At 35.1% G+C, this 57,671-nt stretch carries 48 protein-coding genes, 1 tRNA gene and 1 pseudogene; 21 read left to right on the top strand and 29 right to left on the bottom strand.

Going from position 1 to position 57,671, the window contains the following annotated elements; all coding sequences use genetic code 11:
- The first annotated feature begins 115 nt into the window (after positions 1–115).
- The 5 genes from OXQ85_RS19105 (at position 116) to arsB (ending at position 3,159) form a co-directional block, all read left to right on the top strand.
- Entirely contained in the window at positions 116–445 is a 330-nt protein-coding gene (locus OXQ85_RS19105; RefSeq protein WP_267406542.1) for a metalloregulator ArsR/SmtB family transcription factor, read from the top strand.
- Between the two features lie 71 nt (positions 446–516).
- The gene (locus tag OXQ85_RS19100; protein WP_267406541.1) at positions 517–981 is read left to right on the top strand and encodes a DUF6428 family protein; all 465 of its coding nucleotides are present in this window, start codon (positions 517–519) and stop codon (positions 979–981) included.
- Positions 982–996: 15 nt separating this feature from the next.
- Positions 997–1,488 carry a GNAT family N-acetyltransferase gene (locus OXQ85_RS19095; protein ID WP_267406539.1) on the top strand — a complete coding sequence of 164 codons (492 nt, stop codon included), beginning with the start codon at positions 997–999 and terminating at the stop codon, positions 1,486–1,488.
- A gap of 26 nt (positions 1,489–1,514) precedes the next feature.
- Positions 1,515–2,126, top strand: coding sequence for a protein-tyrosine-phosphatase (locus OXQ85_RS19090; protein WP_267406538.1), 612 nt, complete (start codon positions 1,515–1,517; stop codon positions 2,124–2,126).
- A 4-nt stretch (positions 2,127–2,130) separates the two neighbouring features.
- Entirely contained in the window at positions 2,131–3,159 is a 1,029-nt protein-coding gene (arsB, locus tag OXQ85_RS19085; protein WP_267406536.1) for an ACR3 family arsenite efflux transporter, read from the top strand.
- Between the two features lie 295 nt (positions 3,160–3,454).
- Here arsB and OXQ85_RS20730 read toward each other — a convergent pair whose 3' ends face one another.
- The 4 genes from OXQ85_RS20730 to OXQ85_RS19070 form a co-directional block, all read right to left on the bottom strand.
- Positions 3,455–3,847: a site-specific integrase gene (locus OXQ85_RS20730; protein WP_346659719.1), complete on the bottom strand. Its 393-nt coding sequence runs from the start codon at positions 3,845–3,847 to the stop codon at positions 3,455–3,457.
- A gap of 21 nt (positions 3,848–3,868) precedes the next feature.
- Entirely contained in the window at positions 3,869–4,678 is an 810-nt protein-coding gene (locus tag OXQ85_RS19080) for a site-specific integrase (protein ID WP_346659718.1), read from the bottom strand.
- Between the two features lie 249 nt (positions 4,679–4,927).
- A tRNA-Ser gene (locus OXQ85_RS19075) sits at positions 4,928–5,015 on the bottom strand.
- A gap of 147 nt (positions 5,016–5,162) precedes the next feature.
- Positions 5,163–7,022 carry a DUF4041 domain-containing protein gene (locus OXQ85_RS19070; protein ID WP_267406535.1) on the bottom strand — a complete coding sequence of 620 codons (1,860 nt, stop codon included), beginning with the start codon at positions 7,020–7,022 and terminating at the stop codon, positions 5,163–5,165.
- Between the two features lie 139 nt (positions 7,023–7,161).
- Here OXQ85_RS19070 and OXQ85_RS19065 point away from each other — a divergent pair, with 139 nt between their 5' ends.
- Positions 7,162–8,289 carry a DUF4236 domain-containing protein gene (locus OXQ85_RS19065; protein WP_267406533.1) on the top strand — a complete coding sequence of 376 codons (1,128 nt, stop codon included), beginning with the start codon at positions 7,162–7,164 and terminating at the stop codon, positions 8,287–8,289.
- An 88-nt stretch (positions 8,290–8,377) separates the two neighbouring features.
- On the opposite strand, the gene OXQ85_RS19060 is transcribed toward OXQ85_RS19065, so the two are convergent.
- Complete coding sequence (locus OXQ85_RS19060; RefSeq protein WP_267406532.1) at positions 8,378–10,174, bottom strand: hypothetical protein; 1,797 nt, start codon at positions 10,172–10,174, stop codon at positions 8,378–8,380.
- A 255-nt stretch (positions 10,175–10,429) separates the two neighbouring features.
- Here OXQ85_RS19060 and OXQ85_RS19055 point away from each other — a divergent pair, with 255 nt between their 5' ends.
- The 4 genes from OXQ85_RS19055 to OXQ85_RS19040 all read left to right on the top strand — a co-directional run bounded on the left by OXQ85_RS19055 (position 10,430) and on the right by OXQ85_RS19040 (position 16,605).
- Positions 10,430–13,240, top strand: a complete 2,811-nt coding sequence (locus tag OXQ85_RS19055) for a TonB-dependent receptor (RefSeq protein WP_267406531.1) — start codon at positions 10,430–10,432, stop codon at positions 13,238–13,240.
- A 44-nt stretch (positions 13,241–13,284) separates the two neighbouring features.
- Positions 13,285–14,310 (top strand): phytase, encoded by a 1,026-nt coding sequence (locus OXQ85_RS19050; RefSeq protein ID WP_267406530.1) that lies wholly within the window; start codon positions 13,285–13,287, stop codon positions 14,308–14,310.
- 270 nt (positions 14,311–14,580) lie between these two features.
- On the top strand, positions 14,581–15,639 hold the full coding sequence (locus OXQ85_RS19045) for a ketoacyl-ACP synthase III (RefSeq protein WP_267406529.1): 1,059 nt from the start codon (positions 14,581–14,583) through the stop codon (positions 15,637–15,639).
- A gap of 147 nt (positions 15,640–15,786) precedes the next feature.
- A complete protein-coding gene (locus tag OXQ85_RS19040; RefSeq protein WP_267406528.1) occupies positions 15,787–16,605 on the top strand; it encodes a 5'-nucleotidase, lipoprotein e(P4) family in 819 nt (272 codons plus the stop codon).
- 148 nt (positions 16,606–16,753) lie between these two features.
- On the opposite strand, the gene OXQ85_RS19035 is transcribed toward OXQ85_RS19040, so the two are convergent.
- Together OXQ85_RS19035 and OXQ85_RS19030 are read right to left on the bottom strand one after the other, a co-directional pair.
- A complete protein-coding gene (locus tag OXQ85_RS19035) occupies positions 16,754–17,746 on the bottom strand; it encodes an SDR family NAD(P)-dependent oxidoreductase (protein WP_267406527.1) in 993 nt (330 codons plus the stop codon).
- Positions 17,747–17,870: 124 nt separating this feature from the next.
- On the bottom strand, positions 17,871–19,052 hold the full coding sequence (locus tag OXQ85_RS19030; RefSeq protein WP_267406525.1) for a glycoside hydrolase family 88 protein: 1,182 nt from the start codon (positions 19,050–19,052) through the stop codon (positions 17,871–17,873).
- A gap of 114 nt (positions 19,053–19,166) precedes the next feature.
- Between OXQ85_RS19030 and OXQ85_RS19025 the strand changes: the two genes are divergently transcribed.
- Positions 19,167–19,625 (top strand): VOC family protein, encoded by a 459-nt coding sequence (locus OXQ85_RS19025; RefSeq protein WP_267406524.1) that lies wholly within the window; start codon positions 19,167–19,169, stop codon positions 19,623–19,625.
- Positions 19,626–19,629: 4 nt separating this feature from the next.
- Here the strand turns inward: OXQ85_RS19025 and OXQ85_RS19020 are convergent, their stop codons facing one another.
- Positions 19,630–19,953, bottom strand: coding sequence for a helix-turn-helix domain-containing protein (locus tag OXQ85_RS19020; protein ID WP_267406523.1), 324 nt, complete (start codon positions 19,951–19,953; stop codon positions 19,630–19,632).
- 364 nt (positions 19,954–20,317) lie between these two features.
- Between OXQ85_RS19020 and OXQ85_RS19015 the strand changes: the two genes are divergently transcribed.
- Positions 20,318–20,851 carry a hypothetical protein gene (locus OXQ85_RS19015; RefSeq protein WP_267406522.1) on the top strand — a complete coding sequence of 178 codons (534 nt, stop codon included), beginning with the start codon at positions 20,318–20,320 and terminating at the stop codon, positions 20,849–20,851.
- 9 nt (positions 20,852–20,860) lie between these two features.
- Here OXQ85_RS19015 and OXQ85_RS19010 read toward each other — a convergent pair whose 3' ends face one another.
- From OXQ85_RS19010 to OXQ85_RS18990, 5 genes are all read right to left on the bottom strand, one after another.
- A complete protein-coding gene (locus OXQ85_RS19010) occupies positions 20,861–21,646 on the bottom strand; it encodes a DUF2490 domain-containing protein (protein WP_267406521.1) in 786 nt (261 codons plus the stop codon).
- An 82-nt stretch (positions 21,647–21,728) separates the two neighbouring features.
- Complete coding sequence (locus OXQ85_RS19005) at positions 21,729–22,895, bottom strand: cytochrome-c peroxidase (protein ID WP_267406520.1); 1,167 nt, start codon at positions 22,893–22,895, stop codon at positions 21,729–21,731.
- Between the two features lie 138 nt (positions 22,896–23,033).
- A complete protein-coding gene (locus tag OXQ85_RS19000) occupies positions 23,034–24,461 on the bottom strand; it encodes a RagB/SusD family nutrient uptake outer membrane protein (protein ID WP_267406519.1) in 1,428 nt (475 codons plus the stop codon).
- Between the two features lie 12 nt (positions 24,462–24,473).
- Positions 24,474–27,263: a SusC/RagA family TonB-linked outer membrane protein gene (locus OXQ85_RS18995; protein ID WP_267406518.1), complete on the bottom strand. Its 2,790-nt coding sequence runs from the start codon at positions 27,261–27,263 to the stop codon at positions 24,474–24,476.
- A gap of 281 nt (positions 27,264–27,544) precedes the next feature.
- A complete protein-coding gene (locus tag OXQ85_RS18990; RefSeq protein WP_267406510.1) occupies positions 27,545–28,333 on the bottom strand; it encodes an SDR family oxidoreductase in 789 nt (262 codons plus the stop codon).
- Between the two features lie 104 nt (positions 28,334–28,437).
- Between OXQ85_RS18990 and ygiD the strand changes: the two are divergent.
- The 5 genes and pseudogenes from ygiD to OXQ85_RS18965 all read left to right on the top strand — a co-directional run bounded on the left by ygiD (position 28,438) and on the right by OXQ85_RS18965 (position 33,680).
- Positions 28,438–29,217 (top strand): annotated as a pseudogene (gene ygiD, locus OXQ85_RS18985) (4,5-DOPA dioxygenase extradiol).
- Positions 29,214–29,945: an alpha/beta fold hydrolase gene (locus OXQ85_RS18980; RefSeq protein WP_267406509.1), complete on the top strand. Its 732-nt coding sequence runs from the start codon at positions 29,214–29,216 to the stop codon at positions 29,943–29,945. Before ygiD ends, OXQ85_RS18980 begins: the two are co-directional and overlap by 4 nt.
- Positions 29,946–30,151: 206 nt before the next feature.
- Positions 30,152–31,348 carry a T9SS type A sorting domain-containing protein gene (locus OXQ85_RS18975; RefSeq protein WP_267406508.1) on the top strand — a complete coding sequence of 399 codons (1,197 nt, stop codon included), beginning with the start codon at positions 30,152–30,154 and terminating at the stop codon, positions 31,346–31,348.
- 75 nt (positions 31,349–31,423) lie between these two features.
- Positions 31,424–32,521, top strand: coding sequence for a hypothetical protein (locus OXQ85_RS18970; protein WP_267406507.1), 1,098 nt, complete (start codon positions 31,424–31,426; stop codon positions 32,519–32,521).
- A complete protein-coding gene (locus OXQ85_RS18965) occupies positions 32,475–33,680 on the top strand; it encodes a T9SS type B sorting domain-containing protein (RefSeq protein ID WP_267406505.1) in 1,206 nt (401 codons plus the stop codon). Before OXQ85_RS18970 ends, OXQ85_RS18965 begins: the two co-directional genes overlap by 47 nt.
- A gap of 48 nt (positions 33,681–33,728) precedes the next feature.
- Here OXQ85_RS18965 and OXQ85_RS18960 read toward each other — a convergent pair whose 3' ends face one another.
- Positions 33,729–35,663, bottom strand: coding sequence for a hypothetical protein (locus OXQ85_RS18960; protein WP_267406504.1), 1,935 nt, complete (start codon positions 35,661–35,663; stop codon positions 33,729–33,731).
- A 282-nt stretch (positions 35,664–35,945) separates the two neighbouring features.
- Between OXQ85_RS18960 and OXQ85_RS18955 the strand changes: the two genes are divergently transcribed.
- Both OXQ85_RS18955 and OXQ85_RS18950 read left to right on the top strand, forming a co-directional pair.
- Positions 35,946–38,300 carry a TonB-dependent receptor gene (locus OXQ85_RS18955; protein WP_267406502.1) on the top strand — a complete coding sequence of 785 codons (2,355 nt, stop codon included), beginning with the start codon at positions 35,946–35,948 and terminating at the stop codon, positions 38,298–38,300.
- Between the two features lie 3 nt (positions 38,301–38,303).
- Positions 38,304–39,110 (top strand): DUF4249 domain-containing protein, encoded by an 807-nt coding sequence (locus tag OXQ85_RS18950; protein ID WP_267406501.1) that lies wholly within the window; start codon positions 38,304–38,306, stop codon positions 39,108–39,110.
- A gap of 285 nt (positions 39,111–39,395) precedes the next feature.
- Here the strand turns inward: OXQ85_RS18950 and OXQ85_RS18945 are convergent, their stop codons facing one another.
- Positions 39,396–40,196: an HAD family hydrolase gene (locus OXQ85_RS18945; protein ID WP_267406499.1), complete on the bottom strand. Its 801-nt coding sequence runs from the start codon at positions 40,194–40,196 to the stop codon at positions 39,396–39,398.
- A 296-nt stretch (positions 40,197–40,492) separates the two neighbouring features.
- Positions 40,493–41,365 (bottom strand): AraC family transcriptional regulator, encoded by an 873-nt coding sequence (locus OXQ85_RS18940; protein ID WP_267406498.1) that lies wholly within the window; start codon positions 41,363–41,365, stop codon positions 40,493–40,495.
- Between the two features lie 157 nt (positions 41,366–41,522).
- Here OXQ85_RS18940 and OXQ85_RS18935 point away from each other — a divergent pair, with 157 nt between their 5' ends.
- Positions 41,523–42,119, top strand: a complete 597-nt coding sequence (locus tag OXQ85_RS18935; protein ID WP_267406496.1) for a hypothetical protein — start codon at positions 41,523–41,525, stop codon at positions 42,117–42,119.
- A gap of 318 nt (positions 42,120–42,437) precedes the next feature.
- Here the strand turns inward: OXQ85_RS18935 and OXQ85_RS18930 are convergent, their stop codons facing one another.
- Positions 42,438–43,040: a hypothetical protein gene (locus OXQ85_RS18930; protein WP_267406495.1), complete on the bottom strand. Its 603-nt coding sequence runs from the start codon at positions 43,038–43,040 to the stop codon at positions 42,438–42,440.
- A gap of 461 nt (positions 43,041–43,501) precedes the next feature.
- Here OXQ85_RS18930 and OXQ85_RS18925 point away from each other — a divergent pair, with 461 nt between their 5' ends.
- Positions 43,502–45,073 (top strand): sigma-54 dependent transcriptional regulator, encoded by a 1,572-nt coding sequence (locus OXQ85_RS18925; protein ID WP_267406494.1) that lies wholly within the window; start codon positions 43,502–43,504, stop codon positions 45,071–45,073.
- A 138-nt stretch (positions 45,074–45,211) separates the two neighbouring features.
- Here OXQ85_RS18925 and OXQ85_RS18920 read toward each other — a convergent pair whose 3' ends face one another.
- The 12 genes from OXQ85_RS18920 to OXQ85_RS18865 form a co-directional block, all read right to left on the bottom strand.
- Complete coding sequence (locus OXQ85_RS18920; RefSeq protein WP_267406493.1) at positions 45,212–45,832, bottom strand: TMEM175 family protein; 621 nt, start codon at positions 45,830–45,832, stop codon at positions 45,212–45,214.
- 211 nt (positions 45,833–46,043) lie between these two features.
- Complete coding sequence (locus OXQ85_RS18915) at positions 46,044–47,396, bottom strand: sigma-54 dependent transcriptional regulator (protein ID WP_267406492.1); 1,353 nt, start codon at positions 47,394–47,396, stop codon at positions 46,044–46,046.
- 16 nt (positions 47,397–47,412) lie between these two features.
- Positions 47,413–49,620 carry a histidine kinase dimerization/phosphoacceptor domain -containing protein gene (locus OXQ85_RS18910; RefSeq protein ID WP_267406491.1) on the bottom strand — a complete coding sequence of 736 codons (2,208 nt, stop codon included), beginning with the start codon at positions 49,618–49,620 and terminating at the stop codon, positions 47,413–47,415.
- 111 nt (positions 49,621–49,731) lie between these two features.
- Complete coding sequence (locus OXQ85_RS18905) at positions 49,732–50,397, bottom strand: YoaK family protein (RefSeq protein ID WP_267406490.1); 666 nt, start codon at positions 50,395–50,397, stop codon at positions 49,732–49,734.
- 4 nt (positions 50,398–50,401) lie between these two features.
- Positions 50,402–50,875: a DNA starvation/stationary phase protection protein gene (locus tag OXQ85_RS18900; protein WP_267406489.1), complete on the bottom strand. Its 474-nt coding sequence runs from the start codon at positions 50,873–50,875 to the stop codon at positions 50,402–50,404.
- Between the two features lies 1 nt (position 50,876).
- Positions 50,877–51,302 (bottom strand): DoxX family protein, encoded by a 426-nt coding sequence (locus tag OXQ85_RS18895; RefSeq protein ID WP_267406488.1) that lies wholly within the window; start codon positions 51,300–51,302, stop codon positions 50,877–50,879.
- Between the two features lie 11 nt (positions 51,303–51,313).
- Complete coding sequence (locus OXQ85_RS18890) at positions 51,314–53,203, bottom strand: amidohydrolase (RefSeq protein ID WP_267406487.1); 1,890 nt, start codon at positions 53,201–53,203, stop codon at positions 51,314–51,316.
- Positions 53,204–53,209: 6 nt separating this feature from the next.
- Complete coding sequence (locus OXQ85_RS18885) at positions 53,210–53,953, bottom strand: M17 family peptidase N-terminal domain-containing protein (protein WP_267406486.1); 744 nt, start codon at positions 53,951–53,953, stop codon at positions 53,210–53,212.
- Positions 53,954–54,456: 503 nt separating this feature from the next.
- On the bottom strand, positions 54,457–55,842 hold the full coding sequence (locus OXQ85_RS18880) for an alginate export family protein (RefSeq protein WP_267406485.1): 1,386 nt from the start codon (positions 55,840–55,842) through the stop codon (positions 54,457–54,459).
- Between the two features lie 19 nt (positions 55,843–55,861).
- Positions 55,862–56,494: a hydrolase gene (locus OXQ85_RS18875; protein ID WP_267406484.1), complete on the bottom strand. Its 633-nt coding sequence runs from the start codon at positions 56,492–56,494 to the stop codon at positions 55,862–55,864.
- A 303-nt stretch (positions 56,495–56,797) separates the two neighbouring features.
- Complete coding sequence (locus OXQ85_RS18870; protein ID WP_267406483.1) at positions 56,798–57,106, bottom strand: phosphoribosylpyrophosphate synthetase; 309 nt, start codon at positions 57,104–57,106, stop codon at positions 56,798–56,800.
- Positions 57,107–57,124: 18 nt separating this feature from the next.
- A partial coding sequence (locus OXQ85_RS18865; RefSeq protein ID WP_267406482.1) for an alpha/beta hydrolase occupies positions 57,125–57,671 on the bottom strand: 547 nt, incomplete at its 5' end.

Raw genomic sequence — 57,671 nt, 5'->3', positions numbered from 1 at the left:
CTAGATTAATCTTTTTTAATGTTTTAGTAAATTTAGTTTTTCAAATATTAAAGTAAACATTAAATATGGTTATTTAAAATTTATATCGTAATATTGCAATATAAAAATATCATATATGGGACTTACTAAAACAGAAATATTTACAGATGAGCAAAATAACCTGGCCTCTCTCTTTAAAGTTTTGGCACATCCTGCAAGAATTGCAATCCTCCAATACATCATTAATCAGAAAGCTTGTATCTGTAATGACTTAGTGGATGAACTTGGACTGGCACAGGCAACGATCTCTCAACATTTGAAAGAATTGAAAAGTATCGGGATTATTCAAGGGACTATCGAGGGAAAATCTGTTTGCTATTGTATCGAAGATAAAAAATGGAAAGAGGTTCAAGGATTGTTCAATCAATTCTTTGAACAAGATGTAAAAGTTGGGCAATGTTGCTAACAACTTTTTTTATGCTTTTTATTATCGTCATATTGCAATATACAAATAATACAATATCAATATTAATTATTATGAAACTATCACTAATCAAAACAATCTTACCTACACTGAACAATGTCGAATTTCAGTTAGAGAATGGAAAATTTGTCCCTGAGCATTTCCACGTTACAGAAATAGGGGTTATCACAAAGAATTTTATAGACTGCGGTGGCAATACAAGAAATGAAAAGGTTGTCAATTTCCAATTGTGGGATGCGAACGACTTTGAACATAGATTGAAACCTACCAAACTCTTAGACATCATCTCTCTGTGCGAAGACAAACTGGGAATCGAAGATTCAGATATAGAAGTTGAATATCAAAGCGAAACCATTGGCAAATATGATTTGGATTTTAACGGAAATAATTTTGTACTGAAAAATAAACAAACTGCTTGTCTGGCAAATGAAGCTTGCGGAATTCCAGCAGAAAATCAAACTGTAGAACCATCTGATTTGAATACTTCGTGCTGTACTCCCAAGTCAGGTTGTTGCTAAAAAAAAGACTGCATTATGGAAATCAAACCTATAACCAATGACAACTTTTCGGAAGTAATAGAAATCTACAATCAAGGCTTGTCGACCAACATAGCCACTTTTCAGAACGATTCCGCACAATGGGAGGAATGGGATAAAGGACATCTCGATTTTTGTAGAATCGGCATTTATGAAAATGGCAAGATAATTGGCTGGGCATCTTTGACACCGGTTTCAAGCAGATGCGTTTATGCTGGTGTTGCAGAGGTAAGCATTTATATTGCGCAAGACGAGCGAGGTAAAGGAGTTGGGAAAACTCTTTTGGCTGAATTAATTCAACAGAGCGAAGAAAACGGCATTTGGACATTGCAGTCTGGTATATTCGCCGAAAATGAAAACAGTATCAAGTTGCACAAGAAATGCGGATTCCGATTAGTTGGTTATCGAGAGAAGATAGGTAAGAAAAATGGGGTTTGGAAGAATAACGTCCTTATGGAACGTAGAAGCAAAAATATCGGAATAGATTAATAATCAATAAAACTTAAACAACAATTATGTATTCAGAATTAACAAATACTATTGAACAATTGCATTATCAAAACATCAGCGAGGAAAGAAAAATCACATTGCAACCATTAATTGATTTTGTACAGCAAAAAATGGATGAAGGAAAAGATATTAATATCAATTTCATTTGTACACATAACTCGCGTAGAAGCCATCTATCACAAATCTGGGCGCAAGCTGGAGCTGCCTATTTTAATATTCCAAACGTACATTGTTATTCGGGAGGTACAGAAGAAACAGCATTATTTCCAAAAGTGGCTGAGACGCTGATTAATCAAGGCTTTAATATCTTCAAAATTGCACATGGAAATAACCCTGTATATTCTATTAAGTACAACGATGATTCGTTACCTGTAATTGGATTTTCAAAAAAGTATGATAGCGTGTTCAATCCAACAGCTGGGTTTGTTGCAATTATGACCTGTTCTCAAGCAGACGGAGGCTGCCCTTTAATCGCTGGAGCAGAGAAAAGAATCCCTATCACATTTGAAGACCCTAAAATCTCTGATAATACATCACAGCAGTCACAAGTATATGCAGACAGAAGTTTGCAGATAGCTTCTGAAATGTTCTACGTTTTCTCTAAGATTAAAAAGTAGTTTTATGCAACCAAAACTAAAATTTATTGACCGCTATCTTACCTTATGGATATTCCTTGCAATGGCAACAGGTATAGGCTTAGGATATTTCTTTCCTGCAATTTCACAAATCACAAATGCAATGTCAGTAGGAACGACAAATATTCCATTGGCAATAGGTTTGATTTTGATGATGTACCCTCCTTTGGCAAAAGTTGATTACTCATTATTACCTCAAGCTTTCAAAGATAAAAAAGTAATAGGTCTTTGGTTATTTCTCAATTGGTTTGTTGGTACGATGCTGATGTTTGGATTAGCTGTTTTGTTCTTACGAAATGAACCCGATTATATGACAGGATTGATACTGATAGGCTTGGCGAGATGTATTGCAATGGTCATTGTTTGGAGTGATTTAGCAAAAGCAAACAGAGAATATACCGCTATGTTGGTTGCATTGAACAGTATTTTCCAAGTTGTTTCTTACAGTTTTTTAGTTTGGCTTTTCATCAATATATTGCCAAGCAAATTAAGTTTAGCCAACTTCAATGTAACTGTATCAATGAAAGATGTTACAGAAAGTGTGTTGATTTATTTAGGTATTCCATTTCTGGCAGGTTTCCTAAGTCGTTACTTTCTTATTAAATCGAAAGGTATAGAATGGTATAACAGAAAGTTTATTCCAAGAATATCACCAGTTACATTGTATCCTTTACTATTTACTATAGTAACTATGTTTAGTTTGAAAGGAGATAAAATATTAGAACTGCCAATGGATGTGATAAAAGTTGCCATACCGTTGGTTATTTATTTTGTACTAATGTTTTTTGTCAGCTTCTTTATCAACAAATCTTTAAACATACCCTATGATAAAAATGCCTCAATCGCATTTACTGCTACTGGCAATAATTTCGAATTGGCGATAGCAGTAGCAATAGCAGTTTTTGGCATTCACTCTCCACAAGCTTTCGTAGGTGTTATCGGACCGTTGGTGGAAGTTCCTGTGCTTATCTTATTGGTAAAAGCCAGTTTGTGGCTAAAGAAAAAATACTACTAATATTAAGACAATCGAAGTAGACAAAAGCCAAGCTATACCAACTTCATTTGTTTAGAATGTTAAAAATTATATTGCAAAAAAAAATAACTATCAGAAATTGAATGGTAAATTGACGGTAGACAATTCTTGTTTAATTTGGCTCAAACGAATTAAATCATCTACAAAAGTGTTTGTATAGACATACGTCAACGTCCCTTGGCAGGACTATAAAAATCCAATTTGATAAAATATTAAAAGATAATCCCATCTTGATTATGAGATGGGATTGTAATTATCATAATTATGAAATCTTACATTAGTTGTCACATTTCTCTCCAAGTTTGCTTTTTAGAATCGACATATCATCACTCACCTTCTTATCTAAAATCTTAGCATAATATTGAGTAGTTTTTATGTTCGTATGACCTAACATTTTGCTTACACTCTCTATCGGAACGCCATTAGACAATGTAACTGTCGTCCCAAAAGTGTGCCTTGCAATGTGAAATGTCAATTCTTTGTTAATTCCACAAATATTGGCAATTTCTTTGAGATAGGAGTTCATTTTCTGATTACTAAGAACAGGAAACAAGACATTTAAATTTACACATTCAGGATGTTCTTCATATTTTAAAATCAGTTCTTGTGCTAGCGGTAATAATGGAACTCTTGTTGAGTATTTGTTTTCTGGCGATTTGTAAATATCCATTTGTCGCCATCTATTCCAAAATTAATGAGATTTAGATAATTTCTTCACATCAACATAAGCAAAGCCAGTATAACAACTAAAAAGGAAAATATCACGTACTTGACTCAATCTCTCTGATGCAAATTCTTTGTCATAAATCGCTTGAATTTCCTCTTTTGTGAGATAAGGACGTTCCACGACTTTAAGTTTTGCTTTGTAGCCCAGAAAAGGATCTTTTGATAGCCAACCGTTTGCCATACATAGCCGCATAATCTTTTTGAAATTCTTGATATATTTTATTGCAGTATTATTAGCGCATTTTCGCTCACTACGAAGCCAGAAATCGTAATCCATAATAAAAGCGTGATCGATCTTTGTAATATCAATGTCTGAAATTTTATATTTCCAATTTAGAAATTCCTGCGTGTGTTTCAAGGAAGTTTTGTATCGTTCCAATGTACCTGGAGCAAAATCCTGACCTATTAATGCTTCAACTTTATCATTGTGATCCTGAAAAATAGGAATGAGCATTCTTGTGGTAACATCAGTTCCAAGTAGTTTAGATTTTAAACTCTCTGCTGTTACGAAGTCTTCTTCTTTGAGCATCAAGTAATGGAAATCGTAAACTTGCTGTTCCAAAGTTTTAAGGTAAGAGTTCAGTGTTTTGGCTTCTTGACTATTACCTACGGCTTTCTGTGATTTATTATCCCATTTCTTTGGATCGATATACCTTTTAGCTGCAATCTCTGCAGCCTTGCCGTCTATCGTAATTCTTAAGTAGATAGGAGCAGTTCCGTTTGTTCTGATTTTATTCTTTTTTATAAAGAATAACAGGTTGAATGTTTTGTTCATTGTGTGATAACTTTAATTGTTTAATAATTTACTTTTTGTTACCACTTTTTGCAAGATGTTCAATCGTTAGACTCCCTATTGGTAGGGCTTTCCCTGATTTTTCGTGACCCATTTTTGTGTTTTTTTGAATGGGACACGAAATAGGACATATAAATAGTGACCTATTTTATTTTTTTTATACTGTGCTCAAACAAAAAACGCTGTAAACATTGATGTTTACAGCGTTTTAGCTTATTTTGGTTTCTAACCTGGCGGAGAGTGAGGGATTCGAACCCCCGGACCTGTTACAGTCAACAGTTTTCAAGACTGCCGCAATCGACCACTCTGCCAACTCTCCTTTGAAACTCCGATTATATCGTTGTTTTCAGTGGTGCAAATATAGAAACATTTTTAATACCGACCAAATATTTTTTTGATAAACATTAAGGAAAATCGGTATAATTCTAAAATTCAATAGAATAAAATTGATCTATTTTTTTTAAAATCATATTTCCATTTCCTCAACTTCCGCTTCTTCATACGTTACAGGATCAATTTCTTCCTGATAATGCTCCCAGTCGGCTTCTAGCTGGCGGTTATTTTTCATCTCATCTTCCAATTTTTTTGTTTCACGGAATTGTTTTGCTTCCGCAGCTAACGTCCATTTACACGCTACTCCGATGGATTCAACATAATTTTTAATATCACTGATGCTTAATCTGAAGAATTCTTTTCTTGGATTAATTTTATTCAACTGACTTTTAAGAAACTTTCGGTGCAGCTGTTTTTCCAGTGCCGGAGCATCTTCGGAATAGATCATCGCATGAACATCAAACTCAAAAGGCACACTCGCATCACCCAATTCACGAACACGATCCATCGGTTCCAGCCTTCTCGTCATCCCAATTTTATACACATCTTCGCCAAAAGAGCCAATATTCGAAATAATATACACATTTCCCGTTCGGGTTTGCTGTGCCATAGAAATCGCCCTTTGATTTTTCTCTTCTGCCACTTCTAATTTCTGCTGCAATTCATCAAGTTTTTGCTGGAAAAGCAATTTCTGTTCTTCATTTGCCTTGGCGACTTGTGATTCTGCTTTTTCAATCAGTTTTTTCAACGTTAGCTCCTCTTTTTCGGCTTCTTTCATTGCCTTTTCGTAATCTCTACGGGCTCTCTCTTCTTCGCGAATCTGCTCACGGATCTGTCGTTGTTCTTCCTGTTCCTGAGATTTTAATTCCTGAATAATACATGCCCACTTTAGTTCTTCCAATCTTGCGTGATGATAAACCTCGGAAATTCTTGCTTTTCTAAATGCTAATCCGTTAAAATTCACCAATTCAAAAGCATCATTTATTTTCTGTTTTAAAATTCCGAAATTATCCTTTTTCACCGATGCCATAATTGAATCTACTTTTCCGTTGTAAGCATCAATCACAAAATCGATGGCGGTATTTCTTCTTTCCTCATCCATATATTCACAGATTCCGGCCTGTCGGGAAATGATCATCTTTTTATTATTTTCGCGAAGTTTTTTCAATGTTTCACCCGCTTCTTTATGACTGTAATCACGGGCTAAATCATCCAATAAAGTATATGTTGGAACCAAATATTCATTTCCATATCCTTTGATTACATTTTTCATGGCCTGAATTCTATTTTCAATCTGATCGGCTTCTCTCAAACTTCGATAGGCATCGCCACCAATAGATTCAGCTTTTAACTCTGCGGTTTCAACAATACGTTTTGCTTCGTTTACTGCATTTTCAAACAACAAAGCGATTTCACGGTTCTTCTTTTCATTGTATTCTTTGGTTGCTCTTCGGGATTCTTTCGCTTCATTTTGAGCATCAATAAGATCCTGCTGTGTTCTTTCAATTAATTTTCGACTGTCTTTTTCTGCTTTCTGCAAAAGATATTCACACTCCACTTTTACATCAATGATATCCTGATATTTCTTTAAAGCGTCATTATTAGTCTGAACTTTTAAAATCTTAATATCCAAATCTCTTCTTTCAATTTTAAGATTTGTCACTTCTGTTTTTAGACTTTGATTTTTTTCATGAAGTAATTTTTTATCAGATTCTAAAGTATCATTAGTCGTTTGAATCTGTCTAATTTTAGCATCTAAATTTCTTCTTTCAACCTGAAGATTCACTACTTCCGTTTTCAAACTTTTATTTTTATCATTCAACGATCTCGTATCTGATTCAAATCTAAAAATTTCGGTTCTGAGTTGTCCGATCTCAACATTCAAACTGGTGATTTGAGCATCTTTTTGCAGCAATTCTTTCTTTAATTTATTTGATTTGGCAACAAAAAAGAAAACAACGCCAATTAAAATAATAATGAGTAATATTTCCATGGTATAATCTAAATAGTTTTAAACTTTAAATTGATGAGCAATATTAGTTAAAAATCATTTCTATTCTTTACGTGAAACCGTAATGAGTTGTACCCCAACTCCAATAATTTTGTCATTATAAAAACAAAAAATAATCATCATGGGCTGGAGCTATAGAAAAAGAATCAAAATAATTCCCGGAGTTCATTTGAATATCAGCAAAAGAGGAATTTCCACAACTATTGGTGTTCGTGGTGCAAGTGTAAATTTCAGTTCTTCTGGAGCAAGAGTTAATACAAGTATTATGGGATTTTCAAACTCTTACAATATTTCGAATTCGCGAAGAAGATCAAATGGAAATACTTCACGACCACAGAATAATTTCAACCCAGAACCTTATTTTAGTGATAATATTTTCAGCGCAGAAGTACATGAAATAACGAGCCAAAATATGCAAGGTATTAAAGAATCTATAATTATGGCTCAAAATCAAAAACATGAACTTAGAAAGGATTTATCGAAAATTGAAAGAACCTTAACATTCACAAAAACAAAGAAAACAATAAGTTATATTTTTTTATATGGTTTTATTAACAAGAAAATTCCCAACAACCTAAATATCGACATTAAAGCACAACGAGAGGCAATTATTAAAACAAAAAATCAAATTGAGAATAGTATTGTTAATCTTGAAATTGATTTTGATCTTGATATTAAAAGAAAATTTGATCAATTATATCAGGCTTTCGCCAGACTCTCAACAAGTCGAAAAATTTGGGATATTACCAGCGCTCATTATCAAGATCGAGTGGTAACACGCTCATCGGCAAATACTTTAGTAAAAAGAATTGATGTTAATTTTTCGGTAAAATCTCTTCCCTTTATCAAATCAGAATATCAAGCTTTGTACTTTAAAAATGCGAATGGTGCAGATTTATATTTTTATCCGACATTTGTTGTAATGTATACAAGTGATTCTAATTTTGCTATTATTGGTATTGATGAACTTCATCTTTTTCAATCAAATGTACGTTTTACAGAAACATCAGCCGTTCCCTCCGATTCAAAAATCATTGATCGAACTTGGGCAAAAGTAAATAGAAACGGAACACGAGATAAAAGATTCAAAAATAATTTTCAGATACCCGTAGTTCGTTATGGAACAATTCAATTGAAAACCAGAACCGGACTTAATGAAGAATATCAATTCAGTAATTTAGAATTCACAGAAGCATTTGGAAAAGCTTTCAGAGATTATCAGGCAGAATTTAAGAGTAAAATATATTAATGAAATTCACTACTCATATTAAAAACACTGCATAATAGACCAAATAAAACAAAAACCTTCAAAATCACTTGAAGGTTTTTTATTATATCTAAATTTCAGGAATCTCAACTTCCAAAATCTTCAATCTATATTCCGAAAGCTGATTCATTAAATAAATATCCGTCCTGAAAAATCCGGATTCTTTAAACAAATTTTCATAATATTCTACGCCAAGCAAAAGATTTTGTTTAAAAGAACTCCATTTTTTTATTTGGGCATTGGTAATATTTCCGATGAAGTCATAGAGTTCTTTCTTCAAATGTTCAACATACATTTTAAGCTCATTGATAAACATATTCGGACGATTTTTATCCCCTAAAATATCATCATTTCCGTAAATATGCTGAACCATTTTGGAAAGCGAAACTTCCTGATCAAAAAAAGCAAGATTAGGTCCCGGACAAATCACGACGCCCTGTTTTTCACCTTTTATTTCAAGATTATTTTCAATATAGGCAGAATTGACCAAACCTACACACAGACAGGCTTTTTCAGCTATATTTTCTTTTCTGTTTTGATATTCAATCTCATTCAGCTGCTGTTTTTCCGTTTCCAATTCAGTAAATTTAATATCCTGAAACTTTTTAGAAGCGGTGCAAATTCCTTCCGAAGAATATTCTTTACTCAGTGCCAGTAATTTTTTCGGGCAAGAACTTCCGTAACGGTTTTTCTTTTCTTTTTTCTTTCTTATGATTTCATTGGATGTACCTTTAACGGTATTAAAAGGAACACCCAGCGGTGAAAGATTACTCAGATAAAAATCTTTTTCTTTAGATTGTAAAAGCAAATTTCGCGTTTCAGAATCCACCGAAGTCGCTTCCGGAACCAGTAAAAATGGGGAACCCCAACCGATACTGTCAACGTTATAATTTTGCAAAAGAAAATCATGTTCTTCCGATGTCCCTACGCCGCCCTGAACGGTAATTTTCATTTCCAACGGCTCAGAAATAGTAAATTTTCCTTTTTGTTCTAAAGCTTTTATCATCAATTGGTGTGCTGAATCGATAAGTTCATTTTTCTTTTGCTTAAACTCTTCCATAATCGGTCCTAAAAGCAGACCTTCTGTCGCAAAAGCATGCCCGCCACAATTTAACCCCGATTCAATTCTGTATTCTGAAACCCAGAGTCCTTTTTTGGCTAAAAAATTTCCCTGAATCATCGCAGAACGAAAATCACTGACTTTAAGAATAATTTTCTTTTTCAGCTGACCATTTTCATTCGGAAAAAAATCATCAAATTCTTCGATATAACTGTATAATCGAGGATTCATTCCTGCAGAAAGTACCATGGAAGAAGATAATTTACTGTTCGCAAAACCGCGTAAAGAAGCATGGGCATCATTATAGATTACAGGCAATTGCTGTTTATCTTTAAAATTGTCCTTGTCCACTTTCGTCATGATATTAACATCAATACTTCCCGGAGAAAGATGGGTTTCGATGAAATTTTTAATGGTAGAAGCCAGTTCGTTCCGGTTCAGAAAATTCTGCAAACCGTCTTTCAGCTCTGAAGTATTGGGAAGCATTTCCATGAAGCTTTTCAGAGCCGTTCTGTTTTTGGAAATCTCTTCTTTAAATGTCTCAAATTTTTCATTCACGATATCATCTACCATATCAAGATAATCTGTGATTCTCTTGGCGCGGTAGTCGTCTATCTTTGTTGAAATACTTAAGTAATTCAGATTAAACTTCTTACTGTAAAAATTTTTCATTTTTTCTATAATCTCATCATCAATTATAGAAACTACGGAAGATATTCCGTATTGTGCCACACGAATAGGACTATCTATCGTATACGCTAATCCCATTACGGGAATATGGAAATTGTGCAAAGGTTTTTTGATCATTTTTATATTAATTAAATCAATTATTTACCTCTAAATTCCCATCAACTAATTCACTACTGCAAAAGTATTGGATTTAAATCAATTATGTATTAAATAATAAAAATATTTATACAAATCAGGTAAAAAATCATCCGCAAAATCTTTCAAAACCATTAATTCTATTAACAATTCGTTAAAACAACCTTAATCTTATATTCAAAGGATTTTCTAAACTACCGTTTAATTTTGCCAGAATTTAAATCTAAAGAAAGAAAAGTGAAGAAAATTTTAACTTCTGTTTTATTGTGTGCTTCTATTTATTTTTATGCACAGAGTGGTACAGTTTCAGGGAATATTAATGATGATTCTAAAATCGCATTGCCCGGAGCCAAAATTGCCCTGACACCGGGGAATATTTACACCACATCAGACGAACACGGAAATTTTATTTTCCTGAATGTGCCGGCCGGAACTTATACCATGAAAGTAGATTATTTAGGCTACGGAGCGCATGAATACAACGTAACTGTAGAATCTGATAAAAATACAAAACAGAATATTGTTTTTGCTAAAAAAGAGACAACCATTCAGGAAGTTGTGGTAAGCGGCGGAACGCTGAAAAACCAGGCAAGAGCTTTAAACAAACAGAAAAACAACGCCAATATCACGAATGTGATTTCTTCTGACCAAGTCGGCCGTTTTCCGGATGCCAATATCGGTGATGCTTTGAAGCGTGTTCCGGGAATTACCATCCAGAACGATCAAGGCGAAGCGAGAAATTTAATTATCAGAGGTTTGGCGCCTAATTTAAATTCTGTAACGCTGAACGGCGACAGAATTCCGTCTGCTGAAGGGGACAACAGAAATGTTCAGATGGATTTGATCCCTTCTGATATGATTTCTACCATTGAAGTGAATAAAACCTTAACTCCCGATATGGATGCCGATGCGATCGGAGGTTCTGTAAACCTTATTACAAGAGCTTCTCCGAACGGTCGAAGAATTTCTGCAACTTTAGCTGGAGGTTACAACCCCATTCGTGAAAAAGGAAATTATACTGCTGGATTGGTGTATGGTGACCGTTTTTTAAACAAAAAATTGGGTGCAGTTTTCAGTTTTTCTTATAACAACAACAATTTTGGATCTGATAATATTGAACCTACCTGGAGCCTTGCCAATGATGCTGCACAAACGGCTTATGTGAGCAAAATGGGGATCCGTTATTATGATGTTCAGCGTATCCGACATAGTTTTGATCTTAATCTTGATTATGAATTCAATTCTAAAAACAAGATCTATGCTTCGGCGATGTATAATTTCAGAACCGACAGAGAAAACCGTTATGCTTTAGGTTATAAAATTAAGCCTACTTACAACGACGACGAAACGGAGATCACAGGTTGGAAAGGAAGCATGACAAGACAGAATAAAGGCGGAGATTTCAATAATGACAATTCTCGTCTCGAAAGACAGAAAGTTCAGAATTACGCATTGCGCGGAGAGCACGTTTTAGGTTCAAAAATAGATTTGGACTGGTCGATGAACTACGCCATGGCAAGCGAGAAAAAACCGCATCAGCGTTATATTGAATTTGAAAGTGATGGATTGAAATTCAACACCGATTTCAGTGATTCTTACAGACCGATGATCTCAACAATTGGTGCCGAAAATCTTGGAAATTATTCATTAAGTGATCTTTCTGATGCAAACGATTTCACTCAGGAAAAAGAATTTGGAGCTAAAGTGAATTTACGTTTTCCGTTTTCTGTAATTCAGGATCAGAAAGGTAGAATTCGTGTGGGAGGACGACTTCGTTTAAAGGAAAAAGAAAGAGTAAATGATTATTATGCTTTTGAGGCTATTAATGATATGGGAAGCTTACTTTCTGTTCCAACTGTTAATTTAAACGGAAACAATTTTCAGGCAGGAAACTATGTTCCGGGAACTTTTGTAAACCCTTCTTATATGGGAGGTTTGGATTTATTTAATCCTAATTTATTCAACGGAGAATTGAGACCTGAAGAATTTCTTTCCAGCAATTACAGCGCAAAAGAGAATATTTACGCAGGGTATATCCGATGGGATCAGGATTTTAACGATAAATTATCCATGATTATTGGAGCCCGTGTTGAAACCACAAAAATTGATTATACAGGAAATTATGTGATGGATGAAGAAGATTTAGTTGGAAAAATTTCCAATATGAATACGTATACCAACGTGCTTCCTAACTTGTCTTTCAAATATGTTCCGATGCAGGACTTAGTGCTTCGTGCCGCTTTCACAACGGCTCTGGCACGACCTAACTATTATTCGCTGGTTCCTTATTTAAATGTAATTTCAGGTGATGAAACCATCGCAGCCGGAAACCCGAATCTGAAAGCTACTTACGCTTACAATTTGGATTTTATGGCGGAGAAATATTTCAAATCAGTCGGAATTCTTTCGGGAGGTCTTTTCTATAAAAACCTAAACAATTTTATTTATACTTATACTAAAAGAAACTATTCTGCAAACGATTTTGCGAATGATTTTGCAGGGCAATCCAATCCTATTCCGGCTGGACAAAACAACTGGAGATTTACCCAACAGAGAAATGGAGATAATGTAGATATCTATGGTTTTGAAGTGGCATTGCAAAGACAGCTAGACTTTATTCCTGGAGCGTTTTGGAAAGGTTTGGGAGTGTATATAAACTATACTTATACAAAATCTAAAGCCAAAGGAATTACTAATGAAGACGGTGATGAAAGAACAGATGTTGGACTGCCGGGCGCTGCGCCACATATGTTCAACGGGTCGCTTTCGTGGGAAAACAAGCGTTTTTCAGCAAGAGTTTCCATGAATTATGCGTCTCATTATATCGATGAATTGGGTGGAAATGCTTTTGAAGACCGTTATTATGACAAACAGATTTTCCTTGATGCCAATGCTTCATACAAAATTACAAGTCAGTTGAGAGTTTTTGCTGAAGCGAATAATTTAACCAATCAGCCGTTAAGATATTATCAGGGAATCCAAAGCAGAACTGCACAGGCTGAATATTACAGACCAAGATTTACTATGGGTGTGAAATTTGATTTTTAATTAAAAAATACCATCCTTTGTCATCTGCAATTAGAAAAATTTAAATGAAAAGAGTCAATTATATTATCGCGCTATCCGTTTTACCGTTTGTACTCAGCTGTATCGGACAAAGCCAGTTAGGAAAAAAATTAAAACCAAGTGCGATCACAGAAACAGTGGTTCACGATACGGATGATCCCGCAATTTGGATCAATCCTCAGGATGCATCAAAAAGTATCATCATTGGTACAGACAAAGATACCGACGGTGGCTTGTACGCTTTTGATCTGGACGGGAAGATCATTAATAAAGTTGTAGGATTAAAACGTCCCAACAATGTAGATCTTGAATACGGATTTACTTTAAACGGAAAAAAAATCGATTTTGCTGCCGTTACCGAAAGAGAGACCAATAAAGTGAAATTATATGCTCTTCCTGATTTAAAACAAGTGGGAGAATTCTCTGTTTTTGACGGCGAAACTGAACGTGGACCGATGGGAATTTCAATCTATAAAAATCCTCAGACTGAAGAAATTTTTGTGATTGCCGGAAGAAAATCAGGACCAAGTGACGGCTATCTTTGGCAATATAAATTAGTTGAAAAAGACGGAAAAATAACCGGTGAAGTTGTAAGAAAGTTCGGAAAATACAGCGGCTTGAAAGAGATTGAAAGTATCGCGGTTGATGATGAAATGGGTTATATTTATTATTCTGATGAAAAGTTTGGTGTTCACCAATATTACGCGGACCCGGCAAAAGGAAATGAAGAATTAGCCGTTTTCGGAAAAGGAGATTTTAAATCTGATGTGGAAGGAATTTCCATTTATCCTACTTCGTCGAATACGGGTTATATTTTAGTTTCCAATCAGCAGAAAGATACTTTTAATGTTTATTTAAGAGAAAATCCGTCGAAAGGAATGATCGCCGAAATTCCTGTTTCTACAAAGGAAAGTGATGGTTCAGAAGTTACGAATGTGAATTTAGGCTCCAAATATCCGAAAGGTATTTTTGTAGCGATGAGCAACGGTCGCGTTTTTCATATCTATGACTGGAGAAATGTGGAAGAAAAAATTAAAGCATATATGAAGTAGTTTAAAATAAAATTCATACTAACAAATTGTGAAAACCATTGTAATCTTATTGATTTGCAATGGTTTTTATTTTGAAACAATCTAAATTGACAGATCAGCATTAAACTTTAATTTTCCTTCCATCAAAATCAAATCAAGATCAGTTATTATGCTAAACTCTATTAAATTATATTAACTTTTAATAATAAATTTAATTTTCACTATTTAATCATTATATTTACGCACTTATTCAGGCCTCTAACATTTAAAATACTGAATATCAAAGTGTAAATGACAAGCAAGATTATCGGCGTAGGAAACTACATCCCTTCAGAAACGATTACCAATTTATTTTTTGATAACCATCTATTTCTGAGTCAGGATGGGAATGCTTTAAAAGAAAATAATGCAACCATTACTTCAAAACTCAAAAAAATCACCGGAATTGAAGAAAGAAGGTATGCGAGTGTCGATCAGGTAACTTCTGATTTGGGATTAATAGCCGCTCAAAAGGCCATTGAAGATTCAGGAATTGATCCCGAAACGCTAGATTATATCATATTTGCTCATAATTTTGGTGATGTAAAATTCGGAACTGTGCAATCGGATGCCGTGCCTTGTCTTGCGGCGCGAGTGAAACATTTACTTCAGATAAAAAATAATTTTTGTGTTGCCTATGATGTTCTGTTCGGTTGTCCGGGCTGGATTGAAGGCGTAATTCAGGCAAATGCTTTCATCAGATCAGGAATTGCTAAGAAATGTTTAGTAATCGGTGCTGAAACACTTTCCCGAGTGGTTGATATTCACGACAGAGACAGTATGATCTATGCTGATGGCGCAGGAGCTGTTGTTTTAGAAACGACTGATGATGATTCGGGCATAAAATCTCACCTTTCGGCTTCTTATACTTTCAAAGAAAAAGATTATTTATATTTCGGCAAATCCTATAATAATGAAGGATGCCAGGATACTCGATATATTAAAATGGATGGTAGAAAGATTTATGAATTTGCTTTGGTAAACGTTCCGGATGCGATGAAACAGTGTCTTGATAAAAGTGGATATTCTATTGATCAGTTGAATAAAATCATTATTCATCAGGCTAATGAAAAGATGGATGAAGCGATTGTTGAAAGATTTTTCCAACTGTATGACAGGTCTGTTCCCGAAAATGTAATGCCGATGGTTATTGAAAAATTAGGAAACAGCAGTGTGGCAACTATTCCTTCTTTGTTATCGATGATTCTGAAGGATGAATTAGACCTTCATCAGATCGAAAAAGGAGATATTGTACTTTTTGCTTCTGTTGGCGCAGGAATGAATATTAATGCAATTGTTTATAAATTTTAATTGAATAAGTCAAATTTTGGCTAGGTTAAATTCATGCTATAATTCATAGTAAATCAGTTGATAAAGATTTGAAATCATCCGAAATTAGGAAAAAAGTTGTGGCAAAAATCAAATTGTCATAGCTTTGTTTTTCTCTAATTTATTTCAATGAAAAATTTCAGTCTTATCATCGGAAGCTGTGCGCTGGCTTTAATGACTTCGTGCAAAACAGCAGCATCAGGGACTTCAACTCAACATACGGCTTACGAAAATCTTACTCGTGACGGGAAAATATATGCCGCTTTCTATCAGCAAAGAGCCGCGGAATATGAAGCGCTTTGTCTTCAGGCTTATAATATTGCAAAATTGCGTCTGGATGAAGCTTTAGCACAAAAATCAAATAAACCTTTAGCCATTGTTTCAGATATTGACGAGACTTTTCTTGATAATTCCTATTACGCTGTTGAAAGAGCAAAAATGGGGAAAGGTTACGATCAGAAAACCTGGGAAGAATGGACTGCAAAAGGTGCCGCCACTCCGTTGACCGGTTCTCAGGAGTTTTACCAATATGCGGCAAGCAAAGGGGTTCAGGTATATTATGTAACCAACCGTACAGAAAATGAACGTGCCGGAACTTTGAAAAATCTGAAAAAATATAATTTCCCACTTCAGAATGAAAATAACCTGATCGTACGTTCTAAAGAAAGCAGTAAAGAAACGAGGCGAAATGATATTGCTAAAAATTATAATATTGTTTTATTTTTAGGCGATAATCTTGCAGATTTCTCTAATATTTTTGATAAAAAAACGGAAGTTGAAAGATCATCTGCTGTAAAAAATTCAGCTAATGAGTTTGGAAAGAAATTCATTATTATTCCTAATGTAGGCTATGGTGATTGGGAATCTTCATTTTATCATTACAAATACGATTATACCGATCAGCAAAAAGATTCAATGATGTATGATGCTGTGAAATCTAATCCTTAAAATTAAAGTAAAAAGGTAAAAGTAAAAAGAGCCAAGTGGTTGGAGAGAATATTTCAAAATATTTTATTTGACTAGAAATGATAGACGGATGGATTATAGGCAAAACTTTTAAGGTTTATTTTCTATCCGTCTATTGTCTTACATATTTCTATTTCTTCGAAGTTTTCACTTTCAAAAACGTATACGCCAAACCTAAACCAAGCCCTGCTAACATGGCTATTTTTGTATTTTTGGACGGAACAGGTAAAATAGTTTCCCCGTAAATTCTATGAGGTTCTGAAGAAGGTTCAAGTACATTCCCTGAATCTGGCGGCGCATTTTTAACCCTCATCATCAGTCGCATTCCCGCTGATGCTGTGTTGATAATCGGTTTTGGAAATAAACCATATATATTTTTAAGCATCAGAGAAGTAAAATCCGGAAACAGATCTTTTCTTGGATTTTTTGCCAGCTCCACAATTTTCGCGGCGGTATCTCTCGGATCTGCTGCAAATGGGGGAATTTTAAAATCCAATCCCGAAAATTTTGCCGAATGCATATTTCCTGTAGAACGTTGAATTTGAGGATATAAATTACAAATATGAATATTCTTAAAATCTGAAATTTCGCCGTGAAGACACTCCATCATTCCGCGGATTCCAAATTTTGTAGCCGAATAAACCGCGCTGTAGGGAGCCGGCATGAACCCGCCAATAGAAACATTATTGATTAGGATTCCATCTTCCTGTTTTTTGAAAATAGGCAACACGCTGTAAGCTCCGTGCATATATCCGAAAAGATTGGTTTTAATGACCTGTTCATTAATATCCATTGGAATTTCTTCAAATTTACCGCTTGACATGACGCCTGCATTGTTCACCCAAATATCTATTCTTCCGTTAAATTGTAATGCTTTATTGGCCAAATTCTGAACATCGGAAGCAATCGAAACATCCGTCGGAATACCTTTGGCACCCACTCCTAAGTCTCTGCATAAGGCAACAGTTTCGTCCAGTGCTTCCTGCCCTCTCGCCGCAATGATAATATTACAGCCTTCCAATGCGAAGGCTTCTGCAGTCGCACGTCCTACTCCACTTGTTCCTCCTGTTATAACGACCGTTTTCCCTATAAGACTTTCTCTAAAAGCTTCTTTTGATTTCATATTATACTAATTTTGGTGATTCTGTTTGTAAAATCAACCTATTATCATGCCATAAAAAGAATTCATTAAAATCATAAATTAGATTAAAATAAAACTCGGGCAAATCTTCGATTTGCCCGAGCCTTTATAAATACCAGTCTTTATATCTTTTTAACGCTTCCAGAAAATAATAATCTGCATAAATCAATGGGACATCAATCTCCGAATTCAAAGGAAGTCCACCTGTGCTGTGCATTAATAAGAAACCGCCGTTTTCATTCAGTTTCGCATGATACTTTTCGGTGGATAAATTCACAATCATCTGTTTCGCAGTTAGAATATATCTACTCTTTTCTTCTCCATTTGAGTATTGTCCTAGTTCAAGTAAAGCAGAAGCTATAATCGCTGCAGCCGAAGCATCTCTGGGAACATCCGGAATTTTAGGATCATTAAAATCCCAATACGGAATCTTATCTTCAGGCATCGCAGGATTATTCAAAATAAATTTAGCAATATTCTGAGCCTGCTGTAAATATTTTCTATCTTTCGTCATTCGATACATCATCGTATAACCATACAAAGCCCAACCCTGACCTCGTGCCCAAGCTGAAGAATCCGCATATCCCTGAAATGTTTTTTTGCTTAAAACATCTCCCGTATTCACATCATAATCAATCACATGATACGAACTAAAATCTGGACGGAAATGATTTCTTATGGTGGTATTGGCATGGGTAACAGCCACTTCTTTAAGCTTTTTAGAGCCTCCATTTTGAGACGCCCACATCAACATTTCAAGGTTCATCATATTATCAATAATCACTGGACCTTTGAAATCAGCCATTTTATCCCAAGAAAGAATAGCCTTCATTTTCGGACGAAATCTTGTTGAAAGGGACTCGGCTGAAGTAAGAATCACATTTTTATATTCAGGATTTTTAGTAATTCTGTACGCGTTTCCGAAGCTGCAAAACATCATAAAACCCAAATCGTGATCTCGGGTAAAGGTTTTATTGGATTCAATAATTTTCAATCTTTGTTCGGCTTCTTTTTTTATTTCAGGATCTTTCGTCTGCTCAAAAATCATCCAAAGAGAACCCGGATAAAAGCCTGAACACCACCACGAAATATCTTTTGTGATTAATTTTCCGTTTTTATAAGATTGAGGCATTTGATCAGCGGGAACCGTTTTCATTAAATATTTATATTGCTGATTGGCAAATTCGAATTCATTTTGAATCAGTTTAGACATCTCTTTTTTACTTTGGGCAAAAAAGGAAATGTTTAAACATGTGAAAGCAGCAATGGCTATTTTTTGTAAAATCATTTTCTAAAAATTGCTGTACAATTTACTTATTTTTTAATGATCGACTTACAATTTTGTAAGTCCTTTCAAGAGAAGATTCCACTTTTTACCTTTGATACAAATTAAATCAAAGAAATGGAATTATCAGAAAACATTACGGCTTTTCACCATGTTTCAATTAAAGCGCAGAATTTTGAAGAAACAATTGTTTTTTATGAAAAGTTAGGATTTACAGTCGCTCACGATTGGTCGTTACCGGAATTTAGCCTTGAAAAATGCGCGATGCTTCATCATCCAAACATCAATTATTATCTTGAAATATGTGATAAAAATGCAGATATGCCAACACAGGGAAGAAAGCGAATGGAAAATGAAGAATATGTTGAAAATGCTTTACTTCATATCTGTTTTATTGTAAAAAATGCAGAAACAGCGAGAGAAAAAGCAATAGAATGCGGCGCAAAAGACCTTAGCAAAGGAACTTTTCAATTAGATTTAATCAATAAAAATAAATCGGTGACCGTAAAAAACAGCTTGGTCTACAGTCCGAATGGAGAAGTTATTGAATTTTTGGAAAATGTAAATTTTAGTTAATATTTTACTTTTGAAAATCTGATAAAGCCAATAAAACAGATTGTAAATTTTTCCCTTTTTCGGTGAGTGAATAAACGGAAGAGGTTTTATTTTTTTCTTTTGAAATCAAACCATCCTCGATTAATTCTTTTAATTGTTTTGAAAGGCTTCTGTCACTGATTTCAGGTAAAAGAATTTTAAATTCAGAATAATTGACGTCTTGATCCATCAATTTAAATACAATCGAAAGTTTCCAGCGACCGCTGATCATCATTAACGTTTTTGAAGCATTGCAAAAATTTTGCAGTGCTTTTTCATTCATAGAATTGGTAGAATTTTCTTTTCGCATAAACTACCTCAAAATTAATTATTTCAATGGAAAATAGAGAATTCATTAAATTTTAATTTCGAATAAAAATGAAGTTTTGCTCTTTTTATATCTTTGGAAAATAAACTATAAGTTTGTTTAAATTAATTTTAAATTTAACCGCAAAAGAAGCAAAAGATCTTATTGGATTTGTTTAAAGGAGTTCAAAAGTCTGCAAAGAGAAAAAATCAAAGATTTTTTTTAAACTTATGTGATCTTTTTTTATTTAAATCTTAAACTTAAAATAACTAAAGTGTTAAAATCTTTTGTTTCTTTTGTGGTAAAAAAGTTTAAACAAGTTTTTTGGAAAATAAACTATATAAAAACCATTTGAACTGAAATTAATATGAAAAATTTCTATTTTTTACTCGTTATATTTTCAATTTTCACTTCTTGTCATCGTGATTACGATAAAAATATAGACACGGATACTTTACCTGCCGCAACACAAACCGGAGCGAGAACCGGTGGAGCGATTATTGAGGGAAAAGTATGGGTTGCTACAAAAAATTACACCAACGACGGGCCAGGAATCCACACGTATTGCGAAAAAATCAAAGACAGAACCTATATAAAAATCTATTTAAAAGGAATTAAGGATAATAACAGTATATACATCAGTTATCAGGCAGATCATTTTGAATTAAATAAAACATACACCATCACTCCCAATAATGGGGAAAGCGACAATACCATTTACTTTTCGCGAAGTCTTGATGATATTTTTTATAATACCAAATACTATTGTAAACTTAAAATCACCCGCCTCGATCTTGAAAACCAAATCGTTTCCGGAACATTTGAATTAAAACTCAACCGTTATGCAGGTGAAGGAATCATCAATATTGTTGAAGGCAGATTTGACAAAAAATTCGATTAATCTATTTCTTTATTGATGTTTAAAAGGTAAATTCCAGACCAGATCGGCAGCAAAATAATGCACGCCGCCGTGTTTAATACTTTCTGTTCCATCAATTAAATCATCCATATAGCCAATATCCATGGTGAAAGGCGAATTTGGAATTTTAAACATATAATAAGCTGTAACGCGCAATTCTTTATAATCAAATGAAGTCCATTTTGATTCAGGACTATTCAGAAAACTTGTTGCCAACAAAGCTTCTACACCAAGAGAGAGCTTCTGACTGTTTTTTTCCGACAGATTGTAGGTGAGCTGGCTTTTTAGTCTTGTTCTCAGCTGAAAATCTTCTTCCACTTCATGAAAATCAGCATCAAAAAATTTTCTAAACTCCTGACGAACGGTATTTTTAAGTTTAAGCTTATCATTTAGGCTAAAAGTATAAGAATACCTTCCATATACGCGAAATTCCTGCTCAGTACCTTCATTTTCGTAAGGAGAATCGCTTGCATAAGAAGGTTGTCTTCTGTAGCTGAGCGCATAACTGTACTGCTGATTTTTGGCAAAAGAATGAAAAACCTCGTGGTTTAAAACAAAAATAGCCTGTTTTGAAAGCAAATTATAATCATTTGGGCTGCTTTTTCTTCCGAGTGCAATATAACTCATGGAATGTTTTTTTCCTAAAGAGTCCATTTGTTTCTTTACACCGAAGGCTGTCCAAAATGCTGTTTTTGCATCTCCAAGTCCGGGTGGACTGATTTGTGCGTTTGCAACCCCAACTGTTCCTAAAAATAAACCTGCCAAAATCTTCTTCATCCCGTAAAGATAGCAAGTTTAAATTTAACCTATTTTTCTTAAAATCTAAAAAAACCTTTTAAAATAAGGATAAAATGAAAAATTATTGAGGCAACTGTGGTGGAGTTATTCTTTGTGTTTTCGTAGATAAAGTTCCTAAAAATGCTTCTAACTGAGCTACTTCTTCATCAGTCAGCTCCAACAACCTCAACATTTGCGATTTCTCAGAATGTAAAGTTATACCTTCATAAACCGTTGAGCGTTTTTTGGGAGGTTCGGGATTTCCTTTGCTGTAAAACTGAATGACATCTACCATGGTCATGAATGCTCCGTTATGCATCCAAGGCCCTGTGCGCGTGATTTCTCTTAATGAAGTCACTCTGAATTTTCCGGCATCTTCAGGATTTTTAGTCACCAAATATCTTCCCAAATCTTCCTGTTTAGAACCCAATAAAGAAGTTCCCGTATTTTCAAAACGGTTGTTGGAAAAATATCCTGAATTATGACAGTTGATACATTGTGCTTTGGTTCTGAAAAGGTGAAGTCCCATCACTTCATTATCCGTAAAAGCATCTGCCTTACCATCAATAAACTGATCAAACTTACTTGGCGGACTTTTAATGGTTCGTTCAAAAGTCGCAATGGCTTTGGCAATTTTATCTTTTGTGACAGTTTTATCGCCAAAGGCTTTTTCAAATAAAATCTCGTACCCTTTAATCTTGGCAATTTTTCCGGCAGCAATGTCAATGTGCTCGCTCATTTCCTTTTTATCCTGAATCGGCATTTGAGACTGCGCTTCTAAAGATTCTGCACGACCATCCCAAAATAAGCTTGTTGCATAGGCTACATTAAGGATGCTCATAGCATTTCTGGTTCCGATTTGCCTGTCGTGACCGAAAGAAAATGTTCGGTTATCACACCAACCCAGCTCGGGATCATGGCATGAAGCACAAGCAATCTGATTGGAGCCCGAAAGTCGAGGATCATAAAAAAGTGTTTTTCCTAAAAAAGCCTTTTCTGCAGAATACTGATTATCTGACGGATACTGAACATCTGGTAAATGCCCGATCTCGGAAAAATGCGGAACGGCTTCAGGATCAAGTAATGGCTTTGGCCAATTGGAAGAATCTCCTGATGAATATAGCTTTCTCAGTTTTGTCATAAACGAAATTTTATCGTTGATCTCTTTATTTACTTTATTGCTCAGGCAATTATTTAAAAGAGAAACGGTTACAAATAAAACAACAATCCAGCTTATAACATTCTTCATTGATCCTTGAAATTTTGGCAAAAATAGGTATTCTGAAATTATTTTTATTGATTCCGAGAAACCTATTCAATTTAAACATAAAAAACCTGCCGAAACAAATGCATCGGAAGGTTTACATTAAAATATATTAATATTCTGTTAATATCCTGGGTTTTGCTGCATGTTGCTGTTGACCTCCAGGGCTGCCTGAGGAATCGATGCCACAAACTTATCATTTGGATAAGAAGGACTGCAGTGGGTAGAGATGCAACCATTATTTCTTACAATATTTTTGTGATTTCTCATCAGATCAAAAAAGTATTGGTTTTCGAAGGCAAATTCTTTTCGCTTTTCTTCAATAAGTACATCAATCGTTATAGAATTCAGAGTATTAAGTCCTGCTCTGTTTCGGATGATATTGATGTCTGCCAATGCCTGAGCGGTGTTCCCTAAATGAAGAGCGGCCTCAGCACGGATGAAATAGAGTAAGCTAAGCCTGTAGACTATATTCGTTGTTGTTCCATTATGTTTTTTAGTGAAATGATATGGAAGACTTGCAGTTCCTGCTGAGCTTTTCGTACTGATATTATAAGTATCAAACAGCTGTTTTCTTAGATCATCCTGACTGTACATATTATATACATCATTAGAAGCTGAGTACAATGGCCATGTTTGGGTTTCGTCTCCTATTGCCTTGACAAAAGTGTATATTAATGACAATGGAGAATCATTTTCATCTGTATTTGCCAACTCCCAAATAGATTCAGCATTTCCCCAATTATTTACCAAATCACTTTGAGCCGTTAATTGTAAGCCCGAATTATTGATAATGTCTATACTGTAATCATAAGCTTTTTGCCAGTCATTTCTGTATAATGCGATTTCAGCAGCAATGGTCTTTAAAGCAACAGGAGTGATAAAATTCTTGCTTTCTCCCGCAGGAATAGCTTTGTCTGGTTGAATCAAGCTTAAAGCACTATCAATATCATCTTGCAGCAAAGCAAAGGTTTCTGCTGTGGTTTTTCTTGAAGGATAATCAACTCCCACTTTTAATGGCTCAGTATTATAAACTATTCCAGGATGAGACGCATTAGAAGTGTAGGTATAATTTTGAGCATAATATTTAAACAACTGAAAATGTGAAAATGCTCTTAATGCCAATGCCTCAGCTTTAATTTCATTAATTTCCTGATCTGTAGCGTCTGGCAAGGCATCTGCATATTGCAAAATTAAATTAACATTATTAATCAGCTGATAACTGCTACTATAAATCCCTGAAATATTGCTACTCGCTGGCTGATCATCAAAATTATAAATTCTAACAACTCTTGTAGGAATACTTATTATGCCTGTAGAAGAAGGCGTAAATGCTATATTTCCTGAAAGCAGATCTCCATAAATATAGGAAGCCTCACTATTGTATGTAAAACGTACCTGATAATAGGCTCCGTTTAATGCCTGTAGCATTCCTTTTTTATTACTAAGCTGATCTACAATAGAAATCTGTTCCACGGGCTCACTAACAAGAAAGTCACTACATGAAACCACCGACATCCAAAAAACAGTACCTACAATTATTTTTTTCATAAATTTTTTGATTTAAAAATTAAACTTAACTCCAAAACTGAAAGTTCTCATCTCTGGATATAAATACCTGAATTCCCTTATTCCATTTTTTCCTGCAGGAGATTTTTCTTTATACCAATACAAAACATTGGTGCAGTCGGCAAAAATACTAGCGCTTTTAATAAAACTGTTTTTTATGCTGTGAAGTGGAAGCTGGTAATTTAAATTAATGTTCTGAAGCTTAACATAGGTATTATCGTATAAATGCTTTGTACTGTTGGGAACAATTTTAGCATTGCTTTTAGGAATATGATTGATTGCAGAGATATCACCGGCACCCGTCCAATAATCTAAAGCATTAACGCTCATATTTCTGTTAGATAAAATATTATATTGATCTATAAGTTCTCCGGCTACCAATACATCTCCTCCAATTTCAAAGTTTATTAAAAATGAAAGGCTAATATTTTTATAGCGCATAGTATTACTAAACCCGCCAATGGCATCTGGTTGTGAATTACCTATTATCGTGTAGGTAGAAGAATTAGCAGTAAATTGATTAGCATCCGTAGGAACTCCATTAACCATGAAGATATCCTGGCCGTTATCCGGATTGATGCCCAACCATTGGTATCCCCAAATTGCAGAGGTTGAAACTCCAATTTTTTGGGCTCTCGCCATAGCTGCAGTAGAATACTGATCTTCAAGGCCTAATAAATAGGTCACTCTATTTTTTACCGTGGAAATATTAAACATTGAGCTCCATTTGAAGTTTGGTGTTGTGATCCAATTTCCACGCATGGATATTTCAATACCTTGATTATACATAGCTGCCCCGTTGATTTCTGCAGAGCTGTATCCTGTTTCTAAAGGAACTTCTCTGCTTACAATCATATCAGAAATATTATTTCTATAAACTTCAACGGTGAAATCTAATTTTTTGAATAGCGTAAAGTCAACACCTATATTCAACTTTTCATTTTTTTCCCATGAAAGCATACGATTCGGAGGTGATGAATTTTCCGGATAAGCATAATCATAGTCGTAGGTAAAGCCATTTTGATACAATTTGTATAAACCTGAGGAACGATAGCTTCCAATTCGTGAATTTCCCGTTATTCCCCAAGATCCTCGAAGCCTCAAAAAGTTTAAAACAGAGTTATTTTTAAGAAAATTTTCTTTTGAAATCAACCAAGAGGCACCCACCCCACCATTCATAGCAGCTTTTGTATCCGTACCAAATGCAGAACTTTCATCTCTTCTCATACTTGCTGAAAGAAAATATTTTTTATCATAATCATAATTCAATTGTGAGAAAAAACTTCTTCCGCTATCTCTTAAAGTAAGCGTTCTGGTAGTATAATTTGAACCCTTGGAAGGATCCTGATAATTGATGAAATCTTCAAAGTTGGTTCCGCTTCTATATTCTTTGGAATCTTTATTTTGTCTTAGCTCCATTCCTACCAAAATATCTGCATGATGTTTTTTAAGAAAATTCTTTTCATACATCAGGTGTGAACTCCAGTTCCATTTTTCGCCATCCGAATCATTCAATCGGCTTCTCCCTAATATCTTATTAGCAATTCCACTTTGGTTCAATCCCGATCTCCAATCAATATTTTCTTTTTTGGATAGATCTACACCGAATAAACTGCTTATTTTAAGATCTTTTAAAAGTTCATAACTGACATTTAAGCTTGACAGCAATGAATTATTTTTAATATTGACTAAATTTTGATTTGCTGCTGCTAAAGGATTAGGAATTCCTGTATTTCCGGACAGCGCATAATCTCCATTTTCATCATAGGCAGCTCTGTTGGGTGCCAGAATAAAATTGAAATAGGTATTAGGCTGATTTTTATCCAAATTATTATAAGCAGCATAAAGACTAACCTGAAGCTTTTTATAATTAAACCCTATGGTAGCATCAATTCCTTTTTTCTCTAATGAATTCATGATCTTAGATTCATTATTATTGGAATAATCCAAACCAACACGGTACGTAATATATTTCCCACCCCCGCTGGTTGTTAAATTGGTTCTGAAAAAATCGCCATTGCCATTCATTAAATCAAACCAGTTGACATCTACTCCATTCCACTCTACCCCACTTCCCGGTTTATTATTATTCTGAAAGTCTCTGAAAAGTTGTGAATACTGTTGTCCACTCAAATATTTTATTTTGTTGATGCTTTGTGAAACACCATACTGGCTAGTGAGTGAAAATTGAGGTATTTTACTCTTTTTACCTTTTTTAGTTGTAATTAATATCACTCCGTTAGCAGATTCAGCACCATACAAAGCTACAGCCGCCGCATCTTTTAGAATATTTATGCTTTCTACATTATCAGAATTAAATCTTGCCAGTGGATTAATATTCATTTCTGCATTTTCACCTCCATCAAAACTTGCTGCATCAAAACCATTATCTTCTCTCATGATAACGCCATCTACTACGATTAAAGGCTGGGTTGATGTTCCGAACTTTTTAGTAGTTTGAACTAAAGAACCAAGCCCTCTGATATTAATACTCACAGGCTTCCCCAACTCCGTATTATTCACAATCTGAACACCCGGCGCCTGTCCGGCAATCATCTTATCAATACTTTCATACGGTTGTGAAGTCTGAATATCTTTTTCTGTAAGCGTCACGATGGAGCCGACAACCTCTTCTTTCAGTTTTTGGGTTCCGTACGAAGAGGTAACAATTACCTCTTCAATCGATTGCACTTTTAACGAATCATTTTTTAAGTTTGATGAAGTTTGGGCATTGATGTAAACGGCACCACAAATCATCAGAATGCTTGCGACAGATTTATTCATTACAGCTGAATGAGATTAATTTAAAATAAAAGAATATTGATAATTTTCCGAATTAGAACCATCGTTAAAAGCCTGACTTTGTGAAATATAACTAGAAATAAAATGATAGTGTTGAAAAACCTTCCTCATGAAAATCTTAATTAGAATCAATAAAAATAATTACAAATCTAGGTATTTTTATTGAATTAAAAAGTGTTAAAAATCATCTTTTGTTTCATAATGAAGCATAAAAAACCTCTAACCCAACGGATTAAAGGCATAAATTATATAAAAATTAATTTTTAATAAGAATTATTGAGTCCACCATCCAAAGGAATGTTCGTTCCTGTAAGATAAGCAGCATAATCTGAAGCTAAAAAAGTCACCAAATGTCCGTACTCTTCAGTTCTTCCCAATCTTTTCATAGGTATTTTGCTTTCTCTGCCTTTTTTTATTTCTTCAACTGAAGTATTGCTTTGCTCTGCTTCATGGTTGATTAATTTTTTAATGCGATCTGTATCAAAAAAACCTGTTAAGATATTATTCACCGTTACATTATACTGTGCCACTTCATTTGCCAAAGTTTTTGCCCACGCTGCCGTTGCAGAACGTATAGAATTTGATAACACCAGATTATTGATCGGTTCTTTTACCGATAAAGAAGAAACATTAATAATACGACCATGCTTTTGCTTAATCATATAAGGCAATGCTAAAGTTGTGGTTTCACAAACCACTTTAAAAACCAGATCAAAAGCTTTCTGATAATCATCCACCACTTTGTCTAAAGCAATTCCAGGCTCAGGGCCATTTGTATTATTCACCAGAATATCAATAGAATGATGCTGGAAATACTGAGTAATTATCTTTCTATACTGCTCAAAATTACCAAAATCTGCCACCAGATAATGATGTTTCTGATGAGCATTTACGATGGGAAGCGAAGCAACAAAACTTTTCAGCTTATCTTCATTTCGAGCCATCACCGTTACATTGGCACCACTTTTCGCCAGTTCAGAAGCAATTCCCGCTCCGATTCCCTGTGTGGCAGCCCCTACTAAAGCATTTTTTGAGGTCAGATCAATATTCATACGTTGTAATTTGAATTTAATGCATATAAAAGTAGTAAAAGATTTAAAATTTTCACTTACAAATTTTCTTTTTTAGGATCAATAACCTAGCGCCTACGGAACGAATGCCCGTTTTATTTCTGGGGCACGGCAATCCGATGAATGCGCTGGAAGACAATACTTTCACCCAAGGGTTTCAGGCAGTTGCCCAAAAACTTCCGAAACCAAGGGCAATATTATGTATTTCGGCACATTGGGAAACCAAAGGAACCTTTGTCACCGCCATGGAACATCCGGAAACCATTCATGATTTCGGAGGATTTCCTCAGGCTCTATTTGATGTGCAGTATTCTGCTCCCGGCAGCCCCGACCTGGCCTTGGAAACAAAAAAACTCATCTCATCTGTCGATATAGGTCTTACCGAAGAATGAGGTCTGGATCACGGATGCTGGACGGTTGTAAAATTTCTCTTTCCCCATGCTGATATTCCGATCATCGAAATGAGCATCGATTATACAAAAGAGCCGGAGTTTCATTATACATTAGGTAAAGAACTGGCCGCATTACGAAGAAAAGGCATCCTTATTATCGGAAGCGGAAATTCCGTACACAACCTCCGAATGGCAGCGTGGGACAAAATGATGACTCCCGGGTTCGGCTATGACTGGGCAATTACCGCCAACGAAAAATTAAAGCAGCTGATTACAGAAGGTGATCATAAATCTCTAATTCAGTATGATAAATTAGGAAAAGAGGTTCTGCTGTCTATTCCTACTCCTGAGCATTATCTTCCTCTGCTTTATATTTTAGGGCTTCAGGAAAAAGATGAAAAAGTAACGATTTTCAATGATGAGCTGGTGGGCGGTTCACTCAATATGATGTCCGTGAAAATTGATAAATCATGATAAAAACAAAACATCTGCTTTTATCTGCCTGTTCAGTTACCTTATTATTAATTTTTTTCAGTTTTAAAATGACAACAACTTCACCATCTCCCCGTTTACAGTATTTGATGAGAAAACCAAAAACATCTTCACCCAATCCACCGCTTATCATTCTTTTGCACGGCGTCAGAAGCAATGAAAAAAATATGTTTTCCTATACAGAATCTTTACCTGATGATTTTCTCATCGTTTCGGCAAGAGGTCCATTAATATTGAGGGAAAACAGTTATACCTGGTTTCAGGTACAGTTTACCCCAGACGGTTCTGTCATCAATGAGCAGCAGGCAGAAAATTCACGAAAAGAAATCATTAGATTTATTGATGATTTAAAGAAGGTAGAACAATTTGATGAAAATAATGTCTATCTCGTAGGTTTCAGCCAGGGCGGAATTATGAGCTACAGCGTAGCTCTCACCGCTCCCGAAAAAATAAAAGGTATTGCCGTAATGAGTGGGCGACTTCTTCCTGAAGTAAAACCTCTCATTGCAAAAGATAGCGAATTGCAAAAGCTTAAGATATTTATATCACACGAAACCCACGATTCGGTTCTGAAATTTCAATATGCCGTTGATGCTTTTGATTTTTTACAGTCGAAAAATTTACAGCCGCAGTTTCACAAATACAATGAAGATCATACCATCAACTCTTCCATGTTGTCTGATCTTAATCAATGGCTTACCGAAAAGTAATGAGCAAAAACCTTACAATTTTTATTAATGTTATCAATAAAGTCAGTGAATATAAAAGTGCGCTGGCTTTATTTCTTTACCCAAAAATCAAATTTTTTATTAAAAATGATAATCCCCGATAACAAGATATTCGGAAATGATAATAAAAATATTAGTGTACCATATAATTTTGCAGTGTTAATTTAGAATAATTAAAAATTAAATTTATGTATACGATTGCACATCCCTTATTAAAAAAATTGGGAATCGGATTTGGATTACTTGTTTTGGGTAGTTTACATGCTCAAAACTGGGAAACTTTCGGTGGAGATTTTGTTTCTACCGGAGAAGCTACATACAATGATCTTGCGGTAGATAATACAAATAATTACCTTGTTTTAGCTTATTCTGAAGATAATACCATCGTTAAAAGAATTGCTTTGCCGACAGATAATTCACAAGCATGCAACAACGCAGATCCGGGAAGTAATCCTGGAGATATTGGCTGTGTAACTTTTCAGTATGCAGGGCAATCGGTTATATATAATACAGTGAGAGGTAATGACGGAAAAGTTTGGCTACAGCAAAACTTAGGAAGTACCAAAGTAGCGGAAAGTCTTACCGACGAAAATGCTTACGGAGACTTCTTCCAATGGGGAAGATGGGCAGACGGGCATCAAAAAAGAAATTCACCATTGATCGGAACCACTCCTAATCCAAATAATCCTCAGGGGATTGCCAACGGAAGTACTTCTTTCTATTCAGCGGGTTACAATTCAGCTTCAAACTGGTGGAAAAACGGGGCAACAACTGACAAATGGGACGGAGAAACCACATCTTCAGCGAGCAGCACAACTGGAGTTGATCCTTGTAAAGCCATCGGAACTAACTGGAGATTACCTACAGTAGATGAGATTGAAAATATCTTAAGTGTAGAAAATATTTCAAATACAACCTCGGCATTGGCAAGTAATTTAAAATTTGTTCCTGCCGGATATAAAGACTACAGCGGAATTTTCGATCCAGGAGTGAGACTTTATTTATGGTCTTCCAGTTCATCACCTTACGAAGGAAACGGGCAACATTTATATGTAAGTGCAAATGTAGCAATCACCAACAGTATGGGAAGAGACGGCGGACAATCGGTAAGATGTATTAAAGATTTTGCAGCGTTGGGAACTTCAGATATTGTTAAATCAAAAACAAATGTTGGAATTTATCCAAACCCTACAAAAGGTATTCTTTACATTAAAGCAGATACTTTAATTGACAGTGTAAATGTTTACAATGTAACAGGACAAAAATTAAATGTAGCTTTCAGCAACAACCAAGTTGATCTGGAATCTGCTCCAAAAGGATTGTATATTGTAGAAATTAAATTAAAAGGTGGAAACACAATTACTAAAAAAATTATTAAAAATTAATATTCTATACACTTGATTATAAAACAAAGGGCTTTTTCTGAGAGCCTTTTGTTTTGCGTTTAAACAATTTATATCATGAAGAAGTTTTTAGTTACAGGTTTTGTGGCGCTTTTGGCTTTCTGTAATAAAATCAATGCTCAATCTTATCAACTTTCAGGCAATCCGGTGAACACTACAGGATGGAGTTTAGTTCCTTCTGCAACGGTAAATACAGATTTTATACAGCTTACGGCAGATCAAATCAGTCAGGTAGGAGGAATTAAACTTGATGATCCTATCAATCTTAAATACTGTGATAAATGGAAAGTAGAATTTGATTTCAGAATAGACGGAAACGGAACCACCAGCTACGGAAGAGGAGACGGTTTTGCATTTTGGTATCTGGCCAATCCGCCGGCATCGTATGTTCAGGGCGGAGGTTTGGGAATTCCGAGTAATGCAAGTGGTTTGATGGTTGCATTCGACATATTCAACAACAGTTCTGAAGGTCAGATGAGTAAAGTTCACGTATTATATGGAACCAATAATCTTCCTGCGGGAAATAATAATATTGAATATAACAATACGCCCAACAGTACTTTCCACACGCCAGATCTTATTTCAACAATTCCTTTTGTTGGAAGCACTTACCGACATGTTGAGGTAAACGGAGAAATAGATCCAAGTAATATCTCGAATTGGATCATCACCATTAAAATTGATAACAATACAGTTGTCAATCAGTCTTTTGCCCCGTCAGGCGGAGCAGCAACGATGACACAGGGATACTTTGGATTTTCAGCTTCTACAGGTGCGGCAAGCGCGAGACATTCCATCAAAAATGTAAAAGTATATGTAAATAAAGTTCCCTTACTTCAGGAAACGATAACGCCTTCAGAAACGTGCCCGAATGCACTAACAGGAGTAGTTACGACAGATTTAACATCATTCAATTCCCAATTCGTAAACAATCCGGCAAACTATACTTTTACTTATATGGTGAACGGAACTCCGGTTACAAACCCTTCCAGCTATCAGTTTTCGGCAAATACTACCGTAAATGTGATCGTAAAAGACGACAGCGGAACATTTTGTGATAATCCCGATGCAAAAATTATTCTGACTCCGCAACTCGTTAATAAAACAGATGCTACCCTATTCGGTTGCCCGATTAACGGTTTGGCAGTTTTTTGACCTTACACAGGCTAATGTGACAACGCTTACCAATGTTACAAAACAATATTACAGAACGCTGGCAGATTTAAATTCAGAAATTAATGAAATTACAAATCCTGCTACTTTTTCATCGGTTGAAACGGATGTTTATGTTAAAATAAATACGTCAACCGGCTGTACGGCGATTGCTAAGATTACGTTAAAACTTTACCCTGCTCCCAACGTGATGGAAGCAACGATCAGAACCTGTTTTAATACCAATAACGTATCCACAGGAACATTTAATCTTACTACAGCAGCAGTAACTACCGAAACGGGAATCACTAAAAAGTACTTCACCAATTATAATGACGCCCTTGCAGAAATTAACGAAATTCCCAATCCCCTAGCCTATATTTCAGCCAACGGAACGGCGTATATTAAAGTCATTAACAGCAATGGTTGCGGAAGTATTGCGAAAGTAAATTTAAATGTTATTCCGCCTGTTTATTCTACGATACTGAAAGATCAGATCATTTGTATTGAAAATACAACCACTCTTGATGCGGGGTCTGGTTTTACTTCGTATCTATGGAGTACCGGAGCGACTACACAAAGCATTAGCAATGTTGGAGTTGGAACCTATTGGGTTGATCTGAAAATCGGAGACTGCGTTTTGAGACAGGAAGTAAAAGTGATTCCATCAGAATCTCCCATAATCAAGGAAATTCATCAGGAAGGAAATACCGCGACAGTTGAAGTTAAAGGAGGAAAATCTCCTTATCAATATTCATTAGACGGCATCAAATGGCAGGAATCTAATGTATTTTCAAACTTAATAAGAGGCGAAAATACTTTTTACGTTAAAGATTTTTACAATTGTGATCCTGTTGTGGTGACTGTTACCGTTCCGAATTTGGTGAATGTAATTACTCCAAACGGTGACGGATACAACGATACGATTAATTATTCTGAACTTGGTTACAAGAAAAATTTATCATTCGTGATCTACGACCGCTACGGGAATAAAATTTTTGAAGGAAACGCGTTCAACAATTATACATGGGACGGAACCATTCAGGGAAGAAAAGTGCCTACACAAACATATTGGTATCATATTTCGTGGGACGAACCATCGAAAAAAGATAACCCGCAAATTAAACTCACAGGTTGGATTTTGATGAAGAATAGGGATTAAAATCTAAGAAGCTGACCTTTTTTTGGTCAGCTTCTTTTTATTAAAAAGTTAAAACGTTACTTGCGTCAAATCTTCAAAGACTCTAAATAAATAACTATATCTGTAAATTTTTCCTTGCTCTAAGTTCAATTGTAGACTTTGATTAACATAGATAGAAACATTTCCAGAACCTGCATTGCTTAGAAAGCAGAAACCATAATTATCTTTATTTATACGATCAAAATCAATAGACAAATCTTGGCTACTCTCAAAAACAATATTTGACCCTTCAATGAACTCACCGCTATTATAGGTATTAATTATAGTTTTATTTAGGTTTAAAGAATTTACTAAAAGATTTGAAAACATCTGTCTTGAAAAGTGTGCTTTGTAGCTGCTCCAGTCATTTTCGACATTAAAGACTCTTTGTACTAAATCTTCAGAATGATAACGAACAATATCATTATTCTCTCTATAAACTCTAACAAGATTATATTGATCTAAATCACAATAAGATAATTTCGAAAAAACATTTTCAGTATTTACCGTAATTGTCATTAATAAGTCATTTTTATTGGGAACATCAACAATTGGATCATAAATACCATTAATATATTTCACAAAAAGATTATAACCAATTATTGGATAAAATTCTTCAGATAAGACATAATTTATTTTTTCAATTTTTTTTGATGCTGCATTATAATTAAAAATTTCATTGCCTGGCAAATCATTATTTTCCTTCTCTGTACCATAATGAATATAACAATTTTCAAAAGAAATATTAAAAATTGAATTTTCACATATATTTACAACAGCGTTTGATACCATTTGTTCAAAATTACAGTTAACAAATTTGATTCGTTGAAAATTACTCTCCACAACATCATTAAAAATAATATGCTTTATATTCAATGAATACCCCATATTCATATTTTGGCACAAAAGATTCTTCATTAAGCAATTTTTAAATATAACTGGAGTACCAATATCGTGTAGATTATCGATGGATGTAATTACCGTTAGAGGAATATTTTCAAAAATGCTAACTTTTGATGATGCAATTATATTTTTAAAATCATTTGCATAACAAAAAGAATAAGTATCATCAGTTGGTATTAATGAAGAATAAAAACATGAAGTCTCAGAAATGACTTCCAAATCATGGAATTGACAGTAATTAAATGATTCTACTTTTTTATCTGTAATGGTATGGAAATTAAATGCTTCGTATTTACTTTTTATTTTAAAACTTTTGAATTTTTTCCATGATACATGTTTCAGACCTTCTTGAACATCACTTGCATATTCACTTTTAAAATCTCTATCCAAAACGATTCCACTACTGTCTGGAAAACTTAAAAATGTACCTCCATTTCCAATAAAATGGCTGCCATTATAAGAAATTCTGTCGGAAAAACAATATTTACTGCCGGAAAAGTTAAATTGAATTTTTCTTGAAATAATATTTGAAATGTTCTGTGAATTTTGTTGCTTGGTATTATTAGGACTAACACCAAAAAATTCAATTGGTAAAGAACTGTGAGTTCCAGCTACGGTACACAAAAAATGATTTTCATATCCTGTTATATAATTATCTGACAAGTTAATTTTTCCATTTATAAACTGCCCATTAATACCAAAATCTATGGATACATTTTTTAAATCAACTGTTTGAGCGTTCAAATTTACAGTGCTAGCAATCTCAATTTTAAAATCTAATATCTTACAGACTTCAAATGCATGAAAAAAATCAATAAATCTATTCATTGAAATATTTTTCCCTTCCAAGTAAGAAACATCCACATAATAAATATTGTCATCCTTTTTTCTGTAAATAACCTCATCACCATTAATTTTAGTATCATCTATTAAAGTACCGTCATACCATAATGTAGTTTTTCTAAAATTTACATTCTCATTTGTTCTGCTATCGACTAACTGCACTAAGTTATCTGCAGGATAATTGTTACCTGAAGTAAAAAAATCATTTGTAAAAATCATACTTTATTTTTATTGGTTTAATAGTCCAAAGATATCTCTGGCAGGCGTCAAAAGGTGACGTAAGAAAAATTTAAATAAACGTTTATTCATATGTCAAACAATATTTTCCTTCCTATTACGATAATATACTGTACCACATTTAAAAACTTTAACCAGTTTATTCAAATTACCCTTTACAATATAAAGACATTACGGGAAAAATTCATTTTCCGTTCATCTAAATTGGTCTAAAGAAAATTATATTTAATATTTTTAGATTTTCATCACATTAAACACCTATAAATGCAGACATTATCCTTGAAAATTGCCACTTCCGCAGCAGCAATTTGTTTCAGCACAATCGTTTTTGCGCAACAAAAGTACTCGGTAAGCGGCACTGTAAAAGATAAAAAGAATGGAGAATTATTAATCGGCGTCACCGTGAAGGTTGCCGAAGATCCCACGATTTCAGTGGTTGCCAACGAGTACGGTTTTTATTCTTTATCGCTTCCGAAAGGAACTTATAACCTAATTGTTTCCAATCCGGGATATAAAGATTTTCAGCAGAGCATCAATGTTGAAGATAATATCAAACAAAATCTCGAACTGAGTTCCGGAGAGGAAGAAGAAAAAGCAGAGGAAAGAACAGGAAAAATTGATGAAGTCGTGATTTCTGGCGTTAAAAAAGATAAAAACCTGACCTCCGCACAAATGGGGATGGAAACTTTAAGCATCAAAAACATCGAAAAACTTCCCGTTTTGTTTGGTGAAAAAGATGTAATGAAGACGATTCAGCTTTTGCCGGGAATTAAAAGTAATGGTGAAGGAAGTAGCGGTTTCAGCGTAAGAGGCGGCGCATCAGATCAAAATTTAATATTGTTGGATGAAGCACCTGTTTATAATGCTTCTCACTTATTAGGCTTCTTCAGTACATTCAACAGTGATGCATTGAAAGATGCCAGCATCATTAAAGGAAATAGCCCGGCACAATACGGAGGTCGACTTTCTTCTGTGATGGATGTTAAAATGAAGGACGGAAATAACAAAGATTATAACGTAAACGGTGGAATTGGTTTAATCAGCAGCCGATTGAGCGTAGAAGGTCCTATTCAAAAGGAAAAATCATCTTTTATCGTTTCGGGAAGAAGAACGTATGCCGATTTATTTTTAAAATCGACGGATGATTTTAAAGACAGTAAGCTTTATTTTTATGATTTAAACTTAAAAGCCAATTATCAGATCAATGATAACAACCGTCTTTATTTATCAGGATATTTCGGAAGAGATGTTTTGGGATTGGGCGATACTTTTTCAACCGATTGGGGAAATACGACGGCAACTCTTCGTTGGAACAGCATCATTAACAGTAAATTATTCTCAAATACATCATTAATTTATAGTAATTATAACTATAACGTAAGTTTAACCAGCAACGACAATACTTTCGGACTGGATTCCCAAATTGAAGACTGGAATTTAAAGCAGGATTTCACTTGGTTTGCGGTAAATAAACATTCGGTTCGTTTTGGTTTACAATCTATTTATCACACGATTACGCCAAGCAGCGCTTCCGGAACGAGTGTAAGCAGTTTTCCGAGAAATCCTAGATCTTCATGGGAAAACGCGCTTTACATTAATGATGATTTTAAAGCAACTGAAAAATTAACGCTTAATTATGGTTTAAGACTTTCAATGTTCAGTGTTTTGGGCGGAGATACCTTCAATACTTATGAAAACGGAAATCTTGTCGGTTCTGAGTTTTTGGAAAAAGGAAAATTCGGGAAAACGTATGTGAATGTAGAGCCTAGAATTAGTGCAAATTATAGAATTAATGAAGTGAGCAGCATTAAAGGAGGTTACTCCAGAAACACGCAGAATCTTCATTTATTAAGCAACAGCGGCAGCGGAAATCCTACCGACCAGTGGATTGGAAGCAGCTACAGCGTAAAACCTGAAATTGCAGATCAGGTAAGCGTTGGCTACAGCAGAAATTTCAACAATAATAATTATGAATTGAATGCCGAGGTTTATTATAAATCTATGCAAAATCAAATCGATTTCAAAAACGGAGCCCAGATTTCATTTGACACGGCAGCCGATGTAGAAAGTGAATTGCTATTCGGAAAAGGAAGAGCTTACGGTCTTGAATTAATCGCGAAAAAGAAAAGCGGAAAACTGACCGGATGGATTTCTTATACTTTATCTAAAACCGAAAGAAAAATAAACGGAATTAACGATAACGACTGGTACAATGCCAGACAGGATAAAACCCACGATCTTTCTATTGTGGCAACCTATCAGCTGAATCCAAAATGGTCTTTCTCAGGATTATTCCTTTACAGCACAGGAAATGCAGTCACTTTCCCAACCGGAAAATATGAGCTGAACGGACAAACCGTTTTCCAGTACAGCAACAGAAATGCAGACAGAATGCCAGCTTATCACAGAATGGATCTGAGTGCAACGTATGAACCAAGTGCAGGTTCCAACAAACGTTTTAAAGGATCTTGGTCTTTTGGTATTTATAATGTTTACGGACGTGAGAATGCCTACACCATTACCTTTGAAGATAATCCTGACAAGCCGGGAACAACCCGCGCTATGCAGACTTCCCTATTCCGTTGGGTACCCAACATCACTTATAATTTCAAATTTTAATTCATGAAAAATATATTTTTAATCATATTATCGCTGTTTTTATTGACCTCTTGTGAAAAGGAAATCGACCTCGATTTAAAAGATCAGAGCGGGCAAATTGTTATTGAAGGCAATGTAACTGATCAGGCAGGGCCGTATTTTGTAAAAATTACGAAGTCTGTGGCTTTTACAGAAGCCAATCAGTATCCTGTAATTGCCGATGCCGAGGTGATTTTAAGTGATAATTCAGGACAAACCGAAACCTTGCAATATGTAGGAAACGGAACCTATCAAACCTCTACTTTTGTGGGACAACCTGGAAACATTTATACTTTAAAAATCACTGCAGAAGGACAGCAATACACGGCACAAAGTACAATGCCCGATGCCGTGGATTTTGAAGATCTGGAACAGGATTCTTTTGCAGTTGGTGGCGAAACAAGTTATACACTTTTACCTGTTTTCACAGACCCTCCAGCTTTAGGAAATCGTTACCTTTTCAGCTATACGGTAAATAATAATCCAAAGAAATTTTTCTCAGAATTTTCTGATAATGTGAACAACGGAATGCCCAATCAAAGACCTTTGATCCTTCCTAATGATGATGAAGAAGTGGATGACATTAAAGTGGTTGTAGGAGATACTATTCATGTAGAAATGCAGTGTATTGACCAAAGTGTTTATACATACTACTCTGCTCTTTTGCAGCTTTCAGGAGGTGGTCCTGGCGGCGGCGTGACTCCGACCAATCCACCGAGTAATATCAGCAATGGTGCATTGGGATATTTCTCTGCACATACGGTGAGAAAGAGAAGTACAGTAATTCAGTAAAATAAGAAAGGCTATTTCGCATTGAAATAGCCTTTTATTTTGATCTGATTTTTAGAATTAATCGACTCTTGCAGATTGAGCAGATTGATTTTTCAAAACCTTTAATTGATGAACACTAAGTCCGCAAAGTGCTTTGAAAACTAACCGTTTTAAGTTTCACCAAGTCGTTCTACTTATAAAAGCCCACAAAGATTTATTTCAAGATTATCGCATCATCTGTGAAAATGTGTGTCATCTGTGGGAAATAATAAAGCAGCAGCATTCGTGCATTCGCGGTAAAAAAAATTAATTGCTTTTCAGATATTCCTTAATAGTTTCCAGCACGCCAAATTGATCATTAGAGCAAGCTTCAAAGTTAGCCGCTTTTTTTACGGAAGGATGGGCATTTCTCATTGCATAAGAATATTTTGAGTTTTCAAGCATCTGAATATCATTCATATAATCTCCGAAAGCCATGGTTTGTTCGGGAGTAATATTTAATGATTTCTGAAGTTTCTCTAAAGCGATTCCTTTATTGATATTTTTATTCATAATATCAAGCCAGTACTGACCGGAAACTACCACTTCAAGATCATATTTTTCAAATTCTTTAGCAACAGGATATACATTTTGCTCTGAACCTTCGGGATGATAAATGGCGATCTTAAAAATACTGTCGTCCACAGGTTCTGTAAGATCCTCTCTCCTTTCATTATCCGTATAAAATTGTGAAATATAATCGATAAAATCCTGATTATCGGTTTCTACATAGGCTTTTTTCTTGCCTGATAAAACAGCCGTTGCCCCCTGAATCTTACGGATTGCTCTGATGATTTCTGCAATATATTGTTGATCTAATTGATCCGCAAAAAGCTCTTCGTTTTTATAAATAACATACCCTCCGTTTTCTGCAATGAAAGCCATTTCGTTTTCAATATCTCCAAAATATTTGGTGATGCCCAACATCTGTCTGCCGCTCGCAGGAACGAACAGGATATTTCTTTTTTTCAGTTCCTCATAAATTTCGGGAAATTCCGGACTTACTTCGTGTGAAGAATTCAGAAAAGTTCCGTCCATATCCGTTACAATCAGTTTAATATCTTTCATAATGCTGTTCTGTGAAAATAATATTGAAATTTAAAGTAAAACTACTTAATTCATTTTTAAAATCTTGCCTTTTTGAAGAGTTTTGTTATTTTTTATGACACAATTTTTTGTGGTATTTTTTAATTTTATCTAAATTTTATTGTTGATACAAATATCAATTTACAAACTCCCTCCTAGCCGTGATTGCAGCTTTGTTTGAGCTCATTTTATGAGTTTTGGGCGGCGGCTGGCAAAGCCAGCCGCCGCCCAAAACTCATAAAATAGCGAGTGCGGAAAGCGCGAAAAAGCTCCTAAAACTATTCAATAAAAAAATTAAACTCTTTTCTGTACTGAGAAGGGTTTTTCTTCATATATTCTTTAAATGTTTTGTTGAAATAACTGAAATTATTAAAACCCGATTCAAAACAAACCTCTGTGATGCTCAATGGCTTTTCAGCAAGCAGTTTGAGGGAATGTGTAATTCGATATTCATTAACAAATTGCGTAAACGTTTTATTGGTAATTTTTTTGAAATAACGACAGAAAGAGGGCACCTTCATATTCGCAAGATCTGCCACTTCATCCAGCGTGATCTGCTCTTTAAAATGGTCTTTTACATAATTAAAAATCAGGTTAATTCTCTCATTATCCTCTACCTGCGTTTGGAGATAATATTTTCCGGCATTCAAAATCCTGTAATCCTGTGTAGAAGCCAATGCATCAAGTATTTCAATGAATTTCACCAACCTGTCCAAAGAGGAAGATTCGTGCATTTCCAAGATTTTTTTCCCGATTGATTTTTTGATATTTTCGCTGAAAACAATGCCCGCTTTTGCCTTTTCCAGCAAATTGGCAATTCTATGCATTTCAGGAAGTTCCCAAATCCCTTCCCCCAGAAAATCAGGCTTAAACTGAATCACCATTTCATAATCGTTATTCGTGTTTTCATTCGTCATCCCACAATGTGGAAGATTACTTCCCATCATCACTAGATCGCCATCTGTAAAGTAGGAAATATTACTACCGATTTGCCTTTTTCCTGAACCTCCACATACAAAAATAAGTTCCACTTCGGGATGATAATGCCATACGTGAGACTTTATATTGTCATTTTTAAGAAATTTTAAACTCGTAAAACTGCTTCCTATATTCGGTTTTATCGCTTCAAAGGCTGGATTTGAATGTTTCATAACTAAATTAATAAATTCATGTACAAAATTAACAATTAATTTAAAATAAAACAATTGTTAGGGTAAAATAGAACACAAATATGAAAATTGTATTGTAGATTAAGATCATTGACTGTTCTAAATTTGCAGTATCAATAACAGATAAAAAATTGTCATTATGAATAAAATATTAAAATCAGCTTTCCTTGTAGGATTTTTAAGCATCTCGGCAACTGCCATGAGCAAAGACAAAGATTTTTCTCTTTCTTTCGGAACGGCAAACGAAAAAACTGTAAATTTTGAAGTACTTAATGCGAAAAACATCTCTTTAGTAGTTTATAACGATACTTATGGAGAATTATTTTCTGAAAAATTAGGTACAGAAAATCATGTGGCAAAGTCGTATGATTTGAAAGATCTGAATTCCGGAACTTATTATTTGGTAGCAGAATCTGATCAGAAAATTGAAAAATATAGAATAAAAATCGGCAATAACAATACGCTTGAAATAGAAAAAACGCCTTTTTCAGAAATCAACAAACCGGAATATACGGTTTCAGGAAATGTCGCAAAACTTCACCTTTCCAATCTGAAAAGTAAAGCAACGATTTCCGTATCTGATTTTGCAGGAAACTCTTATTACACAGCAACAAAAAGTCCGGAAAACGGAGAGTTGGAAATGAGTTTTGACTTAAACCCTAAAACGGCTGATAAATACATCATCAGCGTTGAAGAAATGGGAAATGTTTTTAACAAAATAGTTACTCTTAACTAAAATTAAGAGATTCATATATTTCCGTATTTATATCGGAACTAAAATTTTACGTACAGTTAGTATTGAGGCAACTCTTCTTTCTTTAAATCACGGAGAATGAGTTGCCTTAATTTTTTTATAAAAGATAGTAAAAATCTGATTGTAAATTTTCGGAACCATTAAGAATATTTTAGCAATTAAGGTTAATTAAGAAAAAATAAATTTGATTTTTTTAAAACATTACACTGAAAGCAAAGATTACCTTAATATTCTAAACTTCTTAACAAAAATCTTAATGGTTTAATTAACTCCTAAATTATTTGGAATCTGTACTGAAAATTAATTATGATGCTTAAGATCCAGTTTTATCTTCTTCAAATCTTCCAATTCATGACCAGGTCTTTCAATATCATAAGGAATCGGCATTTTTGAAAAAGTCTGAAAATATAGTAGACAAGCATCTTTCCACCAAACGGCATCCTTCACCTGAATTTTTAATTTAGACTGAACCGATCTAAACCTTTCCGCATCAACATACTTTTCCATTTTATCCCAAGTCTTCTGATATTCACGAACCTTCTGAACGCCCGTATCATATTTGAAAGCCAATTCTTCCCACAATGTCTTTCCATTTTTCATTTTATAATTCCACGGAACATGATGAAACCATAAGATCAAATTTTCCGGACAGGTTTCTATATTTCCATAGATATTATTTAATGGAGAAAAATATTGCGAAACGGCATCACTTCCCGTTTTCGTTCTGTCGAACCCAATTCCGTTGGCATCTGCTTTATGATAATAAACCGGCGACCAGTCAGGTCTTCCACCTTGATAATCTCTCCAAGGTTCGGATCCGTAATGATGTCCCGACGCAAAAATATGGTGAAGTCCTGAAGGCATCATATAATCAACCGCCGTTTCGCGTGAAGAAAGCATCATGTAACATGACAAATATAAAAATTCAGTTGAATAAAAAAATAAATTGCAAACTATCTACTGTTTATCAACCACTTACTTATCTATTTTTAATGACAACTATACCATAAATTTAATGATAAGATTATCATAAAAAACATGATATAATTTTTATAAATCATTAAAAAATAAAACTTTAACTCAAAAAAAATAAATCTTTCTTTTCATTAAATTTATGATAAGAAAAAACATAAAATATTTTAATATTTTTTTTAAAAATAATGATCAAAAACATCAATTTTGATATAAAATGATTAGAATTAGAGAAATTATTTTACCCAATTTTCACACTGGCATTACAATTTTGTGAATCAGTGAAAAATGACATCAAAAATTGAGATACAATCTAAAGTTCCGAAAATATAAACAACCCATTATAAAAACTCGTTTTGATTGATTACCTTTAAACTTTCTTTTCATTAACTATGGATAAACAGTCAGATCAGCACCTTCTTCTTATGAAACGGCTTCAGGAAATGCAGAAAGAGCAACTGACGATATCTGCTTTTAATCTTTCCTTTGCTAAGGTTTTAGACAAAGAAGAATTTCATTTTATTTTGAATCAAAATTTTAAAAATGAAGTAAGATGTAATGAAATTATCATTCTGAAAGCTGAAAATTCCACTGTTAAAAGTTTTTACAGCAGTTTTTCAATAGAAAAAGATCAGGAAAAACCAATGGATCTCTATTTTGAGCAATGTTTACAATCTCCGGAGCCCGTTTTATTTGATTTAAAAGATCTCTCTGAAAAGAATGATTCTGCCCCTTTTTACTGTAAAACAGCAAAAAGTTTAGGAATGCGAATGGCAGTGGGTTTTTCCTTACCTTCCATTCAGAAAAGTCAGGAAGTTGTTTTTCTATTTTATAAGAATTTTATTTCGACAGACGATATCCGCGAAAGAATTTTAGAAGGAATTTCCACCCAACTTTCGATTACGATTAGGAATATTTCTATTCAGCAACAATTAAAATTATTTCAAAATCATCCAATTTCTTCTGCATCGGAAATTAATACTGAAAAACAGGAAGCTAAAAAGGGATTTCACGGAATTATTGGCGACAGCGATATGATGCAGAAAGTATATGAACAGATTTCACAGGTGGCTCCTTCTCAGTCTAATGTCATTATTTATGGTGAAACGGGAACAGGAAAAGAACTGATAGCTAACGCCATCCATGAACTTTCTGATGCTTCAAATCAACCCATGATCCGGATCAATTGTGCAGCAATTCCAGCCCATCTTATTGAGTCTGAACTTTTCGGACACGAAAAAGGCAGCTTTACCGGAGCCACCGAACAACGCAAAGGAAAATTTGAACAGGCACACAATAGCACCATCTTTTTAGATGAAATTGGCGAACTTCCTCTGGAACTTCAAGGGCGCTTACTGAGGGTTTTACAGGAAAAAGAAATCGAAAGAATCGGCGGAAATCAAAGAATAAAAGTGAATGCTCGAGTAATTACCGCCACGAACAGAAATCTGGATCATGAAGTGGAGAAAGGTAATTTCAGAAGTGATCTTTTTTACCGACTGAATGTTTTTCCAATTCACCTTCCGCCTTTAAGAGACAGAAAAGAGGATATTCCGTTGCTGGCTAATTTTTTTCTTGAAAAACATTCTGAAAAATTAGGGAAGAAAGTGAAAGGTTTTTCTAAAAAAGTGATGGATTCCATGATTGAAAATTCATGGTTAGGAAATATCCGTGAACTCGAAAATATGGTAGAACGAAGTATTCTGACCACGAAAACAGCTACTATCACAGAAATGGCTTTTCCGAAAACGGTTGAAACTAAAAATACGGAAGATCATTTTCAAATTAAACCTCTTTATGAATTTGAAAAGGAATATATTGTAAAAGTCGTGGAAAAATGCAAGGGCAGAATTTCCGGTAAAAATGGAGCTGCCGTTTTGCTGGGATTACCTTCTACCACGTTGATTTCTAAAATGCAGAAATTAGGTATTGAGAAAAAGCACCATTTCAAAAAAATTGAATAATTTTTTAACCATTAAGAACATTTAAGTTATTAAGTTTAATGAAGAAAATTTTATAGGCTTTATAAACATTATACTGAAAAGCGAAGCTAATCTTAATATTCTAAACTTCTTAATCAAAATCTTAATGGTTTAAAATACTCAGACTTTCATACTCATTTCAATCTTTCCTGAGGAAAGCGCCCAGAAAATCCACAATCCGAGAATGATCATTAGTGCAACAACTGGAATCCAAAAGGAAAATGCCAACGCAATAATGTAAATCGGAAGTCCGTACAGATAGTTATTGTGAATTTTTCTAATGGCTTCATCGGTAATTCCGGGACGTAAAAGTTTTTTGTTTTTACTCGCCAGATACCATAATAAATTGTAGGCTAAATTAATCAGAACAAAAATTCCCGTATAGATTGCCACGACTACAGAAGCTGCTTCGCCATTGAAATATTTTGCCAATAATGCCGTCGGATATGAAACCGCGGAAACCAGAAAGAGAATCAATCCGTTGGCAAACATAATTCCTGAATTCCTGCTGTAAATCTGTTTGAAAATTTTATGGTGATTTACCCACATAATGAAAATACTGAAAAACGAAAGGATAAACGCCAAAAACGTTGGCCATTGGTTTTTCATAAAAATTAATATCTCGTTTCCATTGTTAATAGCATCTGCTTCCGGTACATGAAGATCGAGTACCAAAAGCGTGATGGCAATGGCAAAAACGCCGTCGCTGAAGCCTTCTATACGGCCGGTTTCTTTTTCCATGATTTCTTGTTAATTGTTGCTTGTTGGGTAACGCAAAGGAGCTAAGTTCATTTTATATTGTAGTGCTTGTAAGGCGCAAGGATTTTATCTTCGATAAAATTGAAGATTGATTTTTTGAAAAATTTTAATAGGTTTTTGGTTAAAGCCTTTATTTTATTTTTTGAAAGCAGACTAAAGTCTACTTCTATTAAATGAAATTATTCGTTACAATTTATTTATATCCTTTATCAATTCCCAGTTTTTTCATTTTAGAATACAAAGTTTGGGGCTGGATTTTCAATAATTCTGCGGCTCCGCCAGTTCCGGAAACTTTTCCGCCACAACTTTCGAGGGCATTCAGAATGTGATCTCTTTCCATTTCTTCCATTGATTTTAACTGTCCGTGAAATGGTTCCGCAGATTGCTCAACCGATTTTGGAAGTTCGAAATTTTCGATTTCAGTGGTTTTTGCCAAGAGAACGCTTCTTTCAATTAAGTGTTCTAGCTCTCGAATATTTCCGGGCCACTTATAGTGTAATAATTGCTCTAAAGCATTTTTACTAATGGAAGAAATATTTCTTCTTGAAGCTGTTGCATATTTATTCAGGAAAAAATTAGCTAATAATTCGATGTCTTCTTTTCTTTCTCGCAAAGGCGGTAATTCTATCGGGAATACATTTAACCTATAATATAAATCTAGTCTGAATCTGCCTTCTGCAACTTCTTTTTCCAAAGAACGATTGGTTGCGGCAACAATTCGTACATTGACTTTAAATGTTTTGTTTCCGCCCAATCTTTCGATTTCTTTTTCCTGTAAAACTCTCAATAATTTAACCTGAGAATCTAAAGGTAATTCACCAATTTCATCCAGGAAAATGGTTCCGTTATTCGCCTGTTCAAATTTCCCGATCCTTTGGGTATTTGCTCCTGTAAAGCTTCCTTTTTCATGTCCGAAAAGTTCGGATTCAATTAAAGATAAAGGTAATGCCGCACAATTGACAATCACGATTGGCTGATCTTTCCGGTCTGATAATTCATGGACAGAATGGGCAATTTTTTCCTTTCCTGTTCCACTTTCTCCGACCACCAAAACCGAAGTTTCTGTTGGAGCAACCACCCTCACTTTTTCAACAACATCCTGAAGAACTTTGCTTTTTCCGATGATTCCTTCAATTGATTCGTCGTCTGAATTTTGAATGAATTCACAACCTTTTTCAATATCAAAACGATATTTTGCAATGTCGAGCATCACAATCAGATCACGCTCACGGAAAGGTTTTACCATAAATCCGTAAGGTTGTGTTTCTTTTACCGCTTCCAACGTGGTTTGGTTGGTATTGGCAGAAATATATAAAAACGGCAGATTGATCTCACGCAATTCCCACGCAAGATCAATTCCTGTAAGATCGCCTTTCAGCATAATATCAAGCAACACCCAATCGGGCTTTTTTTCGGCAATAGATTTCCTGGCCTGAACCACTGATGAAGCAATTCCTGTGATTTGGTAGCCCGCCTTTATCAGCATGATTTTAAGATCATTGGCTACAATAAATTCATCTTCTACAATTAAGATTTTTTCTTTCATTTTTTATATGATCCACTTACTTTTCGTGAGCTTCAATTTCTGTATTTTTTCTAAATGTTATGGTAATTTTCAATCCGTTGTTGTTTTCAATTGAAAAATTTCCGTCAAGCTGATCGGTTAAGCCCCTCATTAAGTTCATCCCGAGAGATTCAGTTGCATCCATATCAAAACCTGCGGGAAGGCCTACTCCATTATCAGAAATTATTAATTCATAATTATCATTTCCTGTATTTTTAAAAGAGACAATAACTTCTCCTTTTTTATCATCAGGAAAGGCATATTTTGTCGTATTAATCACCGCTTCATTAATAATAAGCCCCATCGGAACTGCCTGTGCGACATCCAAAAAGACTTTTTCTGCATTTACGGTAAATTTAATCTTATTTTCAGAGGAATAACATTCTCTGATATAATTAATTAACTCATACATATACCAAGACATATCGATCATCGACAGGTTATCCGACTGATATAATTTCTGATGAATCAACGACATCGCATGCATTCTGTGCTGACTGTTTTGGATTGCCATCAAGGCGTCTTCATTATCCAAATAAGCGGACTGTGTATTCAGTAAACTAATTACAATCTGCAAATTATTTTTTACGCGATGATGAATTTCTTTTAACAACCATTCTTTTTCAGCGAGGAGTTTTTTAAGTTGCTCATTTTGTTCGTCGATCTGCTTACGTTTTAATTCTAATTTTTTATTAGCATTATTTTTAAGCCTTGATCGATTATAAAGCAAAGCCGCAAAGAGAATTAATACTAAAATGCTTCCTATAAAAACATATTTAATGAATGCATCATTCTCAATCTGAATATCCTGAAGCTTTCCTTTTTGAGTCAGCAACTGAATATTTTTATCTTTCTGCTCAGTTTCAAACTGAATTTTTAAACTGCCGATCTGTTTGCTTTTTTCACCATTAAAAACAGAATCCGAGAATTTTTTATACAACTGATAGTGGGTAATGGCATCCGCATATTTTCTCTGTGTAGAATCTGCTTTAAACAAAATCAGATGATTTTCTGAACGCAACATATCATTTCCGCTTTTCTTTGCCAAAGAGTCAAACAAAGTTGCTTCACGATACATTGCGGGATAATTTTTCGTCTGATAATGATAAAAAACAAAACTCCTTAATAATGAAGTCTGATTATCAAATTTTTCGCCATTTTCTCCGTAATGACCGACTAATTTTTTATAATAAGCTTCCGCATTTTTGAACTGCTTCGTGATCGTATAAGTGCTGAAAAGAATATAATCTTCTCTCATCTCAAACTGCTGGTCATCAATGGGATACTTAGCCTTATATTCTTTAATCATAGCAATTGCTTGATCAAACTTTTTCTGTCTGATCAACATGGTAGACATATTATTGGCAACCGTCCTTACGTAGCCGTTATCTTTATTTTTTTTGGCAATAATAAGAGCTTTTTCCCAATATCTCATCGCATCGTCATTCTGACGCAGATAATAATATACCATACCGACATTGCTACAAATAGAACTCATTTGCAAAGAGTTATCATTTACACTTAGTGCAATTTTTTCTGCAGCAAGACCATTTTTCAATGCTTCTTCGTAATTGGCTTTCTGAATTTCAGCCTGTGAAAGAAAATTATAAACGGCTTGCGTTTCTTTGAACTTTACCGACTGATAAACAGCCAGTGATTGTTTCAACAGATCAATCGACTTATCTGAATCTCCTTTTAAAAGATACAGTTCGCCCAAATCTTTTAATACAGATGCTTGTTTTATTTTGGATCCCGAATTTTTAAATAATGCCAATGCTTTTTCTTTAAGCTTGATTTTAGCATCAAAATTTTTAGGATCATTATCATATATAAAAGAAAGTTCTTCGTAGCCTTCTCCGGTTTGCTCCGTCATTTTATGTGTTTCAAAATAAGTAATAGAATTTTTTATTTTGGATAACGCAGCATCTTTATTCCCTCTTTCCCTATCTATTTTTGCATCCAGAAGCATAGATTTTCCTTTTCCTAAATTATCTTTTATTTTCAGGCTCAGGTTTATGGCTTCTTTATTAAGAATCACCGCACTGTCGAGATCTTTTTTCGCTTCTCCTTTTTTGTTTATATAAAAATCGCTCAGTTTTTGCAGCAAAGCTATTTTCTGAGAATTTTCTTTGGAAGAAGCAATCTGTGTTCTCAACAGTGCAGGGTTTTCTTTGGATTGAGCTTTTAATGATATACTTAAAAACATCAAAACCAATGAAAAACAAAATATCTTTAATGGATTTTCATTAATAAAACAAGGGCTCTTATTCATTTTTTAAAGATAATCTATTATCCTTTTATTTTCAGGTTTTATCAGCTATTTTTCCCGGTGATACAGATAGCAGATAATCATCGCCACACCCGGTAAAACCAGCGTTACCAATCCAAACTGCTTTCCTGCATACGCTCCTAAAAAACAGCCAACTAAAAAACCTAAAATGGTAATCAATTGTTTTTTCAGACTTGATAAAGCTTCGGGATGATGAAAACCGTTTTTCAGCAATGTTCCGAAATCCAAAGAAGCCTGTGTAACATTTCCTGTCATCATCGTCGTTGGGCCGTGCGTTTCTTTCGCATACAATTTTCCGAAGGCATTCTGAAGTCCCATTGCAAAAACCGCCATCATGGTTATTGCATACATCATCCATTCTTCAAAGGCATTATTATAATTTAAAATAGCTACAATGACTCCACTCAATAATAACAAAACACCTTCCCAGCATAAAATAGTGTAATGATTAAGGGCTTTTCCGGCGATTCTTCCTCCTGCAATTACTGCTAAAATAAAGACAGGAAAAGTCAACAGTTTCACCCACGCATGAACATCTGAACCTTTCACAAACTGGTAGGCAAACACGATAAAGTTTCCCGTAACATGGGCAGAAAAAATGGAATCTGCCGCCACAAAAGTCACTGTATCACAATAGCCTGCAATCATCGTCAGCAACAACGTAACAAAGCCAATATTATGTTTTATCTCCATGATTTTATTTTAAATGTGAACGAAGCATCCACGCCATTTTTTCGTGAGTTTCCAATAATCCGGTGATATAATCGCTTGTTCCGGCATCTTTAAATTCTACCGCAAAATTTTCTATATTTTCACGTAAATGAATTAAAATACTTTCGTGATCTGATAATAATTCTTTCATATACGTTAAACTGTCATTCGATTCTAAATGACTTTCAGAAAGATGAGTTAACGAAAGATATTCTCTCAACGTCGCCGGAGCGTAATGTCCCAACATTCTAATTCTCTCCGCCAAATCATCAATTATTCCGTCTAACTGCTGATATTGAGATTCAAAAAACAAATGTTTGTTATAAAAATCTTTTCCTTCTACGTTCCAATGCGCTTTTCTTGTTTTGGTGTACAGAATAAATTCGTCAGCTAGCGTCTGTATTAAAATTTCAGCAACTTTTGCCAAATTTTCGTTTTTAATTCCAATTGAAGTTTTCATTTTAAATAAGATTTAATAAATAATAATCAAGTGAATATTTTCCTGCGCCCAACGCAAGAATGAGTAATAATGATAAAGTGTACATAAACGGAACATCGCGCACCTCCAAAGAATCTTTTCTGTGAACCACAAAATATCCAAGGGCCGTCACACCAATTGTCGGTAAAACAGCGAGCCTTGTTCCCAATCCTAAAATGATTAAAAAAGGAACCACCAAATCTGCAAATGAAGCCACCAAAGCATTTATTTTATCAGGAAGCCCAAGCGGATTGGGGATAATTTCTTTCTGTCCGTTTTCCAGTCTGAATTTCTTTAAGCCATGAACTCTAAATAGCTGAACAGCAAAAAGTACACGAAAAATAAGAAATGCAATATCGTTGAAAGATGAACCCAAATTTGAGGTTAAAATTTGTTTTAAAATTTCCATAATTTTTAAGTTTAAAAAGCAAAACAAGAACAGCCTAAAGCTCCCCAAAATGTGTGATAATTATTCACCGGAAGGTTGCTCATTCTCGCTGCATTATGATTATGTTCGTGAACATCACAACTTCCAACACAACTATGAATCTGTGAAATCAAAGGAGTTTTCATTTGAGATTGTGCATTTTTCTCTATTTCTTTCTGAAAATGTCCACCGACAGGAGAATAACCGTTATACAAATTCGTTGGAGACCAATCCGGAAGAACAGGAATTGATGGCGGTGCAAAGCTTGAAAACTCTCCTTTTGCATAAACAATTTTTCCGTCAACAACCGTTATTTCAGATTCAATATTTTTGATTTCTTCATCTTCAACGGTAAAAAAATCCTGATTAAGAACCGCCAAATCCGCAAACATTCCCACCTGAATATCTCCTTTTTTCTCCTGTTCCTGAGAAAACCACGCGCTTCCTTTAGTGTATAATTCCAGCGCGGTTGCTCTATCTAACCTCGTTTCATGATACAATTGAAGTCCGCCAACCGTTTTCCCAACCGTCAGCCAATACATGGAAACCCACGGATTGTAACTGCTTACTCTCGTTGCATCCGAACCACCACCAACAGGCACTTCCATTTCCAGCATTTTTTTGATGTGTGGTGTACTTTCAGCAGCGGCAGAACCATACTGATCGGTAAAATATTCTCCCTGATAAGCCATTCTGCTTTGGATTGCGATTCCTCCGCCGAGCATTTTTACCCTTTCGATATTTTTTTCATCAATCGTTTCGGCATGATCAAAAATCCACGGCAATCCGTTGAAAGGAATATCCTGATTTACTTTTTCAAAAACATTTAAAAATCGGGAAATACTTTCATTGTATGTTGCGTGAAGTCTGAAAGGCCAACGGTTTTCAACCAGTAAACGGACTACTTTTTCAAGATCGGCTTCCATATTTTCAGGCAAATCGGGTCTTGGCTGAAGAAAATCTTCAAAATCTGCTGCCGAAAACACCAACATCTCTCCTGCCCCGTTGTGACGGTACATATCATCACCCTGATATAGTTTTACCGTATCAATCCAATCGCTGAAATCTTCGAACTCGTGCTTCGGTTTTTGGGTGAATAAATTGTAGGCGATTCTTACCGTTAACTGCTTTTTCTCGTTCAGTTCATTCACTACCTGATAATCATCCGGAAAGTTCTGGAAACCACCCCCGGCATCAATCACACTTGTAATCCCGAAACGGTTGAGTTCCGTCATAAAATGTCTTGTTGAATTCAGCTGATGTTCATAGGACAATTTCGGACCCTGTGCCAATGTGGAATACAAGATCATGGCGTTTGGTGTTGCAATAATTAATCCTGTAGGTTCTCCGTTTGCGTCTCTTTCGATGTGTCCGCCGGCCGGAGCCGGTGTATTTTTGTTGAATCCAACAGCTTTCAAAGCCGCTCTGTTCATTAAAGCTCTGTCGTATAAATGCAGAATAAAAACGGGAGTTTCAGGAGCAATCGCATTGATTTCTTCCAAAGTTGGCATTCTTCTTTCCGCAAACTGGAACTCTGACCAACCGCCAACCACACGAACCCATTGCGGAGAAGGCGTACGGTCGACCTGATCTTTCAGCATTCGAAGTGCATCTGATAAAGAAGGCACACCGTCCCATCGCAGTTCAAGATTATAATTTAATCCGCCACGAATCAAGTGAATGTGAGAATCATTAATTCCGGGAACGACTCTTTTCTTTTTCAAATCGATCATTTGAGTGGAATCATCTGAAAATTGTTCGCTTAAGCCATCATTTCCAACGGCGATAATTTTACCGTCTTTAATGGCAACTGCGGAAATTTCAGGTGTTTCTTTATTGAAACTGTGAACTTTTCCGTTATATAAAATTAGGTCTGCTTTCATTTTTTCTTATTTGGTGTTTAGTTTTGAAATGGCTTCCTGAATTCCTCCTCCGGCAATGGTAAAAAATGATGGTCCTGCCAGTAAAATCAGCTTCTGCAATTTGATTTTATCTGATAAATGCTGAGCATTTAAATACGTCTGCGTTCTGTAAGCATCGAAAGCTCCCAAAACCACATTTTCTGCCACCAGAGCCGTTGGAGAATCGATTCCTGCATCTTTAATGTCGCTCGCAAAAGAAACGGTTTTCACCTGTAATTTTAACGCTTCTCTCATCGCCACGCTTCCGATTTCTTTCATTAATTCGGCATCGAAAGAATTTCTGTTTCCTAAACCTATCAGTAATAATTTTTTAGAAGACAAACTTCCTTTTGGAGGCACAATTAGTAGCGTTTCTAATGCGTGAGCTTTAAATTTTCCGGTTTTTCTGACTTCGGTAACGGCTCCTTTTAACGCATCATCTAAATGAACCATTCCGTTGAGTTCTTTGGGAAGCGCAGGTGGGTTGAAAATATCACCGTCTGTATATTCGAAAACACAGGCAATCTGTAAGTCTGCGACTGCGGCAGAAGGTCCCTGAACAAGCCCGACCACGGAAATTCCGTCGACGTTTCCCCAAATTTTTGTGGTTCCGATTGCGGTCTTTGTTTCAGCGGTTTGTGCTGAAATAAAAGTTGTTGTTGAAGTGGTTAAAATCAATGCGGTGAACATTGTTTTAGACCAGCTGATGTATTTTGAAATTGATTTTTGCATAATTAAATGATTTTTGTTTTAATGTTGGAAATCGCAAAGGCGCAAAGCTTTTTTGCTATTGTTATATTTTAAGGCACAAGGATTTTATCTGTGATAAAATTTTATATTACTTTTTTACTTTTTAAATTCTATTGATAAACTGTCGTCACTTCGAGTAGGTTTTGCAAAAACCGTATCGAGAAGTTTTGTTTAGTGTTCTCGCTACATTTTTCTTCATTTCATTACGAAAAACACTCGAACTGACGGTGACAAATCCAAGATGATGATTGATCTTGGAAATATTCTCGTTGAGATCCCTACGGGATGACAAACTTTGGGGTTATTTTCTTCCCTTCAAATTGATGATTGACACCCTAGCCCCGATTGCAACGGCATCCTTTTTGGTTGCGGGCGAAGCGAAGCGGAGCCCGTAATCAAAAAGATACAGTGGAAAGCGGGATTAAGCTTCTTAAAAAGTTTTAGAGTAAGAGTGTTTTAGGGTTTTAGAGTTGATTTTTTTATGATTAAAATTTAAATCCTACGCGAATGTTATAAAAGACACCGCTTTTCGCATTCGGAATAATATCTTCGATAAAAGATCCTTTCTGGAAGTACTGAAACCCACTTACTAAATTGAAATATTTGTTAAAACTATAGGTGAAATTGGTTAAATAAGCTGTTCCGATATATCTTTTGTCTGAGCTGCTTCCGGGACGATTCAGGACACCGCTTGGTCGGTAAACCCCGTCGTTTAGGGAATATCGCCAGTTGAAAACGACATCGACCTGCATTTTCAGTTTTGACGTTAAATCCAGCGTCGCATAGGGATGAATATCTATTAAATTGACGGGCCCAACCTGTGGACTGAAACCAAAATATCCGCCTTTCGGATACAAAGGATTGAACGTATTGAGCTTTCCATCTTCTTTGGATTTATCTCCAGAAATATAGTCGTTTCGAAGATTGATGCTCGGTTTGAATTTTACATTTTCAAATAGATATCCAATGTCGACAGAACCCGTCCATGCGCTGATGTCTTTGTTTCCAAAAGTTCCGAACTGATAGGCTGCCTCCAGATTATATATGAATCCGCCACCATATTTCCAGAGTCTTCCGCCAATAGTATGGCGTTTTTCTTTGGCTGTTCCTACTTCAAAAACAGATTCATCTCTTCGAATTCCAATGTAATATAAATCCAGATTTCCGGCTTTCGGAATAATGATTTTCGAATACGCACCCCAAAGATTAAGCTGTTTTGAGACTTTATTATCAAAAACTCCGGTGTTGATGCTGTCTGCCATCATTGCAAACGCATCTACAGAAACATTTTTATGAGAATACATCGCTTTAGCTCCGGTAAAAGAAAGTCTTGCATTGGGACCTTCTCTTACAGAAATTAATCTTCCCGAACCATAATCCAGTTCCTGTCGCCCCACTCTGAATGTCAGTTTATGATCATTTTTATGAATCAAATCAGCATCAATAAATAAGTTCTGAATGCTTAACTGATCTTCATCAATTCCTCTGGAACCATTTTTTCTTCCGTTTTGTAAAGCACTTCGGACTTGTGAAAATATTCTGATATTTTTTCCGAGATGTAAATCTGCATGAAGATCATACCGTTGCAGGAAAAAGTTGTTGTGCCCAATATTCAGTCTGCCCCAATCTTCGTTGTTGAAATCTACATATTCATACCGCGCTTCGCCACCGAAAGATAGATAGATATCCTTCTTTTCGTTGAGCGGAAGAAATTTAACCTTATTATAAAAACTATCTGCCGAATCTTTTAAATATTCATAATTCTCATCATAGCGCAGGAGCTTAAAACTCTGAGCCGAAAGCATTTCTGAACATAAAAGAATCAAAACAATGGTGATTTTAAAAAACGATATGGAAGTAGATTTCAACATTGAAAATTGTATATAAATATTAGTGATTCAACATATTGTGAGCGTAGTGAATTCCCAATCCGTAAGAACCGCCGTATTTTTTCATCAGATTCGTTACCGGAACATATGTTTCCTGACGCGCCCAGTCTCTCTGAAGTTCAAGAATATACTGAATGGAAGTCACTGGTTTTACTCCCGCGTGAATCATTCTCTGAACGGCTCTTTCATGAGCTTCGTCTGTCACATCTCCACAAGCGTCGGTGATTACATACACGTCATAGCCTTCTTCCATTGCAGATAAAGCAGGTCCTACGATGCAAACGCCCGTCCATAACCCAGCAAAAACAAGCTTCTGTTTCTGAGTTCCTGTGATTGCTTTGTAAGCGTTTTCGTCTTCCCAAGTATTCATCGTTGTTCTGTCGATATAGCCTGAAGTAGCGATGGGAAATGCTTCTTCAATTTCCGGGAAAACAGGTCCTGCAAAGCTTTCTTCAGCAACGGTTGTTACGATGGTCGGAACGTTGAAAATTTTTGAAGCTCCGCAAACGACTGCAACGTTGTTACGTAGTTCGTTCATGGAAATACTTTTTGTGGCAAATGCCATTTGACCTTCAAAATCGATTAATACTAAGGCGTGATTTTCCGGAGAAAGTAGTTTTGATGATGGTTTCATATACTTTTATTTTAGTTGTTTGTTACTATTTTATTGTTGGATTTGTCGATTTATCGCAAAGGCGCAAAGTGATTTTAAATTTGTTTTGTTTTTAAGGCACAAGGATTTTATCTATGATAAAATTTTGAACCGTTGAGTTTTTGATTTGGTTAAGTTTTTTGATAAGCTGCGTCACTTCGAATAGATTTTGGATAAAAATCGTATCGAGAAGTTTTTACTATGATTAAAGTTCTCGATACATTTTTCTTCATTTCATTACGAAAAACACTCGAACTGACGACGGTTTTCTCATCAAAAAATCAATTAGTTTACAGACAGTTTTTTAATCAGTTCCGTGCTCATTTCATCGGCATAAATTCCATAGGCGCTCGTCATAATTCCTTTAATAGAATGCTTTTCGGAAGCGATTCCGTAGACTACATCTTCGTCTCCCTGATCGGTATCGCCTTCAAAACGGAAGGTGTATTCTATTCTGAAATCTTTTGGATAGAGATTAAGGAAATTGTTGAGGATGATGCAGTCGTTCTTCAGATTAAAATCTTCTGTAAAACCTTTTTGATTCAGCCACTGAACTGCCTCAGTCAACGTATCAAAAGCTGGCTGTGTATTCATTTTAAAAAAATAGTTGAATTATTCTGTGATGAATTCTAATAAATCTTTATTGATGGTTTCATGCTCTGTAGTCGGCATTCCGTGAGGGAAACCCGGATACGTGATCAATTTTCCGTTCTTTAATAATTTGGCAGATTTTATTGCTGAATTTTCAATTGGTACAATCTGATCATCTTCACCGTGAAGAACCAAAACAGGAAGTTCAACTGCTTTCAGATCTTCTGTTAAGTCTGTTTCAGAAAATGCTTTAATTCCATCATAATGAGCCACAATTCCTCCCATTAATCCCTGTCTCCACCAGTTTCTCTGTACACCATCTTTTACATTCGCTCCTTCTCTGTTGTAACCGTAGAAAGGGAAAGTAAGATCATAGTAAAACTGATTTCTGTTGTTTAAGGTTTGTTCTCTGATCCCATCAAAAACTGACATTGGAACACCGTCTGGATTGTTTTCGCTTTGTACCATTACCGGAGGAATCGCACTGATTAAAACCGCTTTTTTTGCTCTGCCGTTGGCGTATTTGTTGACATAACGAATAACTTCGCCACCACCTGTTGAGTGACCG

The organism is Chryseobacterium sp. GM_Chr_2, assembly GCF_026540445.1.
Taxonomy (GTDB): Bacteria; Bacteroidota; Bacteroidia; order Flavobacteriales; family Weeksellaceae; genus Chryseobacterium.
The sequence above is the reverse complement of the archived record's forward strand: the minus strand, read 5'-3'. Positions and strand labels throughout refer to the sequence as shown.

Excerpts from the sequence above, each read along its gene's own strand:
- OXQ85_RS18980 (WP_267406509.1), top strand. The coding sequence starts at position 29,214 with ATGATAAAAACAAAACATCTGCTTTTATCTGCCTGTTCAGTTACCTTA.
- OXQ85_RS19040 (WP_267406528.1), top strand. The coding sequence starts at position 15,787 with ATGAAAAATTTCAGTCTTATCATCGGAAGCTGTGCGCTGGCTTTAATG.
- OXQ85_RS19090 (WP_267406538.1), top strand. The coding sequence starts at position 1,515 with ATGTATTCAGAATTAACAAATACTATTGAACAATTGCATTATCAAAAC.
- OXQ85_RS19025 (WP_267406524.1), top strand. The coding sequence starts at position 19,167 with ATGGAATTATCAGAAAACATTACGGCTTTTCACCATGTTTCAATTAAA.
- OXQ85_RS18950 (WP_267406501.1), top strand. The coding sequence starts at position 38,304 with ATGAAAAATATATTTTTAATCATATTATCGCTGTTTTTATTGACCTCT.
- OXQ85_RS18905 (WP_267406490.1), bottom strand. The coding sequence starts at position 50,397 with ATGGAGATAAAACATAATATTGGCTTTGTTACGTTGTTGCTGACGATG.
- OXQ85_RS19080 (WP_346659718.1), bottom strand. The coding sequence starts at position 4,678 with ATGAACAAAACATTCAACCTGTTATTCTTTATAAAAAAGAATAAAATC.
- OXQ85_RS19050 (WP_267406530.1), top strand. The coding sequence starts at position 13,285 with ATGAAAAGAGTCAATTATATTATCGCGCTATCCGTTTTACCGTTTGTA.
- OXQ85_RS19015 (WP_267406522.1), top strand. The coding sequence starts at position 20,318 with ATGAAAAATTTCTATTTTTTACTCGTTATATTTTCAATTTTCACTTCT.
- OXQ85_RS18965 (WP_267406505.1), top strand. The coding sequence starts at position 32,475 with ATGCTACCCTATTCGGTTGCCCGATTAACGGTTTGGCAGTTTTTTGAC.
- OXQ85_RS18885 (WP_267406486.1), bottom strand. The coding sequence starts at position 53,953 with ATGCAAAAATCAATTTCAAAATACATCAGCTGGTCTAAAACAATGTTC.
- OXQ85_RS18925 (WP_267406494.1), top strand. The coding sequence starts at position 43,502 with ATGGATAAACAGTCAGATCAGCACCTTCTTCTTATGAAACGGCTTCAG.
- OXQ85_RS19065 (WP_267406533.1), top strand. The coding sequence starts at position 7,162 with ATGGGCTGGAGCTATAGAAAAAGAATCAAAATAATTCCCGGAGTTCAT.
- OXQ85_RS18920 (WP_267406493.1), bottom strand. The coding sequence starts at position 45,832 with ATGGAAAAAGAAACCGGCCGTATAGAAGGCTTCAGCGACGGCGTTTTT.
- OXQ85_RS19105 (WP_267406542.1), top strand. The coding sequence starts at position 116 with ATGGGACTTACTAAAACAGAAATATTTACAGATGAGCAAAATAACCTG.
- OXQ85_RS18935 (WP_267406496.1), top strand. The coding sequence starts at position 41,523 with ATGAATAAAATATTAAAATCAGCTTTCCTTGTAGGATTTTTAAGCATC.
- OXQ85_RS19095 (WP_267406539.1), top strand. The coding sequence starts at position 997 with ATGGAAATCAAACCTATAACCAATGACAACTTTTCGGAAGTAATAGAA.
- OXQ85_RS19030 (WP_267406525.1), bottom strand. The coding sequence starts at position 19,052 with ATGATTTTACAAAAAATAGCCATTGCTGCTTTCACATGTTTAAACATT.
- OXQ85_RS20730 (WP_346659719.1), bottom strand. The coding sequence starts at position 3,847 with ATGGATATTTACAAATCGCCAGAAAACAAATACTCAACAAGAGTTCCA.
- OXQ85_RS18995 (WP_267406518.1), bottom strand. The coding sequence starts at position 27,263 with ATGAATAAATCTGTCGCAAGCATTCTGATGATTTGTGGTGCCGTTTAC.
- OXQ85_RS18945 (WP_267406499.1), bottom strand. The coding sequence starts at position 40,196 with ATGAAAGATATTAAACTGATTGTAACGGATATGGACGGAACTTTTCTG.
- OXQ85_RS18960 (WP_267406504.1), bottom strand. The coding sequence starts at position 35,663 with ATGATTTTTACAAATGATTTTTTTACTTCAGGTAACAATTATCCTGCA.
- OXQ85_RS18870 (WP_267406483.1), bottom strand. The coding sequence starts at position 57,106 with ATGAATACACAGCCAGCTTTTGATACGTTGACTGAGGCAGTTCAGTGG.
- OXQ85_RS18990 (WP_267406510.1), bottom strand. The coding sequence starts at position 28,333 with ATGAATATTGATCTGACCTCAAAAAATGCTTTAGTAGGGGCTGCCACA.
- OXQ85_RS19035 (WP_267406527.1), bottom strand. The coding sequence starts at position 17,746 with ATGAAATCAAAAGAAGCTTTTAGAGAAAGTCTTATAGGGAAAACGGTC.
- OXQ85_RS19100 (WP_267406541.1), top strand. The coding sequence starts at position 517 with ATGAAACTATCACTAATCAAAACAATCTTACCTACACTGAACAATGTC.
- OXQ85_RS18975 (WP_267406508.1), top strand. The coding sequence starts at position 30,152 with ATGTATACGATTGCACATCCCTTATTAAAAAAATTGGGAATCGGATTT.
- OXQ85_RS18930 (WP_267406495.1), bottom strand. The coding sequence starts at position 43,040 with ATGATGCTTTCTTCACGCGAAACGGCGGTTGATTATATGATGCCTTCA.
- OXQ85_RS18910 (WP_267406491.1), bottom strand. The coding sequence starts at position 49,620 with ATGTTTTTAAGTATATCATTAAAAGCTCAATCCAAAGAAAACCCTGCA.
- OXQ85_RS18880 (WP_267406485.1), bottom strand. The coding sequence starts at position 55,842 with ATGTTGAAATCTACTTCCATATCGTTTTTTAAAATCACCATTGTTTTG.
- OXQ85_RS18875 (WP_267406484.1), bottom strand. The coding sequence starts at position 56,494 with ATGAAACCATCATCAAAACTACTTTCTCCGGAAAATCACGCCTTAGTA.
- OXQ85_RS19005 (WP_267406520.1), bottom strand. The coding sequence starts at position 22,895 with ATGAAGAATGTTATAAGCTGGATTGTTGTTTTATTTGTAACCGTTTCT.
- arsB (WP_267406536.1), top strand. The coding sequence starts at position 2,131 with ATGCAACCAAAACTAAAATTTATTGACCGCTATCTTACCTTATGGATA.
- OXQ85_RS19020 (WP_267406523.1), bottom strand. The coding sequence starts at position 19,953 with ATGCGAAAAGAAAATTCTACCAATTCTATGAATGAAAAAGCACTGCAA.
- OXQ85_RS19060 (WP_267406532.1), bottom strand. The coding sequence starts at position 10,174 with ATGATCAAAAAACCTTTGCACAATTTCCATATTCCCGTAATGGGATTA.
- OXQ85_RS19070 (WP_267406535.1), bottom strand. The coding sequence starts at position 7,022 with ATGGAAATATTACTCATTATTATTTTAATTGGCGTTGTTTTCTTTTTT.
- OXQ85_RS18940 (WP_267406498.1), bottom strand. The coding sequence starts at position 41,365 with ATGAAACATTCAAATCCAGCCTTTGAAGCGATAAAACCGAATATAGGA.
- OXQ85_RS19010 (WP_267406521.1), bottom strand. The coding sequence starts at position 21,646 with ATGAAGAAGATTTTGGCAGGTTTATTTTTAGGAACAGTTGGGGTTGCA.
- OXQ85_RS18955 (WP_267406502.1), top strand. The coding sequence starts at position 35,946 with ATGCAGACATTATCCTTGAAAATTGCCACTTCCGCAGCAGCAATTTGT.
- OXQ85_RS19000 (WP_267406519.1), bottom strand. The coding sequence starts at position 24,461 with ATGAAAAAAATAATTGTAGGTACTGTTTTTTGGATGTCGGTGGTTTCA.
- OXQ85_RS18895 (WP_267406488.1), bottom strand. The coding sequence starts at position 51,302 with ATGGAAATTTTAAAACAAATTTTAACCTCAAATTTGGGTTCATCTTTC.
- OXQ85_RS18890 (WP_267406487.1), bottom strand. The coding sequence starts at position 53,203 with ATGAAAGCAGACCTAATTTTATATAACGGAAAAGTTCACAGTTTCAAT.
- OXQ85_RS18915 (WP_267406492.1), bottom strand. The coding sequence starts at position 47,396 with ATGAAAGAAAAAATCTTAATTGTAGAAGATGAATTTATTGTAGCCAAT.
- OXQ85_RS18970 (WP_267406507.1), top strand. The coding sequence starts at position 31,424 with ATGAAGAAGTTTTTAGTTACAGGTTTTGTGGCGCTTTTGGCTTTCTGT.
- OXQ85_RS18900 (WP_267406489.1), bottom strand. The coding sequence starts at position 50,875 with ATGAAAACTTCAATTGGAATTAAAAACGAAAATTTGGCAAAAGTTGCT.
- OXQ85_RS19045 (WP_267406529.1), top strand. The coding sequence starts at position 14,581 with ATGACAAGCAAGATTATCGGCGTAGGAAACTACATCCCTTCAGAAACG.